Raw genomic sequence first — 56,137 nt, 5'->3', positions numbered from 1 at the left:
GCAGCCGATCGCGTCGGCGTAGCGTGGCGGGCAGGCTTCTTCCACGACGTAACCAGCATCGGCCAGCGCTGCTGCGGCACGCCGCACCGTGGCCGCCACTTTTGGATCGGTGCCGCCGCCGGGTGGCTCGGGCAGCACGGCCACGCGAACCGGCCGCGCCAAGGCTCGTCCCTCGAACGGGGCATCAATCGACCAGGGATCGCGCGGATGCGCGCCCATGAGGACACGCAGGCCGAGACGCACATCCGCCACGCGGCGGGCCATCGGCCCCTGCACATTCATCAGTTGCACCGCCAGCAAACGGTCTTCGGCCGGCACATAGCCCGCTTCGGGCACGCGGCCGGCGGATGGACGGATCGAGGCGATGCCGCAGGCGTTCGCGGGATTTCGGAGCGAGCCGCCGATGTCGTTGCCAAGGCCGATCGGGCTCATGCCGCTGGCCAGCGCAGCCGCCTCGCCGCCGCTCGAGCCGCCCGCGGTGCGCCCCGGATGCCAGGGATTTCGCGTCAGGCCGTGAAGCGAACTATCAGTATGCACGCGCAGCGCCATGTCAGGCAGGTTGGTGCGGGCGATCGGTATCGCGCCGGCGGCGCGCATGCGTTCGACGACCGGCGCATCAACAGGCACCACCGCGTTGGCCAGCGCGGGCACGCCCCAGGTGGTGGGCAGGCCGGCCATGTCGATGTTTTCTTTCACCGTAAAAGGCACGCCGTGCAGCGGGCCAATTGTTTCGCCGGAGGCCAGCCGCTGGTCGGCCTCAACGGCCGCCGCGCGGGCCTCGTCGGCCAGCACGCGCACCACGGCATTCAGCGCCGGGTTCACCGCATCGATACGCGCCAGATGGGCGTCTACCACCTCCGACGAACTCAATTGCCGCCGCGCAATGCGCAGCGCCAGTTCAGTGGCCGGGAGTTGCCAGATCTCGCTCATCGCTCACTCCAACATGACATGCGCGATGAAATCGCGCGCAACGCTCCCGCCCGTCGGTCGAATGTAATGTCGCGCCTGTCCGATGTCGACGGCATGACCAGCGATCAGCCGCTCGCCAAGTTGAAGCTCAGCTATCTCCGTCGCCCCTGCGAACGCAGGGGCCCATAACCACAGGCCGTTGTCGTGGGAATGACAAGGCGACTGGCACCGCCTTAAATCGCTCGGCCGCGGCGTATGGGTTCCTGCTTTCGCAGGAACGACAGAAAAACTACCCGCTCGCCGCGCCTGCCTTGGCAAACCGGCGGCGGATGCGCATCGACAGGCCGTCGCAGACCTCGCGATAGGCTTGCAGCTTCTGCTCGCGGTTGCCTTCCATGCCGGTCGGATCTGGTGTCGGCCAGTACTCGACATCGGCGGCCATGGTGCGCGTCAGCTCCAGCGCCTTGTGATGGGCTTCCGGCGACAGCGTGATGATGAGATCGAAATTGAGCCCTTCCCAGTCCTCGAGCTCGTCGAACGTCGTCGGCTTGTGGCCGGAAATGTCCTGGCCGAGCTCGGCCATCACAGCGACCGCGAACGGATCGAGCTCGCCCTTCCTGACGCCGGCGGATTTTACGTAGAGCGCCTGCGGGAACATCTGCCGTAACAGGCTCTCCGCCATCGGCGAACGCACGCTGTTCAGGCCGCATGCAAACAGCACGGCCTGCGGATTGCGCGCGCGGGGCGCATCCATGTGTCACGTAATCCTTGCCGCAAAGGGCGTCATGCCGTCCCTTTTACGCATGACCCTATCCGAAAACCGCTTCGCACTTTTCGGGGTCATCCGTCCTGCCCCTTCCAGTGCAGGACGCAGATCAGCGTGAACAGGCGGCGGGAGGTTTCGAAATCGATTCTTACCTTGCCCTTCAGCCGTTCCTGCAGCGTGCGCGAGCCTTCGTCATGGATACCGCGGCGGCCCATGTCGATCGCCTCGATCTTGTCGGGCGTGGCGGTGCGGATCGCCTGGTAGTAGCTGTCGCAGATCATGAAATAATCCTTCACGATCCGCCGGAACGGCGTCAGCGACAACAGATGCGCCACCACGGGAGTAGCATCCTCGCGGCGGATGTCGAACATCAGCCGGTTGCCGGTAATCGCAAGGTGCAGCGTGAACGGCCCCTGCACCGCCCCTTCGGGCGCAAACACGTTCTGCTCGATCAGATCATAGATCGCAATCGCGCGCTCATGCTCGATATCGGGCCCGGAACGCCCGATCGATTCCTCGTCGAGCGTCACCGCGACGATGCGGTTGTGCTGGTCATCGTCTGGTGGCGGCTTGTTCATGGCAAATTGAGGCGCAATCCGACGGAGCGTGAATGGGCGTCCAAACCCTCGGCCTTGCCCAAGGTCATCGCGGCAGGCCCCAGCGCGCGCAACTGGTCCGGCCCGCATTTGAGAATCGAAGTGCGCTTCATGAAGTCTAGCACGCCGAGCCCCGACGAAAACCGCGCCGAACGCGCCGTCGGCAGCACGTGATTGGAGCCGCCGACGTAATCGCCGATCGCTTCCGGCGTATGGGGCCCAAGAAAGATCGCGCCGGCGTTGCGGACTTTTGCCGACAAGCCTTCCGCATCCGCGGTCATGATTTCCAGATGTTCGGCGGCGATGGCGTTGGCGAGTTCGACCGCCTGGTCGAGGTGGCTGACCATGATGATGGCGCCGAAATCGTTCCACGAGGCCCGCGCGATCTCGGCGCGGGGCAGTGTTTTGAGCTGGGACTCCACCGCGCTTTCGACCTCGGCGGCAAGCCGGGCGCTGTCCGTGATCAGGATCGACTGCGCGCTCGCATCATGCTCGGCCTGCGCCAACAGATCGGCGGCGATCCAGCCGGCATTGCCGGTGTCGTCGGCGATGACGAGCACTTCCGAGGGACCTGCGATCATGTCGATGCCGACCTTGCCGAACACCTGCCGCTTGGCGGCGGCGACATAGGCATTGCCCGGGCCGACGATTTTCGCCACCGGCGCGATCGTCGCCGTGCCGTAGGCGAGTGCCGCCACCGCCTGCGCGCCGCCGACGCGGTAGATTTCGGACACGCCGCCAAGCTGTGCGGCCGCCAGCACCAGCGGATTGAGCTTGGCGTCCGGCGACGGCACCACCATGACGACCCGCGGCACGCCGGCGACCCGGGCCGGAACGGCATTCATCAGCACCGACGACGGATAGGCGGCGGTGCCGCCGGGCACATAGAGGCCGACCGCATCGACCGCGCTCCAGCGCCAGCCGAGCTCGACGCCCAGCGCATCGGTGAAGCGCTCGTCCTTCGGCAATTGCCGCTGGTGAAATGCCTCTATCCGGTCACGGGCGAATTTCAGGGCATCGACGGTCGCGGTGTCGCAAGCCCCGACCGCGGAATCGATCTCGGCCGCGGTCACGCGCAGGCCGGAGGCCGCGATGTCGAGCCGGTCGAATTTCCTGGTCGCCTCGAGCAGGGCGGCGTCACCGCGCGCGGCCACGTCATCGACAATGGCGCGGGTGGCGCGCTCGACATCGGCCGAAACCTCGCGTTTGGCGGCGAGGAATTGCTTGAAGCGTGGCTCGAAATCGGCGCTGCTGGTATCCAGGCGAACGGGCATGGCGGCTTTCTGAGAGACAGCGAAGGCCCCTGCTCAATGGCGCGGCGGCCAAGGGCCGTCAACCCTTGCTCGCCTGGAAACAGGACCCGTAGGGTGGGCTGAGCGCAGCGAGCCCACCAAAATGCCTCTCCACCGGCGGACGAAGATGGTGGGCACGCTGCGCTTTGCCCACCCTACGGCACCGGATTCACCCCTCCGGCGCGATGGCGAGGTCGCTGGTGCCGAGATCGTCGGTGCCGAGGTCGGTCAGCTCGCATTCCAGGCATTCGACGTCCAGCCGCAGCGCCTCGCCATGGCTGAACAAGAGAAGCGCGCTGCCGCCGGGGGCCTCGCCGGGATGGAATTCGATCCCGACCAGTTCCAGCACCGCCTTGGGCTGCGCCAGATCGATGTTGCGCGACTTGCAGGCCAGAACGCGGTCGAAGCGCAGCGCCGCGATCGAACGGCGCGGCTCGGTTCCGCCCGACAGTGTCTGCTCCCAGTCCAGCCGGTCGATGCCGACCACCAGCCGCTTTTCGTCCTGCCGCCAGACGATGTCGGACGCCTGGACACGGGCGTCCTGCACATGGGCCGATATGACCGCGAGATCGTCGGCGTCGAGCGCAATCAATTTGAGCTGTTCGGGCGCCGGCATAAAATCCTCGATAATGCTCTAATCGCTGATGCGCTGGATCGACGCGCCGCAGGCCGAGAGCTTTTCCTCGAGCCGTTCGAAACCGCGGTCCAGATGATAGATCCGGTTGACCATGGTTTCGCCCTCGGCGGCAAGCCCTGCGATCACCAGCGACACCGAGGCGCGCAGGTCCGTCGCCATCACGGGTGCGCCGCGCAGTTTTGCGGTGCCGTCGATGGTCGCGGTCTCGCCATCGAGGGATATACGCGCGCCGAACCGCGCCAGTTCCTGGACATGCATGAACCGGTTCTCGAAAATCGTCTCGGTGATCTGCGAGGAACCGCTGGCGCAGGCCATCAGCGCCATCAATTGCGCCTGCAGGTCGGTCGGAAAGCCCGGGAACGGCGCGGTCGACACCGTCACCGGCCGGATCCCGGCGCCGTTCCTGGCAACCCGGATACCGTCATTGTTGACGGTGATGAGGGCGCCCGCCTCTGTCAGCACGTCGAGCGCCGACTGCAGCAGCTCCGGTCGGGCACCGGAAAGCTGCACGTCGCCGCCGGTCATGGCGACCGCCATCGCATAGGTTCCGGCCTCGATTCGATCCGGCAATACGGTATGCCGCGCGCCATGCAGCTTCTCGACGCCCTCGACCACGATCCGCGGCGTGCCCGCGCCGCTGATGCGCGCGCCCATCTTGTTCAGGCAATCGGCGACGTCGGCGATTTCGGGCTCGCAGGCGGCGTTGGTGATGATGGTCGTGCCCTTCGCAAGCGTTGCCGCCATCAGCGCTACATGGGTGCCGCTCACCGTCACCTTGGGGAAATCGATGCTCGCGCCGCGCAGGCCGCCGGGCGCTTTGGCCACCACATAGCCGCCGTCGATGGTGAGGTCGGCGCCGAGCTTTTCCAGCGCCATGATCAGGAGATCGACCGGTCGCGTGCCGATGGCGCAGCCGCCCGGCAGCGAGACTTTTGCCCCGTGCATCCGCGCCAGCAGCGGCGCGATCACCCAGAAGCTGGCGCGCATCCGCGACACCAGATCGTAAGGCGCCGTGGTGTCGATGATATTGGCGGCCGAAATGTGCAGGGTCTGGCCCTGATAGGCACGGTCGCCGGGCCGCTTGCCCGCGGACATGATGTCGACGCCATGGTTGCCGAGGATGCGCTGCAACTGCGCGACATCGGCGAGCCGCGGCACGTTGTCGAGGATCAGCGTTTCCTCCGTGAGCAGGGCAGCGATCATCAGGGGCAGGGCGGCGTTCTTCGCGCCCGAGATGGCGATGGTGCCGTTGAGCTTGCTGCCGCCAACGATACGAATGCGGTCCATGCCATCCCCCTTGCGGTGCGCAAATTTTAGAGGCTGCGTGCCTACAGCAGAAGCGGTGACATTTGCGGCGATTTGATGGGGTGCGCTCAAAGCCAACCACCGTCATTCCGGGGCGACACGAAGCGGCGAACCATGATGTGCAATTGCACATCGGAGAATCCATTTCACCACTGGCGCTGCGGCCCGATGGGTTCCCTGACGTGCAATTGCACGTCAAAGCTCGCGACTGCGTCGCGCCCCGGAATCACGGGAGAGAAATGACGGACGCCTAAATCGCGTTGATGTCTTCGCTCTCCAGCACCCGCTTCGGGTAGCCATCCCGCGCCACCTTGATCATGGCGCGGCCGAGCTGTTCGCTGGTGGTCATGTAGCTTGGCGCGGTGCGGGCGAGATACGACAACAGCGGCGCGGTGACGACATAGATCGCATTTACCCAGCCCGTCTTCGACCGGACGCCATGCAGCGGCTGGATGCCGGCGGGCCGGAACATGTAGGCCGCCTTGAATGGCAGCTTGAGCAGATCGTTCTCGGTCTTGCCCTTGACCCGCGCCCACCTCACCCCGCCCTGCTCGGTGGAGTCAGTGCCGCGCCCGGTGACATAGGTAAACACCATGCCGGGGTTGAGCCGCACCAGCGTATTCGCGGCGGCCATGGTGACGTCGTAGGTCAGATGCCGGTAACGCTCCGCGTCCATGCCGATCGAGGAGACGCCGAGGCAGAAGAAGCAGGCGTCGTATCCCGCAAGCTCCGATTCGATGGCGGAGAAATCCGTGAAATTGTCATGCAGGACTTCATGCAGCTTGGCGTGCTGCACGCCGGCCGGGCTGCGCCCGACCGCGAGCACGCGCTCGATGCCGGCATCGACGAGGCATTCGCGCAGGACGCCCTGCCCGACCATGCCGGTGGCGCCGAACAGGATGACTTTCATGTCAGGGTGAGCTCCGCTCATCCCTTGATGAAGGCCAGCAGGTCGGCGTTGATGGTGGCGGCTTCCGTGGTGGGCATGCCGTGCGGAAAGCCCTTGTAGGTCTTCAGCGTGCCGTTCTTGAGCAGCTTTGCCGACAGCGGCGCGGAGTCTTCATACGGCACGATCTGGTCGTCGTCGCCATGCATCACCAGCACGGGCACCGTGATCTTCTTGAGATCTTCGGTGAAGTCGGTCTGCGAGAAGGCGACGATGCCGTCGTAATGCGCCTTGGCGCCGCCCATCATGCCCTGTCGCCACCAATTCTCGATCACGGCTTCCGAGGGTTTCGCGCCCGGCCGGTTGTAGCCATAGAACGGACCCGACGGCAGCGCGCGGTAGAATTCCGAGCGGTTGGCGGCAAGCTGCGCCTGCAGGTCGTCGAACACCGATTTGGGCAACCCGCCCGGATTGGCCGGCGTCTGCACCATCAGCGGCGGCACGGCGGAGAGGATCGCCGCCTTCGCGACCCGGCTCTCGCCGTGGCGGGCGATATAATGCACCACCTCGCCGCCGCCGGTGGAATGGCCGACATGAACGGCACTCTTCAGATCGAGATGCGCCGTCAGCGCGGCGAGGTCGTCGGCGTAATGATCCATGTCGTGGCCGTCGGCCACCTGGCTGGAGCGGCCGTGGCCGCGGCGGTCATGCGCGATGACCCGAAAACCGTTGTTCAGGAAGAACAGCATCTGCGTGTCCCAGTCGTCTGAAGACAGCGGCCAGCCGTGGCTGAACACGATGGGCTGGCCCTTGCCCCAGTCCTTGTAGAAGATCTCGACGCCGTCTTTGGTCGTGATGGTGGGCATGGGATTCTCCTCTTGTTTGGTTGCGGTCAACGGCACGCAGTCCGGCGAACCTGCGTTCGCCGGACTGCAGGCGATCGGTGAGGTCCGGTCACGCGGGGCGGAAGCGCCGCCACGCGCCGATGATCATGACGACGAAAAATACCAGCACGATGCCCTGGGCCACCGCAAATACCGGCCCCGCGGGCGGGTTGCCCGGCGCCAGCGCCGTCAGCGCCGGTATCTTGAGGAAGCTCTGAACCACCAGCACGAACACATTGAGATAAAGCGAGGCCAGGGCGGTAACCACATAGATCCAACGCCACGCGCCGGCGAGCTTCATGCCGTACAGCGCGATGCAGGCAATCGCGAGCAGGATGAAGGAAAGGATGCCGAACAGGTGCGACGGCAGCAGCTTATCGAACAACAGAGGCGGAATCACAAAGCCTGTGGCGCTGGTCAAAATGGTGAACAGCAGGAAGATCGCAGTCAATCCCGACATCCGGTTGGAGCCGAGCATTCCGAACATCACGATCAGGCCCGCGACAATGGCAATCAGGCTGATGACCACATGGACCATCACGAACGTCGCCACACTCATACCCAGTATCATGATGCGCCCCCGCCGCTGGAAACTCTCTAAAGAGTACGATGCGTCGTGAAAAATTTCCACACGCATCGCGTGCAGCTTCGACAACACAGGCATGTGCGCGAATGAAGACACATCAACGAAAGTAGTATGATGCGCGAAATATTTGCACTGATGTCACAAACGACAGCAGACGCAACGTTGAATAATTGAATCTAATAATAGCGCGGGATCGGACCGTTGTGCGGCGTCTTGCGGTGCGACAGGTCGAACAGCACTTCGTCGACATAGCACCAGCCCCAGCCTTCCGGCGGATCGTAGCCTTCGATCACGGGATGGCCGGTGGCATGGAAGTGCGCTGACGCGTGCTTGTTCGGCGAATCGTCGCAGCAGCCGACATGGCCGCAGGTGCGGCATATCCGCAGATGCAGCCACTGGCTGCCGCTTTTCAGGCATTCCTCGCAGCCGAGCGCGCTCGGCGTCACCGTTTGAATGCCGGCGATGTGGCTGCAGCCTTTTTTGTCACCGCTTCATACCTCGCGCGTCTCTATGTATTGGCGCCCGCCAATACGCGCATCATAGCGACGGCTTCATAGCATCGGCCAGATAGCCGTGCAGCGCGGCCACCACCTGCGCGCCCTCGCCGATCGCGCCACCCACGCGCTTGACCGAGCCGGCGCGCACGTCGCCGACCGCGAATACGCCGGGCACCGAGGTTTCCAGCGTCGGCACCGGACGGCCGAGATTCTGCTCGGACTGCGCGCCCGTCACCACAAAGCCCGCGCGGTCGAGCGTCACGCCGCAGCCGTTCAGCCAATGGGTCGCCGGATCGGCGCCGACGAACAGAAACAGGTTCCGGACATCGAAATGGTGCTGTTCGGGCGCCAGCCGACTCCTCCAGCGCACGCGTTCGAGCGAGCCATCCTCGCTGCCCTCGACCGCAACCACCTCGGCGTTGAAGACCAGTTCGATATTGGGCGCCGCTTCGATGCGCTCAATGAGATAGCGCGACATGCTGGCCCCCAGCCCGCCGCCGCGGATGATCATGTAGACCTTGCGCGCATGGCCGGACAGAAACACTGCGGCCTGGCCTGCGGAATTGCCGCCGCCGACCAATACGACGTCCTGGCCCACGCACAGCTTGGCCTCGATCGGCGAGGCCCAGTACCAGACGCCGCGGCCTTCGAATTTCTCGAGATTCTCGATCTCGGGCCGCCGGTAGCGCGCCCCGCTCGCCACCACGATGGATTTGGCGCGCAACGACTGCCCGCATTCGGTCGCCAGCGCAAACACGCGGTCGCGCTGCGAACAATCCAGCGACCTGACACAAACCGGAATCAGCATGTCCGCGCCGAATTTTTGCGCCTGGGTGTAGGCGCGGCCGGTGAGCGCCTGCCCGGAAATGCCGGTCGGAAATCCCAGATAGTTTTCAATCCGCGCGCTGGCGCCGGCCTGGCCGCCGAAGGCCCGCGCATCGAACACCGCGACCGACAATCCTTCGGACGCGGCATAGACCGCGGTGGCCAGACCGGCGGGACCGCTGCCGACAACGGCTACGTCGTAGAGCTTCTCATGCGCCTGGTTGGTGATCATCCCCACCGCCAGCGCCAGCGACGTCTCCGACGGATTGCGCAGCACGGTGCCGTCGGGGCACACCACCAGCGGCAGATCGGCGCGCGAGGGCGAGTAGCGCGCGACGAGGTCGGCGGCGTCCTTGTCGGTTGCGGGATCGAGCACGTGGTGCGGCTGGCCGTTGCGCACCAGGAAATTCTGCAGCCGCGCCGTGTCGCCGAGCGAGCTCGGTCCGATCAGCACCGGACCGCCGACACCGCCCTGGATCAGGCTGACCCGGCGCAGGATCAGCGCGCGCATGATGCGCTCGCCGAGTTCGGCTTCCGCGACCAGAAGCGCGCGCAATTGATCCGGCGGAATCAGCAGCGTTTCGACGTCGCCCTCGGCATGGCCGTCGACCAGCGCGACGCGGCCGGAGAGTTGGCCGATCTCGGCCAGAAACTGCCCCACGCCCTGGTCGACGACCGGGGTAACATGGCCGAGGCCATCGCGCTGCGTGATCGCGACCGTGCCTGATAGCACCACGAACATGCCGGGGCCGACCTTGCCGGTTTCGAACAGGGTTTCGCCGTGCTGGTAGGTTCGAAGCTCCCCGAACCGGCGCATCCGCTCGATTTCGTGATGCGCGAGCGACGGAAATGTCTGTTCGTGACGGGGAAACGCAAGGGAAGCCGCGCCGATCGCCGGACCGGCCGTGATGTCTGCACTCATTGTCGCCGCCTAAAAAAGAAACAGAACCGTGCAGAGAGCGGGCCATGCAAGCCGGCGAGCGATCGGGATTTCCCGCTGCGCTGCCGGCTAAGGCTTTTCTCCGCCGGCGTCATTTAGGGAGGCATCGGCGTTTTCGGAAGATGCACCGGGATCGCTGCGCCCACGGGCCTGCGACTTCCGCCGCTTGAGATTTTCGCGCAACGCCAGCTTCAGCCGGTCCCGTCGCGAATCCTTCACAACCGCGTCGCGCTTACCCGCGTCCTTGCCTTGATCGCCCTTCATCGTCAGTCCGCCGAAATATGCCTTGATTGAGCCGGGCATCACGCCGCCCGCAACGCTGCCACCGAACATAGTGGGTTTTGCCGCCCCTTGCCGCAATGACCCGCACTGACGCCGCGAGGCCATGCGAGGTCATGATTCGGCACCCTGGACGTGGGCCACGGATGGTTGGGAACCGGATCGGCCCTGGGGATTTTCCGGGGGCTGACCGCTTTGAAGGAGCTCGTCGGCAACAAGCGCCGGTTTTTGACGATTTTGAACCCTTTCCGGCCCGCCCGCGTGCTTGCGCCAGAGGGGCCCTTGTGGCAAGAACCGCCCGCCTAGTGGGCGGCCATTTGGGCCGATTCCCCCAATACCGGGCATGCTGCCGTAGCTCAGTGGTAGAGCACTCCATTGGTAATGGAGAGGTCGACAGTTCAATCCTGTCTGGCAGCACCAGTTCTTCCCGATCAGCATCAGCAAGTTTCTGAACGACTTGAGCTTTTCGCGCCGCGCCTGATACACACGGGTGTTGCACGATGGTTCTACGAATGGCCTGTCCTACTAAGCGTCTCGGCTCCGACAACTGGTACTTCCGAAAGCGTATCCCAGCCGATGTTCAAGCGATCTTGGCCAAGCTGCCAAAGGATCAGCGGCCACCGCACTGGTACAATGACCACGTCATGTAAGGTTGAAGACGATCATACACCGTGGAGTGTGTCGGCCGACGCAAAATGCGGGTGCGACCCCACGGCTTCATGCGGGACGATCCGATCGGTTGCACCGCGTATGATGCCGTAGCATTCACAGGTTGCTTCCTCGAGCCGCGCCCTGTCGATTTCGACCAAGCCCCGCCGAGCGGATCTGATGGCACCTAAGGCGCGGAGTTTGGCAATCACCAGCGTCACGGTTGTTCGTCGGACCCCGAGCAACTGCGAAAGCGTCTCCTGCGTTAATGGTAGGATGTGGTTGTCCTCGGTTCGATCGTGCAGGTGAAGCAGCCACCGGGCCATGCGGGCCTCGACCGAGTGCAGTCCGTTGCAGGCTGAGACGTGCTGGAACTGCATGAGTATCGACCTCGTGTGCGCCTCGACCACATGTCTGATGGCGCCACTCTTCATGTAGGCTGCATGAAACCGCGACACGGAGATTTGCGATGCGGTGCCGCCCACCCGCACGACCGCGGTCACGGACGACATGAAAGAGGGTCCCAGCACCGATAATGCGCCGATAGCTCCCTCGCGCCCGATTACCGCAGTTGCGATTGTTTCTCCGTTCGGAAGGCCGAGCATGAAGGAGATGGCACCGCTATGGGGAAAGTAAACATGGTCGCGTCGATCTCCCGCTCGTATCACCACGGCGTCCTGTTCAAGCGACACCTTCTGGAGATGAGGGGCGAGCAACGCGAGGTCGGCCAACGGCAACGCGGCGAGAAGACGATTACCGGCGCTCGCCGGACGTCCCATCACGAGAGACTTCCTCCCTCAGAAGAGCACGCAGCCCTCCTGGAATGTCTTTGGCAGGAATGTCTTCTGCGCTGCGCCGACACTAACTCCACTTTCATCGTGCCGGCTTTGAACGGCTTTCATGGATACGATACTTGCTGAGTACCTTAACGCGCCGCCCCAGTAAAGGTAAGGCGAACCCTTGACGCGGCGCCGCGAAGCGAAAAAACTCAACGATTTCAGCGGAAGGGTTGCCCTCTCGACAGCTCGACCCTGTCTGGCAGCGCCGTCCCCTTCCAATGACGCCTCAGTTGGGAAACCTGCCCAAGATCGCAATCATCTCCGCGTAGATTGTCGGCAGGCGCCGATCACCCCGCCAGTGCCACTTTCCGGAACGCCTTGACCAGCGCGCCCTCCAGCTTGCCCTCCATGCCGCAGAGGATCTGGTAGGCGTCCTGCCGGGCCATTGGCGGCCGGTATGGCCTGGATTCGACAAGTGCTGCGAAGATATCCGAGATCGTCAGCAATCTGACCAGATCGGAAATCTGCGAGGCCGCCAGTCCATCCGGATAGCCGGAGCCGTCAAGATATTCGTGATGATGCCTCACGCCATCCAGAATTTCCGGACTGATGCCCGATACGCCCTTCAACAGGTCATATCCGATCACGGGATGGCGCCGGATGATCTCCTCCTCCTCGGGGTCGAGGCGTCCTGGCTTGTCCAGGATCGATAGCGGAATGCGCGCCTTCCCGATGTCGTGGAGGGTCGCCGCCATTCCGAGCCGCGAGACGTCCCCGCCGGAGAATCCGACATCCAGCCCGAAGGCGACCGCAACACCGGTTACAAGCAGGCAATGCTGAAACGTGCCCTCGTGATAGCGACGCACCTCGTCGAGCCACGTCGAAAGTCCATCCTGCCCGACGCGGGTGATGATCTTCGACGTCGCACGCTTCGCATCGACAAGGTTCAGTGGCTTGCCACGGCGCACGTTCGAAAACATCGAGGCGAAGGCTGCCACGCCTTCGTCCATCTCCGGTGTCGGATCTGCAGCGTTATCTTCCTCGGCGGTTTCCGCCGCTTCGATCTGCGCGACCTTGAGAATGGCTTCCTTGGGGCGTGAAATGATCGCGGTTGCGCCGAGCGCATAGGCCTGCGCAACCATCGAACGGGAGAGATTGTGAACGACGAACAGCTTCTCGGGAATGCCGCCAAGGTCTTGCAAAATGAACTTGAGCTGATCGACACGGGTCATCTGCCGCAGGTCGATGTCGACCATCAGCACGCCATGCGACCTGATCCCGGTGCCGTCGCCGCCCAGCACCCAGGGGACCACGGCGTGTTGCGGTTCGAGCATCGCGCGGATCGCCGGTAACTTCGTCGGTTCGTCTGTGACAAAATAGACGAGCATTCGTAGAACTTCCGTACCCGGTAACTCTTGAGGTAGCTGCCCTTTAAAATTGAAGCACTGAAAAGAAAATGAACTGTCTTGCCTATAATTCAAACGCCCGCGCCCCGCACTCGGCGCCATCGAAATCTCAAGCATTTTAATCAACATCAGCTTGGCTACCTTGCCGTTAAGCATCCACCTCGTATAACTACGTACCTCAAACAGGTGAGCACGTCGGTCGGGTTCCGAAGGATCGTCAGATCGATGGCAACGTCAGTGAATGATCTCTTGTCGTCCCGAAGCGAACCGGGAACCGAGAGATTGGCGCTGTGCGCTTTGATCTCGATCGGCTGCATGTTCGCCCCTGTGCCGTCGTTCGCGCAAGCCGATCTCGCCGGTGCGACCGCCAAGCTCACGCTGCAGGTCGCGACCGCCATGCTCGGCGAAAAATGCCGCCGCATCGAGGCGCCGGAACCCGCGTCGCTTGCTTCGGTATCACTGCACCGAACCTTCCACGATGATTTCGACGCCCATCCGCTGCTGGATGAAAGATGGGCGTCGCATTACGCCGGCGGCGCCGCCTGGCCGGAAGCGCGCTATTGGGGCGGCGACGGCTCCGACTTCAGGCGCAAGACCAGTTATAATGGCGAGCAGCAGATCTATGTCGATCCGCGCTATGGCGGGCGGGAAACAACGCCGCTCGGCCTCGATCCGTTCAAGGTCAGCGACGGCGTTCTCTCGATCACAGCCAGCCGCACCCCGCCGTCGCTGAAGACCGTTCTCTTCAACAATGAATATATCTCGGGCATCCTGACGACCCAGAGCCGGTTTGCCCAGAAGTACGGCTACTTCGAAATGCGCGCCAAGGTACCGGTCGGCATCGGCGTGTGGCCGGCGTTCTGGATGCTCGCCGATGACGGCGGCTGGCCGCCGGAGGTCGATATCATGGAGGGCCGCGGGCAGCGGCCGGGCGACATCGTGATGACGACGCATTGGCGGATACCGGAGACGCAGCGCGTGGAACGCTGCGGGTTCGACTTCCGGGTGCCGGACGCCCCGACCGTCTTTCACGATTATGGCGTGCTGTGGCAGCCGGATCGCATCACCTATTTCATCGACCGCCAGCCGGTCTCCGAGATCAAGGTCCCCGTCGGCTTCGGCGTGCCCATGTACATGATCGTCAACCTCGCCATGGGCTCGAAGACTTTCGAGGGCGTGGGATTCGTCGATGGTGAATCTCCCAATATTGTCGCATTCGAGATCGACAGGATATCCGCCTACCAGATCGACGAACGCTGACCGGAGATGACGATGTTCGGAAAATTCTCGCGCCGGAATTTTGCAAAGCTTGCAGGCTTGTCCGCGCTCGGCATCGCGGCTGCGCCGGCCCACGCCGCCGCGCAAGCAGCAGCCGAGCGGCCCGCGCCTGCGAGCTTTCCGAAAGATTTCGTGTGGGGCACCGCCACGTCGTCCTATCAGATCGAAGGTGCCGTCAACGAAGACGGCCGCGGCCGCTCGATCTGGGATACGTTTGCCCACACGCCCGGCAAGATCGAGGACGGCACCACGGGAGACCGCGCCAACGAACACTACATCAGGTACAAGGAAGACATCGGCCTGATCCGCGAGCTCGGCGCCAAGGCCTACCGGTTTTCGATCGCGTGGCCGCGGGTGTTTCCGGAAGGAACGGGTAAGCCGAACCCCAACGGCCTCGACTTCTACGACCGTCTCATCGACGAGTTGCTGAAGCACGGCATCGAGCCATACGCGACGCTCTATCACTGGGATCTGCCGCAGGCGCTCGAGGACAGGGTGGGCGGTTGGCGATCCAGCGAAACGTCGAAAGCATTCGGGGATTATGCCGGCCACGTGGCGGCGCGTATCACTGATCGGGTCAGATCGATCTTCACGATCAACGAAGCCGGAAGGTTCGTGAATTTCGGCTATGGATGGGGCATCGATGCCCCCGGCCTCAAACTGCCGGACGCCGACGTCAACCAGGTCCGCCACCATGTGGCGCTGGCGCACGGCCTCGCCGTGCAGGCGGTCCGCGCGCATGGGCGCGCGGGCACCAGAGTGGGTCCGGCCGAAAACATCGCGGCCTGCGTGCCGGCATTCGACACATCAGACAATGTGCGCGCGGCCGAGATAGCGACGCGCGAACTCAACTCCGGCTTCCTCGGCGTCATACTGGAAGGCAAATACACGGACGGATTTCTTCAATACGCCGGCAAGGACGCGCCGAAATTTACCGCCGACGAACTGAAGATCATTTCCTCGCCCAATGATTTCGTCGGCCTCAACATCTACGCGCCGCAATTCTACATCGCCGCGTCCGACAAGGCGCCGGGCTGGCGCGTGTTGCCTTTTCCGGCCTCATTCCCGCACATGAATTCCGACTGGCTCAGGGTCGGCCCGGAGACGATCTACTGGGCGCCGCGTCTGGCGGCAAAGGTCTGGAACATCGAGACGATCTACATCAGCGAGAACGGCACGTCGTCGGAAGACAAACTCCGTGACGATGGCCAGGTCTACGACCTCGATCGCATCATGTACCTGCGCAATTATCTCAGGCAATTGCAGCGCGCGACGTCAGAGGGGGTGCCGGTCCGCGGCTATTTCCTCTGGAGCCTGATGGACAATTTCGAATGGATCTACGGCTATAAGCAGCGCTTCGGGCTTTACCACGTCGACTTCGAGACGCAGCGCCGGACGCCGAAACTGAGCGTCGCCTTCTATCGCGACGTGGTGGCGCGGAATGCGATCGGCGTCTGAACGCCGCTAGGGCCCCGTTCCGATGGAATCGGAACGGGGCCCTAGATTCTTAATTTGGCGCGTTTTCTTGACGCGAACCGGTCTCCACTTCGCTGGAAAACGCTCTAGTACCGTGCGGCTTGCCGCAGCGGCGCCGCGATCTCGCCGATGGAGCGCTGCTTGCCCTCGGTTGCCACAGTCGTGACCGGTTGCTGCGCCAGCTTGCGCGATGATTCGTGACCCATGAATACACCTGCCGCGGCGAACAGCAGCACGACATAAAGTGCGAACATGCCGCCGACCCATTTCCAGTAGATCTGGCGGGCCTCGGGGGTCAGGCTCTCGAGTAATTGGCGCATGGTTGCCTCCTCATCAGGAAACCTTATGCATTGCGTATAGCCCCGACCTTGGAAGCCGTATGTGACGTACTTCACAGATGTCGATTTGAGACGGAGAACCCGTGACCGGAGCGGAATTGAAGAAACTTCGCGAGCATCTTGGTGAGGCCATCGGCCAGCCGCTGTCGGTGGCCGACATGGCCAAACTCTGCGGACTGCCGGCTGCCGATGGCGCCGACACCATCCGCAAATGGGAGGTCACCGGCCCGACCGGGCCTGTGGCGGAGCTGCTGCGCATCCTGGCGATGGCCAGCGACCACTATCCGATCCTCGAAATGTTCAACGTGTTCGATCGCCACGACGTCCCGGTGAAAGACCGCCCCGCCCGCCGGCAGGCCTTCCGCGAACAAATGCGCAGCGACGTGCGGCGCCGCATTGGTTAAGCAAAGCTTGCCGGGAGGCTCCGAGGAGGGCCGAAAATTAAGCCTTTCCTAACCTTTGATTAGGCCTTCATTAAGTAAAAAAAACGTTTGTTTGCCAATGGGTTGGGTTCGTATCCGCTGTCACCTCCAAGTGACAGCATTTTAGTCAAATGCCGTCTATGTGCGTGGTCATGGAAGGCGCCCCGCACGAGGGTGTCGCCGAACGGTTTTCGGAGACCAGCACAATGAAGAAGATTTTTGCAGCCCTCGTGGCCTTCGCAGCCCTTACCGCCACAGCCCCCGCCCTTGGCGCCGATCTCGGCGGGCGCTCCTACTACAAACAGGCGCCCGCCTATGCGCCGGTCCCTCTCTGGACCGGTTTCTATATCGGCGGCCATCTCGGCGGCGCCTTCAGCGGCAGCAACAGCTTCAACGGCGCGGTGCTGAGCGATTCCAGCGCCCGCCTGCTCGGCGGCGTTCAGGCCGGCCTCGATTGGCAATTCGCGCCGAACTGGGTGCTCGGCACCGAGGGCCAGTATTCCTGGCTCGGCAAGAACAACCTCACCGCCACCTTCCCCGGCGGCTACGTCTACACCAACGATCAGCGCGGCCTCGGCTCGATCACGGCCCGCATCGGCTACACCTGGGGTGCGGGCCTGGTCTATGTCAAAGGCGGTTACGCCTATTCCGACAACAGCGAGAGGGTGACCCTGGCCGGCGTTCCGACCGCCTTCCTGCTCGATGGCAACCACAGCAACGGCTACACCGTCGGCACCGGCGTCGAATACATGTTCGCCCCGAACTGGGCGGTCAAAGGCGAGTACATGTATTATGACTTCGGCAGCAGCCGCTTCGTGACCCCTGCCGCGCTGGCGCCGTTTGGAAACTTCCACACTGACGACCACACGCTGAAGCTCGGCGTCAACTATCGCTTCAACTTCGCGAGCCCGGTGGTGGCACGCTACTGAGCGATTTCAACCGCGAATTGCAGAAGGCCGGCTCTCACGCCGGCCTTTTTGTTTTTGCGCTTTGCCCGCGTTTTCCGGTTCGCGGAAAAATCCGTCAAAAGCGAGCATTTCCTCGCCAAAAATGCGGCGAAAAAGCCTTCCAGTTCCAAACTTGTTAACCGGGTACCGTGATACTGCCGCGCGAGGAAACATCTCAAGGTAGCGTAGACGGGACAGCGGGCAAATGGCGGCACGATCCAATTCACGGCTCAAGGGTTTTCGCTTCGGCGTCAGGGGCAGTCTGTTTGCCGCCTTCGCCGTCATCGCCGGCATGGCGATCATCATCTCCGCCGGCGCCGGCCTGATGCTCGGGCGGCTCGGCGGGACCATGGTCGACCTGAGCGGACGGGATATCCCCCGTCTTGCCGCCAGCTTGCAGCTATCCGCGCAGAGCGCGAGCCTCGCCAGCCAGGGGCCGGCGCTGCTGGCTGCGCGCAGCGAAGAGGCGCTGAACGATCGAACCAGGAAAATGAAGGAAACCCAGGCGGTCGCGCTGCAGAAGCTCGGCGAGATCGTCGAACTCGGTGCCGACAAGGCGGTCGTCGCGGCGCTCACCGAGAACATGAAGAACATCGATGAGGTGATCAAGAGCCTCGGCTCGGCCGCGCGCGAGCGGCTCGAACTGGGCGCCCAGCACGAAAAGCTCTACGACGCGGTGCGCAAGGCGCAGCGGCGCTTCGTGGCCGCCGCTGGACCAGCGGCAATCGACGCGCAGACCGAGCTCTACAGCATCTACGCTGCCCCCAACTTCTCGCAAGCCGAGGCCATCCGGGCCCACAAAACGGCCGACCAGCTCGCCGACATCGCCGCCAGCGGCAATCTCATGGCGTTCGACATGATCGCCGCGCTGTCGACCAACAACGGCGAAGTACTCGAAGCGACCGGCAGGGACTTTCGCACCGCGCAGGCGCGCGTGAAGTCGAATCTCGAAGCGCTGCCCAAGACCACGGCGATGCGGTCCGTTCAAAACACAACCCTGAGCCTGCTGGCGCTTGCCGACGGCAAGACCGGCATCTTCAAGGTCCGCCAGCAGGAACTGGACGCGGACGATTACGGCCAGACCATTCTGGAGGAAACCCGCAAGCTCAATGTCGGCCTCGGCATCAGCGTGCAGCAACTGGTCGACGCCGTGCAGAAGGAAACCGACGCCGCGGCCTGGCAGGCGCGTCAGGAGATTTCGTTCGGGACCATGGTCATGCTCGCCCTCGGCGTATCGACACTGGTCGGTTCGATCCTGTTCGTCTGGCTCTATGTCGGCCGCAACATCCTGCGGCGGATCAGCAACCTGCAGCGCTCGATGCAAGTGTTGTCCAGCGGCGACCTCGAATCGGAGGTCTATCAAAGCCACGCGCAGGACGAGATCGGCGCCATGGCGGATTCGCTGCAGGTGTTCCGCGAGAGCATGATCCAGAGCCGCGCGCTCTCCGCCGAGCAGGACAAGGACCGCGTCGCCAAGAGCGAACGCGCCTCCCGCATGGAAGCGCGCATCGTCGAGTTCGAAGGCACCGTTCGCACCGCGCTCGACAGCCTGTCGTCCGCGGCGGGCTCGATGCAGTCGACCGCGCAAAGCATGTCGGCGACCGCCGATCAATCGAGCGCACTGGTGACCGCGGTGGCAACCGCCGCCGAGCAGACGTCGGCCAACGTGCAGACCGTGTCGTCGGGCACCGAGGAATTGTCCTCCTCGATCGAGGAGATCGGCCGCCAGGTCATCACCTCGGCGGAGATCGCCCGCAAGGCGGTCGACGACGCCGGCGAGACCGATGCCACCATGCAGGGGCTTGCGGACAATGCCGCGCGGATCAGCGTGGTGGTCGATCTGATCCAGACCATCGCCTCGCAGACCAACCTGCTGGCGCTGAACGCCACCATCGAGGCGGCACGCGCCGGCGACGCCGGCCGCGGCTTCGCCGTGGTCGCCTCCGAGGTGAAGAGCCTCGCCAACCAGACCGCGAAGGCCACCGACGAGATCCGCCAGCAGATCGTCAGCATGCAGACGGTGACTACGACGGCGGTCTCGGCGATCAGGAACATCAGCAACACGATCAGCGAGATCAACGAGGTGACCACCGCGATCGCGGCCGCGGTCGAGGAGCAGGGTGCGGCGACGCGCGAGATCGCCCGCAACATCCAGCACGCCGCCGGCGGCACCAGCGAGGTTTCCACCAACATCGTCGGTGTATCCAGCGCCTCGTCGCAGGCCGGAACCGCCGCCGGCGAGGTACTGACCGCCTCCGGCGCGCTGCGACGGGAAGCCGACGTGCTGCGCGAAGAGATCGACGCGTTCCTGTCGAATATCCGGGCGGCTTAAAATCGTAGAATTCCGTAGCCCGGATGGAGCGAAGCGCAATCCGGGAAACTCCATCAACCGGCGGGACCGTTCCCGGATTGCGCTGCGCTCCATCCGGGCTACCCAATGCCGCACGGGCCGGCAACCCATGCCGTGAGCCGATCCCCTACCCGCTTTTTTCGGCTAGCGCGCCGCCGCCTCTACCGCTAAGCCGGTAGCATGCATTCGAAAACCGACATGGTGCAGTCCTCGGCCGAGGCACTGCGATACCCCTTCGAAAACCACCCCGGCCACGATCAGGTCGTCGAGGTGGTGCCCGGCGTGCTTTGGGTTCGCCTCAAGCTGCCGTTCCGGCTCAATCACGTGAACATCTATCTGCTGGCCGACGGCGACGGTTGGGCGATGATCGATTCCGGCTTCGGCAATGAAGAATCCATTGCGGCCTGGACCACCCTGTTCGAGGGGCCGCTGCGGCATGTGAAGATCACGCGGCTGATCGTCACCCATTCGCACCCCGATCACGTCGGCCTTGCCGGCTGGATCACGGAGCGTTTCGACTGCCCGCTGCAGATGACGCAGGTCGAATACCTGCAATCGGTCTATCACCAGAACCGCGGCACCGAGGAGCGGCGCAATGCGCAGCGGCTGTTCTTCCGCCGCCACGGCATGGACGAGGGCTTGACCGACAAGTTGCTCGGCCGTGGCCAGGACTATTTGAAGCGCGTCTCGGTGCTGCCGCCGTCCTATCGGCGCATCTCGCATGGCGACGAGGTCGTGATCGGCACGCGGCGTTTCAAGGTGATCACCGGCGGCGGCCATGCGCTCGACCAGGTGATGCTGTATTGCGCCGCCGACAAGCTGTTCCTCTCCGCCGATCAGGTGCTGAGCAAGATTTCGCCCAATGTCAGCGTCTGGGCCGTCGAGCCCGACCAGAACTCGCTCGGGGAATACCTGGCCTCGCTCGCCAGCCTCACCACCACGCTGCCCTACGACGTGATGGTGCTGCCCGGCCACGGCGTGCCGTTCTACGGGCTGAAGACCCGCATCAAGCAGCTCGCCGACCATCACGAGGACCGCTGCCGCCTGATCGCCGAAGCCTGCCGCGAGGTCCCGCAAACCTCGAAAGAGCTGGTGCCGGTCGTGTTCCACAAGCACGTGCTGGACGAGCACCAGATGGGCTTTGCCGCCGGCGAACTGGTCGCGCACGTCAATTACATGCTGGTCGAGGGCCGCCTGACCTGCGAAGTCAGCGACGGCATATTGCGGTTCCGCACCACCTGAACGGCGCTACGGCCGATTTCATTTCCGGAACGGAAGTAGCTGGACCGCGAATCCCGCCTAGCGCCTTGATCCCGATCAACATTTGCTCTGCCTGGGCAGCATCCCGGATGCCGTGCCTAAATATGGGATTTCGCGTAGACACCAAAGCTGGAAAGGCTCTAAAAAGGCGCGAAGCCAATCCGGCCGGTTCCGGTTCCAGGTCTTGTGATGGATTACAGCAAATTTTTCAGTGCCGCCCTCAACCGCCTGCATGACGAGCGGCGCTACCGCGTTTTCGCCGACCTTGAACGGATCGCGGGCCGCTTCCCGCACGCGGTCTGGCACTCGCCGAAGGGCCCGCGCAACGTCGTGATCTGGTGCTCCAACGACTATCTCGGCATGGGCCAGCACCCGAAGGTGGTCGGCGCCATGGTCGAGACCGCCACAAGGGTTGGCACCGGCGCCGGCGGCACCCGCAACATCGCGGGCACCCATCATCCGCTGGTCCAGCTCGAACAGGAACTGGCCGACCTGCACGGCAAGCAGGCTTCGCTGCTCTTCACCTCCGGCTACGTCTCGAACCAGACCGGCATCTCGACGATCGCAAAACTCATTCCGAACTGCCTCATTCTATCTGACGCGCTGAACCACAATTCGATGATCGAAGGCGTGCGCCAGGCCGGCTGCGAGCGGCAGATTTTCCGCCACAACGACATGGCGCATCTGGAAGAGCTGCTGATCGCGGCGGGGCCGGACCGGCCGAAGCTGATCGCCTGCGAGAGCCTGTATTCGATGGACGGCGACATAGCCCCGCTTTCGAAGATCTGCGATCTCGCCGAGAAGTACGGCGCCATGACCTATGTCGATGAAGTCCATGCGGTCGGCATGTACGGCCCGCGCGGCGGCGGCATCGCCGAGCGCGACGGCGTCATGCACCGCATCGACGTGCTCGAAGGCACGCTCGCCAAGGCCTTCGGCTGCCTCGGCGGCTATATCGCCGGCAAGGCCGAGATCATCGATGCGGTCCGCTCCTATGCGCCGGGCTTCATCTTTACGACCGCGCTGCCGCCGGCGATCTGCTCGGCCGCTACCGCTGCGATCCGCCACCTCAAGACCTCGAACTGGGAGCGTGAGCGCCACCAGGACCGAGCCGCCCGCGTGAAGGCGATCCTCAATGCCGCCGGCCTGCCGGTGATGTCGAACGACACCCACATCGTGCCGCTGTTCGTCGGCGATCCCGAGAAGTGCAAGCAGGCCTCCGACATGCTGCTGGAGGAGCACGGCATCTACATCCAGCCGATCAACTATCCGACGGTCGCCAAGGGAACCGAGCGGCTGCGGATCACGCCTTCGCCCTACCACGACGACGGCCTGATCGATCGGCTCGCCGAAGCGCTGCTGCAGGTCTGGGGCCGTCTCGGCCTGCCGCTGAAGCAGCAATCGCTGGCGGCCGAGTAACCCTACCCCTCCTAATCCCTTCGAATTGGGCCGGTAGCGCGGTGCGCTGCCGGCCCAAAGCGTTTATAGTCACCTCTTCCGGCCATGTGTTCGGGCTTTGGCGCTTGCCGGGAGAGGGAGACCCGCAGCGATGCTGCACGACTGGGGTGTGATCGCCGCCGCGTTCGCCTATATCGGCCTGCTGTTCGGCGTCGCCAGCTATGGCGACCGGCTGTCGCCGAGCCAGCGCGGCCGCGCCGGCATGCTGATCTATCCGCTGTCGCTGGCGATCTACTGCACCTCCTGGACCTTCTTCGGCTCGGTCGGCTTCGCCACCCGCACCAGCACCGACTTCCTCGCGATCTATGTCGGCCCGATCCTGATGATCGGGCTATGCACGCCGCTGCTCCGGCGCGTGATCCAGCTCGCCAAGTCGCAGAACATCACCTCGATCGCCGACTTCATCGCGGCGCGCTACGGCAAGAGCCAGGCTGTCGCCGCCACGGTGGCTGTCATCGCGATCTTCGGATCGGTGCCTTACATCGCGCTGCAGCTCAAGGCGGTGGCGTCCTCGCTGGAAACGATCCTGAGCGAGGACAAGCTGTTCTCCTCGATTCCCATTATCGGCGACATCGCGCTGGTCGTGACACTGGCGATGGCGGCATTCGCGGTGCTGTTCGGCACCCGCCAGACCGACGCCACCGAGCACCAGCACGGCCTGATGCTGGCGATCGCCACCGAATCCATCGTCAAGCTGGTGGCCTTCCTCGCCGCCGGCGCCTTCGTCACCTTCTGGATGTTCACGCCCGTCGAGCTGATCGAACGCGCGATGAAGACCCCGGAGGCGGTGCGCGCGATCAACTATTCGCCGTCGATCGGCAATTTCCTCACCATGACGCTGCTGTCGTTCTGCGCGATCATGCTGCTGCCGCGGCAGTTTCACGTCAGCGTGGTCGAGAACTCCAGCCCCGAGGAGGTCAGCCGCGCCCGCTGGCTGTTTCCGCTCTATCTGGTCGCCATCAACCTGTTCGTGATTCCGATCGCGCTCGCCGGCCTCGTCACCTTTCCGTTCGGCGCCGTGGACAGCGACATGTACGTATTGGCGCTGCCGATCGAGGCGGATTCCCCGCTGCTCAGCATTGCCGTCTTCGTCGGCGGCCTGTCGGCCGCGACCGCGATGGTGATCGTGGAATGCGTCGCGCTCTCCATCATGGTTTCCAACGACATCGTCTTGCCGCTGGTGCTGCAGCGCAGCCCCGCGACGCGCGACGGAAGCAAGGATTTCGGCGACTTCCTGCTCAGTATCCGGCGCTTTGCGATCTTCGCCATCATGGTGATGGCGTATTTCTACTATCGCGCGCTCGGCAATGCTCAACTCGCGGCTATCGGCCTGCTGTCGTTCGCAGCGCTTGCCCAGCTGGCCCCGGCCTTCTTCGGCGGCCTGTTCTGGCGCGAGGGAACCGCCCGCGGCGCCATGACCGGCATGCTGGTCGGCTTTGCGGTGTGGGCCTATACGCTGTTCCTGCCGAGTTTCCTGGAGGGTAATCCCACCGGTCTCCTCCTGCTGCAGCACGGACCGTTCGGCATCGAGGCGCTGCGTCCGCGGGCATTGTTCGGCGCCGACCTGCCGCCGCTGATGCACGGCGTGCTCTGGTCGCTCTCGCTCAACATCCTGACCTACATCGTGATGTCGATCGCGCAACGGCCTTCATCGATCGAACGGCTGCAGGCGGATCTGTTCGTGCCCAACACGCTGGCGCCGATCGCGCCGACGTTCCGGCGCTGGCGGACGACCGTTACCGTGCAGGACATCCAGAGCACGGTGGCGCAATATCTCGGCCCCGAGCGCGCGGCCCAGGCCTTCGAGACCTTTGCCGCCGGCAATCTCGATCCGGCCGCGCCCGCCGACTTCGAACTGCTGCAGCACGCCGAACGCCTGATCGCCTCCTCGATCGGGGCGGCCTCCTCTCGCCTCGTGATGTCGCTGTTGCTGCGCAAGCGAACCGTTTCCGCCAAGGCCGCGCTGAAGCTGCTCGACGATTCCCACGCCGCGCTGCATTTCAACCGCGAGATCCTGCAGACCGCGCTGAACCATGTGCGCCAGGGCATCGCAGTGTTCGATGCGGATTTGCAGCTGATCTGCTCGAACGCCCAGTTCGGCGAAATTCTCGCGCTGCCGCCGCAGGTCGTGCAACTCGGGATTCCCCTGCAGGAAATCCTGGAATTCATGGGCGCCGTCAGCCCGGCCGACTTCGGTGATCCCGATGGGTTGCTGCAGCGACGGCTGGATGCCTACACCACCGAGGGCAAGCCCTATCTGGAGCGCCTGCCGGACCGCCATATGGTGATCGAAGTCCGCTCCAACCGGATGCCGGGCGGCGGCTTCGTCATCACCTTCTCCGACGTCACGCCCAGCTTCGAGGCCGCCGAAGCGCTGGAACGCGCCAATGCGACGCTGGAAAAGCGCGTCCGCGACCGCACCGAGGAACTGACCCGCCTGAATTCCGAACTGGCGCAGGCCAAGAGCACCGCCGAGGACGCCAACATCTCGAAGACCCGCTTCCTTGCGGCCGCCAGCCACGACATCCTGCAGCCGCTCAACGCGGCGCGGCTCTATGTGACGAGTCTCGTCGAGCGGCAGAGCAGCGGCGGCGAGGATTCGCGCCTGGTGGAGAACATCGACGACTCGCTGGAGGCGATCGAGGAAATCCTCGGCGCGCTGCTGGACATCTCGCGGCTGGATGCAGGCGCGATGACGACCTCGATCTCAAGCTTCAAGATGGCCGACCTGATGCGCTCGCTCGAGATTGAGTTCGCGCCGATCGCCCGCGCCAAGGGGCTGGAGCTGACCTTCGTGCCCTGCTCGCTGCCGGTGCAATCCGACCGCTCGCTGCTGCGCCGGCTGCTGCAGAATTTCATCTCGAACGCCATCAAATATACCCCGCGCGGGCGCGTGCTGGTCGGTTGCCGCCGCCACGGACAATCGCTGCAGATCGCGGTCTACGACACCGGCGTCGGCATTCCCGTGACCAAGCGCAGCGAGATCTTCAAGGAATTCCATCGCCTCGAGCAGGGCGCGCGGATCGCCCGCGGCCTCGGCCTCGGCCTGTCGATCGTCGAGCGGCTGGCGCGCGTGCTCAACCACGGCATCGCGATCGATGCCAATGTCAGCGGCGGCTCGGTGTTTTCGGTGACCGTGCCGGTCGCCAAGGCGATCGACCACACCGCCGCGGTCACCAGCGCGACGCCGCTCTCCAAAACGCCGATAAGCGGCGCGCTGGTCGTCTGCATCGAGAACGACCCGGCGATCCTCGACGGTATGAAGACGCTGCTGACGGCGTGGGATGCCGAGGTGATCGCCGTGACCGATCCCGACGCCGCGATCGCCGCGATCGAATCCTCCGGCAGCAGCGTGACCGGCCTGCTGGTCGATTACCATCTCGACCGCGGCAACGGCGTCGCCGCGATCCGTGAGATCCGCCGCCGCTTCGGCGAAAACATTCCCGCGATTCTGATTACCGCGGATCGCAGCCCGAATGTGCGGGCGGCCGCGCGCGAGGAGAACATCGCGATCCTCAACAAGCCGGTCAAGCCGGCGTCGCTGCGCGCTTTGCTCGGCCAGTGGCGGGCGCAACAGCTGGTGGCGGCGGAGTAGACTCCGACGCGCTCGTCGGACGTCACCAGCCCATCGTCTCCGCGACCAGCCCTACCAGTTCCGGATCGTCAAAGGTCTCGGCCGTGCAGACCGCGCCCGCAGCAACCAGATCGCCATGGCCAAGGCTCGTCCGTATTCCAATCGTCGCGATACCGGCAGCGGAAGCGGCTTGAACGCCGGAGCGGGAATCCTCGAATGCGAGAGACAGGTCGGGCGCGGCGCTCACTGCGCGCAAACCCTCCAGATACGGCAGCGGGTGCGGCTTTCCGTGCGGAAGCTCGTCGCCGATGATGACAGCCTTGAACCGCTGCATGATGCCCAGTCCGAAAAGCATCATTTCGGCGTTCAGGCGAGGCGCGTTGGTTACCGCCACCATGGGGACGTTCGCGCGATCCGCCAGGGCAAGCAATTTCATCAGACCCGCTAGCGGTTTGATTTGCCCCGATGCGAGCTTGCGGAACGCTTCTTCCTTCTCCGCCATGATGGCGGCCTGTCGCTCCGGCGATTGGCCGGGCAGGAACCGCCCGCTGATCGAAGCATTGGAAAACCCCATCAGCTCTTTCGAGGCGCGGTCGCGATCGAACACGTGGCCATGGGGCGCGAACACTTGATTGAACGCTTCCAGATGGAGCGCATCGGTGTCGGCCAATGTGCCGTCAATGTCGAACAGCAGCGCTTTCCCGAATCCCGGCATGCGTGCTGCTACGTCGTCGGCGTGCCCTGGCGCCACTGGCCGCCGGAGATCTTCGCCGCCGCGATCACGGCCTGCGTGCGGCTCTCGACGCCGAGCTTCTGCAGGATCGCCGAAACATGCGCCTTGATGGTCGCTTCCGACACGCCGAGCTCATAGGCGATCTGCTTGTTGAGCAGGCCCTCCGACAGCATCATCAGCACGCGCACCTGCTGCGGGGTCAGCGTGACCAGCCGGTCGCGTAAGCGCGCCATGTCGGGATCGTCGGCCGAGGTGAGATCGGTGTCCGGCGGAACCCAGACGTCGCCCTCCATCACCTTCAAGATGGCGTCGCGCAGGGTTTCGACGCCGAAGCGCTTGGGAATGAAGCCGGAGGCGCCGAAATCCAGCGAGCGTCGGATCGTGCCAGCATCGTCGCTCGCGGACACAATCACCACCGGGATCGCCGGATATTGCGCGCGCAGGTAGATCAGGCCGGAGAAGCCCGAGATCCCCGGCATGGTGAGATCGAGCAGGATCAAATCGACGTCGGAATCCCGTTCCAGCAGCGCGGTGAGATCGTCGAACGACCCGGCCTCGCTGACGATGGCCGACGCCACCACACTGCCCACCGCCTGCCGCAAAGCATCGCGGAATAGCGGGTGGTCATCGGCAATGACGAGATGGGTATTGGCAGCGGCGGTCATTTAGTTCTTGCGCGAGGTTGCAACGGCACGGACCGGAACAGGCCCGCTGCGTGGATTCAATTGTCCTCCGCCGGGCGGCCGCATGCAAGGCGCAAATATCGCCCTGCGCAGAAGCGGTTAACCGCTCCCTTGTGCATCGCACAATGACTTGACCGACGGTCACGCTGGTCGGCGGGGCGCGGGTATTGGCCGTCAATCTCCGCGCTGTTCTTGATTGGCGATTGGCACGACAAGCCATCAGCCCTTGAACAGGACGTCGCGAAGCAATTCGTCGACGGATGCTACCGCTTCAAGCGCCGCCCGCAACCGATCCCTGTCGTGAGTTGACAGCCGATTCACCGAGACGGCATTGGAGGGCGGTATGCCGTGAGTGACATCTTCAACCTGCTGCGACACGATCAGATCGAGAAATACGCCATGCGCTTCGCCAAGCGCGTCCAGATCCGTTTCGCTGACATGGAGCAACGCCTTTACGCCGGCTAATCGAGCCGGCGTCGATCGATCCATCACGTGATAGCGGATCGCCATGGCGCGCGCTGCGGAAACGACCCCGAACAGTCCTGCCCTCTTTAGATCGATGCGGCCCTCTTCGGTCCGGATGCCGCCAAGAAATCTCAGGCTCCGGGGAACGCTGATCCCCTCGACCAGAAGCTTGGCGAACGCAACCTGCCCCTCGGCTGCGGCGAAGGCAGCCCGCCGCACGGCGACCGCAAGACTGCCGTCGCCGTGGACGGCGCGCAGGTCGAAGAAAATATCCACGGACAGCAGGTCCTTGGGATCGGATCGCGCGATCCAGTGGTCGATCCGGCTCTGCCAGGTCGCGACCGAGCCGCGCCAGGGCGGATTCTTTGCCATGACGCCGCCCTTGCAGTAGGGCACGCCGGCCTCGTGCAGGATATCCGCGACCAGCGTCCCCAAGGCCGCGAACCAACGATCCTCGCGACCCTCCGGCTCACCCTGTTCGAAAATGACGGCATTGTCCTGGTCCATCGCCAGCAGGCTTTCGCCGCGACCGGCCGATCCAAGAACGATCGTTGCGTAGCGGCATGGCGGGCCGCCCTCGCCGCGTTCCCGCATGATTCGCTCGGCGATCGCGGCGGCCTGCCCGGTGAGCCCACCGAGTTCGCGGGAAATCACTTCCGCTATATCCCGGCCGGAGAGTCCCTCGGCGAGCAGCGCTTCCGCGACCCCCGGCAGCTTGGCCCAGGCAACCGCCAGGCCGTGTGCGTCCACCGCATCATCGATCTCCTCGCCAAGCGAAATAGCCTCCCCGGCGCGCAGGCGGAGCAGGTCACGCGCGGACAATGCGCCGACCACGTGGCCTGCCTCATCGACGACGCCGAGGTGGCGGGTCTTGAGACGGTTCATGCGGCCGATTGCTCGATAGACGAACGCGTCATCGAGGACCGCAGCCAGCGGCCGGCTCGTGATTTGTTCGACCGGCAAATCGAGCGCGGCGGCGCCGAACCGGTCGATCGCAGATAGCAGGTCGCGTTCCGTGACAATGCCCGCTTCCGCCGCCTTGACGACGCCGGCAACTGCATGCGGCGCCACGAAGACAGCCGATATTCTTTCGCTCGCAAGCCGCGCGAGCACGTCGCGGACTGAAATGTCGGCCTCCACAAAGACCGGAGGCGTCCGCATGATGTCGCGATTGCGATGCCGATAGGCGTAGCTGTCGAAGCGCTTCAGGATGCGTTCAGCATCGGCGCGCTCCGGAGCCGCGACGGCCTCGATCCAGCCGCTCCGCGCCTGATCGTCGAGTACGGAGGTGAGGGCGAGGCAGGCCCGTTCGGCCTCGGCGATGGTGCGGATGCCGTGGTCACGCAGCTTCGGCACCAGCGCCAGAAACATCCGCGCCGCCGTCGTGGCATCGCCGAGCGCGGAATGCCTGCCCGCGACGTCGACACCGAGCCATGCGGCGAGTTCTTCCACCGAATAGCCGACTAGTTCCGGTGCGGCAATCTGCGCCAGCAGCCGCGTGTCGAGCGTGCGTGGTCGTGTCCACGGCAAACCGGCGAGGTCGCATTCCCGCCTCAGCACCGCAAGATCGAATCCGACCGAATGCCCGATCACGACCGCCTGACCGAGAAACGCGGTGAACCGCGGCCAGACATCGGCGAACAATGGCGAGCCGGCCACCATGGCATCGTCGATGCCGTGAATGCGGGTCGTCTCGGCGGGAATCGCTTGACCGGCCGGGCGCAGCAACTGACGGAACTTGTCGCCGGCCACCAGCTTTCCGGCCGACAATCGCACGCCGGCCAGCTCAATCACCCGCGCCTTGCGTGGATCGAGCCCGGTGGTCTCGGTATCGATGACAACGGCGTCGATCGACAAAAGCGGGACGACGCCACCTGTCCTGTCCATCGCCTCTCCCTGCCGGCAGCCGCACGCGGGGTGATGATCGAAGAACTATGCCACGGCAGCCGTCGTCATTGCCCGTTCCAGCGCCGCCCTGTCCATGCGCGAGATCAATTCGTCGTGGATGTTGCACAGGCTGACCCGGAGATAATTCCGCGTGGTCTGGAAATCCCGTCCGCGCAGTTTCTCGTGGATCGGCATCATTGCAAAATAGGCTTCCGCCAGCGGCTCGGGAATGTCCATCACGCGTTTGGGGGCGTGCCCTCCGACGAGATCAAGCCGATGCGCCAGGTTGCTGCGCGCAGCCAGCCATGCCTCTTCTCCAATCGACGGCGGAACGGGATAGCGGTCGAGAACCGAAAGAACGACTGATATCAGCTGGTCGAGCATTTGGCGGCGCGGCATCTCGGATTGGAAAGCCAGCACCCCCTCGACCATTTCACCGACCATCGAGAGGCCCAGCGGAAAGGCCTGCCAGCGAGCGTGCTCGACGGATAGCGCGAATCCCTCTTCGGCAAACAGAACCTTGGCGTAGTGACCTGCCCGCGCACGCGAGTATTCGTAGATGCCCTTTTGCACGATAAAGGCCGATTGCGCGTCGATGAAGTCGGCAAGCTCTTCCCGGTCGCGAATCGGCGGACGTGGGCGAAACAACTTTTCGAACAGCTTCATCGCACTCTTTCCTGCCAAATGGACCAGGCCGGTTCGCCAGTCTATCCGGCATTTGCCAAGCTCGCACGCTCAAGTGCTGCATTGCCGCTCTTAGCAGCTGCAGCATACTTCTTATTCCCCCAAAGTATTATCGAGTTGGAACCGCCGCTGGTGTTAGCCTTCGTTGACTCCAAACCGGCTCAAGACCGGTTGAAGCCGCGGCATGGGGGGCGCCGCACTGAAGGGATTGCATTCCCCTCGATCATTCAATCCCGGCGCATTGCCGACCGGGGTCTTGAGGGAGGATTTGCAGCTCATGGCTAACTCCACTGATCTGAAAGCGAAAGAAGAAGCACATTGGGCGAAGACATCGCGCCTGATGTTCACGCATCTCGGCATCTGGTTCTTCTTCGGCTTCGTCATCCACATGTTCGTGAAGCCGCTCAACAATATCATCATTCCGATTCTCGGTTTTCCGCTCGGCTTCTACATGGCCGCGCAAGGCTCGCTCATCGTGTTCGTGGTCATGCTGTTCATGTTCGCAAAACAGCAGGACAAGATTGATCGCGAATACGGCTTTGCCGAGGAAGATTGAGGGGGAAGAGATCATGGCCACACAAGCTTCTGCCAGCACCTCAGACTTCATCAAGAATCTGGGCAAGATGTACGGTACTTATACCGGCGGCTTCATCGGATTCATCCTCCTGCTCGCGGTTCTCGAGCAGGTTGGCGTTCCAAACAAGATCCTCGGCTACCTGTTCGTTTTCTTCACGCTCGCCGTCTACGCCATCATCGGCGTGATGACGCGAACAGCGGAGGTCTCGGAGTATTACGTCGCCGGACGGCGTGTCCCGGCTTTCTACAACGGCATGGCAACCGGCGCCGACTGGATGTCGGCGGCGTCCTTTGTCGGCATGGCCGGCACCTTGTTCCTGCTTGGCTATGACGGGCTGGCATGGGTGCTCGGGTGGACCGGCGGATTTGTGCTGGTGTCGATCCTGATCGGGCCATACCTGCGCAAGTTCGGCGCCTATACCGTGCCCGACTTCCTGTCGTTCCGGTACGGCGGCAATTTCGCCCGTGCGCTCGGCGTGATCGTGCTGGTTGCCTGCTCCTTCACCTATGTGACGGCGCAAATCTACGGCACCGGCCTGATTGCCTCGCGATTCCTCGGGATGCAGTTCGAACTTGCCGTTTTTGCCGGACTTGTCGGCATCCTGCTCTGCGCGATGCTGGGGGGCATGCGGGCGGTGACCTGGACGCAGATCGCACAATACATCGTGCTAATCATCGCCTATCTGACTCCGATCGTTATCCTGTCCACCACGAAGTACGGAATTCCGATCCCCCAACTCACTTACGGACAGGCGATTGTGGATATTACCGCGCGCGAGCAACAAATGCTGGCGGCGGGTCTGACGACAGTCGCAGCGCTGAAGCCGCACATTCAGCCCTTCATCAACTATAGCCCGCTCAACTTCTTTGGAATCATCATGTGCATGATGGTCGGCACGGCTTCGTTGCCGCACATCCTGATGCGTTATTTCACCACCCCGTCGGTGCGTGAAGCGCGCCAGTCCGTGGCGTGGTCGTTGCTGTTCATCTTCCTGCTTTACTTCTCGGCGCCGGCCTACGCAGCGTTCTCCAAGCTGGAAGTTTACACCAACATCATCGGACGGGATCTGACGGCCATTCGTCCCTGGCTGTTCAACTGGGGTGAACTCGGGCTGATCCAGATCTGCGGCAAGAACGCAGGCAGCATCGACGCCATCGTTGCGGCGTGCAAAGCGATTGCCGGACATCCCGGTGTCGTCAGACTGCAGGACTTCATCATCAACACCGACGTGATCGTGCTCTCCACGCCTGAGATCGCGGGACTTCCGTATGTGATCTCGGGTCTGGTCGCTGCCGGCGGTCTCGCCGCCGCGCTGTCCACCGCTGACGGGCTGCTGCTCGCCATCGCAAACGCGCTGTCGCACGACGTTTACTACAAGATGATCGACCCCAACGCGCCGACCATGCGTCGGCTCACGGTGGCTCGCGCTCTCCTTGTGGTCGTCGCCGTGATCGCGGCTGCGACAGCGGCAACCAAACCCGGCGACATCCTGGCCATGGTCGGCTGGGCGTTCTCGCTGGCGATGGCCGGCAACTTCCCGGCCCTCGTAATGGGCGTCTGGTGGAAACGCACGACGGCGACGGGCGCGGTCTGCGGCATTATTGCCGGCTTCGGGTTGTGCCTGTTCTATCTCGTGACAACGCGGTACTTCCCGGGCGCAGGCGTGAAGTACTTCGGCATGACCTCGCTGACCAGCCCGCTGACGGGGGCGCCGCTGGTCGACATCGCGAAAGCCATGGCATTGCCCAATGCCATGGAAAGCTTCCCCACCCTCGCCCACCCGATGGCCAACAAGGTCGGCTGGTTCGACCTCAACAACATCAACTGCGGGTTGTTGGGAGCGCCACTCGGTTTCGCCGTCATCTACATCGTCAGCAAGCTCGGCAAGGAGCCGTCGGCGGAAATGCAGGCCTACGTCGACGAAATCCGGAAGCCGCGCGGCAGGACGGTGCTCGAGGAGAGGACGACCTGACGCTTCTCAAAACTGGATATCGACAGACGGGGCCTTTCAGGGCCCCGTCTTTGTTTGTCGCATCATATCTGCCTTGCCCGGACACCCTGCCCTTGCCATTGTGAGAGAACGGCGGATTGCGATAATCGGCCTCGTCTCATCAGATAGTGTCAGGCAGCGAGGAGACTTCCTTGGATTTCGCAAGCTCGCTCTCCGCATATTGGTACTTCCATCTGCCCAACTTTGTTCTTGCAGTATTGATGTACACGTTGCTCGGCCGCGTCCTGCTCGGCCTGATGGTGGACGCCGACTCGCCAAATTACATCTGGCGATTTTTCTGCCGGATCACCGACCCCGTCGTCGCCGCCGTCGCCATCGTGACACCCAAGGTTACCCCGCCGGTCGTGCTTTGGCTGTTCGGCTTCGTCTGGCTGTTCTGGCTGCGCGTCGCGCTTCACTACACGTTGTTGCTGCTAAATCTCGCCCCCCGGTTTGGCGGAGCGGCATCATGAACCGCAACTTCTATTTCATCGGAATTGCATTCTTCGGGATGATCAACGGCATCTTCAACCAGCTCTCGCTGATCTTCACGCTGCTGTACGTCCAGTTGCTCGCCGGCCCGCTGCTGTTTGGCAGCCTGTCCCTGACGTTGATGTTCGCATCGCTGATGGTCTCGACCGCGACCGTCATTCTCGGCGGAATTCCGGCGGCGATCTACGAGCGCGCCACCGGCGCCCCTGAGTCGAACAACGTATCGCTCTGGATCTGGCTTGCGGGAACCGCGCTTCTTGCGCTGCCAGCCGCCGGCAATTTTCTTAAAATCGGCCTTTAGCGCATGGGCTCCGGAGGTTGAGGCCGGGGGGCCTAGCGGCTACGCTGGGCCGCAATTGGCTGCGGACGACGGAGTGGCGGATCATGGACGAGATGAGCCGTATTGCCTATGAAACGGTGCTGCGCGCCTGCGGATTCGCGTCGCTCGCCATATTCTGCGTCATGATCGGCCTGTCGTTTCTCCCGCGATCTGCTTTCCAGGCCGGCGGCTTTCTCAGTTTGACGATGACGCTCGTGCTCATTTTCAAGGCACGCGAAGCAAGGACAAAAGACCACCGCCGGACCGAGATGTGGCTCTATCTGCCCAAGGAGAGCCGGCCGCCTCAGGCTTTAGCCCAACAGATGATTTCAAACCTGATGCGGGAGACCTATTTGTCGTTCGCGCGCTGGACTGCCATCATCTCGATTGTGATGTGGACCGTCGCACTTATTTTCTCGGCCATTGGACTTTAGTCAGGGGCCGCGTCGACACCGGCAGATTCACCAGTTGCTGTAGCGTGATCGACGCAAAGCGGTGCTGTGCCCCGCCGAAAGTACTATTGGGCCAATGCCCCCGAACATGTAGTGAGGCCCATAATTACGCGTCGATCTGACGCAACGCACATTTGCGCGATCATAAAAAAGGGGAGCGAATCGGAAATGTCTACGATAACTGCCACATCCGGCAAGGCCGCCGGAATGACAAAGGACGAACGTTTCGTCATTCTCGCTTCGTCGCTTGGTACCGTCTTCGAATGGTATGATTTCTACCTGTTCGGTTCGCTTGCCAGTGTGATCGGCGCGCAGTTCTTCGGCGTCATTGATCCCGCAACAAATCAGCCGATGTTCAACCAGGCCACGCGCGACATCTTCGCGCTGCTGGCGTTCGCCGCGGGCTTTATCGTTCGTCCGTTCGGCGCCATCGTGTTTGGTCGCGTCGGCGACATCGTCGGCCGCAAATACACCTTCCTGGTCACCATTCTGATCATGGGCCTGTCGACCTTCATCGTCGGCATATTGCCCAACGCGGCGACCATCGGCATTGCGGCGCCGATCATTCTGATCGCATTGCGCCTGCTGCAGGGCCTCGCGCTCGGCGGCGAGTACGGCGGTGCGGCGACTTACGTCGCGGAGCACGCCCCGATGGGCAAGCGCGGCTACTACACCTCGTTCATCCAGACCACGGCCACGCTCGGCCTGTTCCTGTCGCTGCTGGTGATCCTGTTCACCCGTTCCGCACTCGGCGAAACCGAATTCGCGAAATGGGGCTGGCGCATTCCGTTCCTGGTCTCGGTGCTGCTGCTCGGCATCTCGGTCTGGATCCGGCTGCGGCTGAATGAATCGCCGGTGTTCCAGAAAATGAAGGATGAAGGCAAGACCTCAAAGGCACCGTTGACCGAAGCCTTCGCCAACTGGAGCAACGCCAAGATCGTCATCCTGGCGCTGATCGGCGGCGTGATGGGTCAGGGCGTGGTCTGGTACACGGGCCAGTTCTACGCGCTGTTCTTCATGCAATCGATCCTCAAGGTCGACGGCTACACCGCGAACCTCTTGATCGCCTGGTCGCTATTGTTCGGCACCGGCTTCTTCGTCGTGTTCGGCGCGCTCTCCGACAAGATCGGCCGTAAGCCGATCATTCTGGCGGGCTGCCTGATCGCGGCGCTGACCTTCTTCCCGATCTTCAGGATGATCACGACCAACGCCAACCCGGCGCTGGAGAAGGCCATCGAGTCGGTCAAGGTGGAAGTGGTCGCAGACAAGGCAGGCTGCGGCGACCTGTTCAACCCGGTCGGCACCCGCGTCTTCACCGCACCTTGCGACACCGCTCGCGCCTACCTCGCGCAGCAGTCGGTCAAGTATTCGACCAGCTACGGCGCGGCAGGCTCCGGCGTGAAGGTTGTCGTCAACGGCAAGGACGTTCCTTACACCGACGCCAAGGCCTCCAACCCGCAAGTGCTGACGGCGGTGCAGGGCGCAGGCTATCCGAAAGCAGGCGACGCCCAGATCGTGAAGATGTCGCACCCATTCGACATCTTCAAGCCGCAGGCCGCGGCGGTGATCGGCCTTCTGTTCATCCTGGTGGTCTACGTCACCATGGTGTACGGGCCGATCGCGGCGATGCTGGTCGAACTGTTCCCGACCAAGATCCGCTACACCTCGATGTCGCTGCCCTACCACATCGGCAACGGCTGGTTCGGGGGATTGCTGCCCGCGACCTCGTTCGCGATCGTGGCCTCGACCGGCGATATTTACGCCGGCCTGTGGTACCCGATCATCTTCGCGTCGATTACCGCGGTCGTCGGGTTCTTCTTCCTGCCCGAGACCAAGGACGTCGACATCACCAAGTAAGCTCCGGCGGGGCGCCCAAAGCGCCCGCCCCTCGAGCTCTTACGACAAACCGGCCGCGGAGCAATCCGCGGCCGGTTTTATTTGTCTGCGCCTCAATCCGTCGCGCCGATGAACTGCAACACGATCTCGCGCCGGTGCGGCCGCGCGCGGTGCTCGACCAGATAGATCGCCTGCCACGTGCCCAGCGCGAGCGCGCCCTGCAGCACCGGGATGTGCAGCGAGGTCGCGGTCAGCATGGTCTTGATATGCGCCGGCATGTCGTCCGGCCCCTCGGTATCGTGGCGCCAGCCGGCGTTTTCGGGCGCGAGCCGGTTCAGCGCCGTCGTCAAGTCGAGGAGCACGGTCGGATCGGCATTTTCCTGGATCGTCAGCGACGCCGAGGTGTGACGGATGAACAGCGTCACCGCGCCTTCGCGCGCACGCACTTCTCGCACGAACTTCGCGACCTCGGCGGTGAGATCGGTAAAGCCCGTGCCTGAGGTCTGCACGGTCAGCAGCGAGGATACGATGGTGTTGGCGGCGATGACCGAAGGCGCGGTGCGGGAGAGGGATTTTGGCGATGTCACGATTAATCTCTCCGTCGTCCCTGCGAACGCAGGGACCCATACCGCGTTGTGCCCTCGATTGAAACGAGGTGGTCGACGTTCTTCGCCAAGCTAGAGCCGGTGGTTATGGGCCCCTGCGTTCGCAGGGGCGACAGGACACCCCCGTCAAATCTTGCCGTTGACGTCCCGCTGCACCCGGTTGGCCATTTCGATCAAGCGCCGCCAGGCCCGCTCCAGGAACGACATCATGCGATCCATGTCGCGGTCGCTCGGCAGCGGGATTTCGATCTTGCGCTCGCCCTCCGCCACCTTCGGCTCGCCCTTCTTCAGCGAATCCGATTTCGGCAGCGGCTCTTCGATCTTGCCGGGCACGGTGGGCTCGCGCTCGGCGAGTTGGGCCTTGAGCTTTTCATTGTCGGCTTGCAGCCGGACAATGTCGGTTTGCAGACGGCCGATTTCGGTGTCCATCGCCGCGCGCTCGTCGGGTACGGCATAGCAGGCCCAGCCCGCGCCCGAATTGCTGCAGGTCGAAACCGCACCGGTTCTTGTATCGAGCCGGAGTACGCCATCCCCCGTCGGCGACAGCGCATAGCGGCCGTTCTCGGTATCGGGCCCCGCGCCGGCGAGCGCGGGCCCGGCGCCTGCGAGACAAAATGCCAGCACGATAAGCCTTAAGAATTTCGAGGACGATTTCGCTGTGCTCATGGGCTTGCTCCCGCCTCAGGAGTTACCGGTTTCCTCGACCGCCGGGGCGCTTTCAAGGCGTCCCTAGATTCTTGAGCTATAGGGCGTTCGGCCGGATTTCAACGCATCTTCCAGCAATTCGAGGCGGTCCTGTCCCCAGAACACTTCGCCCTCCAGCACATAGACCGGCGAGCCGAACACGTCGGCCGCCAGCGCGTCCTGCCGGTTCTGCTCATACGCCGCCGTGACTTCCTCCGAGCCGGAGCGCTCCACGAGTTGCTTGCCGGGCAGCCCCGATTCGTCGGCGAGTTTCGCGATCGTTGCGGGATCGGCGAGATTGAGCTGGTCTTCCCAGACGGCGGCAAAGGCCCGGCGCAAGTAGCGGTCGGGATCGTGGCCGGCCTCGAGCGCCGCGATCACGACGCCATCGGCGAGACGTGCATTGAACGGCCAGTTCGCCGGCTGCAGATGAAATTTCAGTCCGCGCTTATCGCGCCAGCGCTGCAGTTCGACCATCCGGTAGCGCTGCCGTACCGGGTGGCGCTTCATCAGGGGAAGGCCGCCAGTCTCCGAGAACAAATCGACCAGCACCACCGGCCTGTGATTTACCTTGAGATCATAAGTACTTACCAAACGCCGAAAGGACTGATGCCCGATATAGGCCCAGGGCGATTGCAGCGAGAAATAGTAATCGACCTGACGCGGCATGCGGCCTCCTGCATGAGGATTTTCGCTTCACGCGGAGCATCCCAACAGACCGACCAAACGGGCGCAAGATCGATCCATGCGGGAATAGCTGCTGCACTGCGATGACGGGTCCACAGTGTCGCAGGCGATGCTTGAATAAATTCAATCAAATCAACGAACTAACTGGTTACGGCCTAATCTTGACTTGAATAGACGCGGTAAGTATGGTCCGCGCGGCTTTCAAGGGTGACGGGCGCAATTTCCATCAGCCGTTGGCATCGTTTATTGTCTCGGGCATGGCCCAGGACAAGAACGACAACGCAGGTGGGAATCGCGATCAGCCGTCTTCCGACGAAGCTGCGCTTTCCGCAAGGCTCGGAAGTCTGGATCACCGGTTGTCCGAAATTCGTGACAGCCGCAAAATCAGGACTGATCAACCCGGAACTGAAAGCGGAGACAGAGCTGCCAGAGCTTCTGCCATGGCGCTTGGTTTCCGGCTTTCCTCGGAGTTGGTCGCGGGCGTTGTCGTCGGAGCGGCGATTGGCTGGGGGTTCGACCGTTTATTGTCGACATCGCCGTTCGGTTTCATCGTGTTTCTTCTGCTCGGCTTCGTCGCCGGCGTGGTCAACGTGGTGAGAACTGCAGGCGCAGGTCCAGGCAGACGCTGAGCGTCGACGGGAAGTCACGACATTTGAAATTCGATTGCCGGCCAGGCCGGTGGATAAAGAGCCGCGCGGATGAAAATCGACCCGATCCACCAGTTCAATATCGAACCCCTCTTCACGATCGGCCATATCGGCGACCACACGATCGCCTTCACCAACTCGTCGCTCTACATGTTCCTCTCGGTAGCGGTGATCTCGCTATTGATGATCGGCGGCATGGCTAGAGGGCAGCTGGTTCCCGGGCGGCTGCAGTCGATCGCGGAAATCTCTTACGAGTTCGTCGCCTCGACGATCCGCAGCACCGCCGGCTCGGAAGGCATGAAGTTCTTCCCGCTGATCTTCTCGCTGTTCATGTTCATCTGCATCTCGAACCTGATCGGCATCGTCCCTTACACGTTCACGGTTTCGAGCCACATCATCGTCACCGCGGCGCTGGCCTTCCTGGTTTTCTTCACGGTCCTGATCTACGGGATCTACAAGAACGGCCTGAAGTTCTTCAAGATCTTCGTGCCCACCGGCGTGCCGATCTACATCCTGCCGCTGGTCATGTTTATCGAAATCCTGTCGTTCTTCCTCCGGCCGGTCTCGCACAGCGTGCGTCTGTTCGCCAACATGCTGGCTGGCCACATCGCGCTGAAGGTGTTCGCAGGCTTCGTTGCGATGCTCGGCGTGTCGCTCGGCGCGCTCGGCTGGGTCGGCGGCATGCTGCCGCTGGCGCTCACGGTGGCGCTGACCGCGCTCGAACTGCTGGTCGCGTTTCTGCAGGCCTACGTGTTTGCGATCCTGACCTGCATCTACCTCAACGACGCCATTCATCCGGGACACTAAGCGTCCGGGGAATTTCCACCCTCACTCTGTCTTATCTCTCAAGGAGCTCTAGAAAATGGAACCGGCAGCAGCAAAACTTATCGGCGCGGGCATCGCATGCATCGGCATGGGCGGCGCGGGCGTCGGCGTGGGCATCATCTTCGGCAACTACCTCGCCGCAGCGGTGCGCAATCCTTCGGCAGCCCAGGGCCAGTTCGGCAACCTGATCTTCGGCTTCGCCGTGACCGAAGCGCTCGGCATCTTCTCGCTGCTGATCGCGCTGCTGCTGCTGTTCGTTCCGCTCTGAGCTGCACCCTATCGCGCCGCCCGATCCGGGCGGCGCGCTGACAGCAAGAGGAGAACCCCGTGGCTGAAAAAAGTCATGGTACCGGCGCCCACACCGGGGCCGACGGCGGACACGGCGGAGGATTTCCTCCGTTCGAGTCGAGCACGTTTGCTTCGCAGCTGGTGTCGCTCGTCATCGCGTTCGTCGCGCTCTATGTGATCGTATCCCGCATCGCGCTGCCGCGCGTCGAAAGCGTGATCGACGCACGTCAGAACGCGATCGAGGGCGATCTGGCCGCGGCGCAGAAGCTGAAGGACGAGTCCGACGCTGCGCTGAAGGCGTATGAGACGGAACTCGCTTCGGCGCGCTCCCGCGCGCAGGCCATCGGCAACGAGACCCGCGAGAAGCTGAATGCGGCCGCGGAAGCCGAGCGCAAGACGCTGGAAGACCAGCTCACCGCAAAGCTTGCCGCCGCCGAGAAGCAGATCGCGGCGACGCGGGCAACCGCGATGAAAAATGTCCGCGGCATCGCCGCGGATGCGGCCGGCGCGATCGTGCAACGCCTCACCGGCGTGCTGCCCGACGGCAAAACCGTCGGCAGCGCCGTCGATGCTACGTTGAAGGGATAGAGGGATGTTCACCCAACCGGAAACCTGGGTCGCGATCGCCTTCGTCATCCTGATGGTGCTGTTTGCCTATCTCGGCATCCACAAGACGGTGCTGACGGCGCTCGATCATCGCGCCCAGCGCATCAAGGCCGAACTTGACGACGCCCGCCGTCTCAAGGAGGAGGCCGCCAAGCTGCTCGGCGAATACAAGACCCGCCGTGCCAGCGCCGAGCGCGAGGCCGAGGAAATCATCGCCAACGCCAGGGCCGAAGCCGAGCGCATCGCGACCGAGGCCAAGGCCAAGATGGAAGACTTCGTCGCCCGCCGCACCAAGACCGCCGAGAGCAAGATCGCGCTGGCCGAAGCCCAGGCGCTGGCCGACGTCCGTGCCGCCGCCGCCAACGCCGCGGTCGAAGCCGCCTCGACCATCCTGTCGAAGTCGGTCAAGGGCTCGGTCGCCGACGACCTGCTCGCCAAGGGCATTGCCGAGGTTCGCGCCAAGCTGAACTGACCGGCTTTCCACCAATCAATCAAAGCCGGCGCGAGACGATCGCGCCGGCTTTTTTTATTGCTTCTTCTTTTTCGGCGCCGGGCGTTCGGGCTTCAGGGACTGCGGGTCGAAGCCGATATAGAAAATGTAGCTGTCGCCGGCGGCGCCGACAGGCGCGGGATAGGCGAGATCTTCGGCCACCAGCGTGAACGGCTCGCTGCCGCCTTCCGTCATGGTGACGGTGGTCTGGTAGGCCTTGGTGGCGATGGTCTTCTCGGACACGCCGCCCTGCACCACCGCGACGCGAATCGGAACCTGGACCGACGCCGGGGCGCCGGCGGGGCCGGCAATGACGCGGCCCTGAATGCCGATCCGCGCGGTGATCACGCCGCCATTGACGCTGCATTCGCGGGCCATTCTGGAGATCGTCGCCTGAAAGCGCAGGTCGTTGCCGACCGGCTGCTTGCCGGGCGCCGCTACCGCGTAAGTGGACGCGCCGGCCCTGACGGTTACCGGCGGACAGGTCAGATCGCCCGTGTCCTGGGGCACCGCCGGCGCATTGGTGGCCGGCTCCTCGTCCGACTTGCCGCCGAACAGGCTCTTGAACCGGTCGGTGATCGATTGCGCCGATGCCGGCGCCGCCATCAGGCAGGCCAGCCCGCCCGCAACCGCTGCCGCGGCCATTACCTTGGCCAAACGATTGTTACCCATGCGACGTCCCTGAAATCCCATCGTTCCGCATTGTTCCCGGCGGCGTTATAGCAGCCCAATGGCGGCGAACCCAAGGCACCCAAAAGGCTTAGAAATCAACGGTTCAGCCGCGGAAATCCTCATGCAGCAGGCCGAACAGCAAATGGTCCTGCCAGACGCCGTTGATGCAGAGATAGCGCCGCGCCAGCCCCTCGCGGGTGAAGCCGCATTTCTCGAGCACCCGGATCGAGGGCGAATTGGAGGGAATGCAGGCGGCCTCGATGCGGTGCAGGTTGAGCTCGCCGAACAGCGTCGGCAGCAGTACCCGGAGCGCCGCGGTCATGTAGCCGCGATGGGCATGGGGCTCGCCGACCCAGTAGCCGATGGTGCCGGCCTGCACGATGCCGCGGCGGACATTGGCGAGCGTGATGCCGCCGATCATGGCGCCGTCAGACTCGCGGAAGACGATGAACGGATAGGAGCGGTCGGCGGCGATATCTTCGGCGTAGCGGCGCAGCCTTCGGCGAAAGCCGGCGCGGGTCAGATCGTCCGACGGCCAGATCGGTTCCCACGGCGTGAGGTAGGCCCGGCTTTGTTCGCGCAATTGCGCCCATTGCAGGAAATCCGCCATTTGTGGTGCGCGCAGCAGCAGGCCGTGGCCGCGCGGCACGAGCGCGGCCGGTCCGCTGGTTGGCAAACGAAACAGGGCCATGCCCTTAATTCTCCCGCCCGAATTACCTCTCCCTCGCCCCGTTCTGGCGGGGAGAGGTTGAAACGCTAATGCAGCAGCGTCTTCGCCTTCGACTTCGTCAATCCTTCCGCAAAAGACACCGCCGTGTCCAGACCCCTGCCGCTGCCAAGCGCCACGACGGCCGGCCGGCTGCGGCTCAGCAGCGCGTGCGCGGCGTTGCGGGTCGATTCGACGCTGACCGCGTCGATCCGCGCCACCAGCTCTTCCACCGTCTGCGGCCTGCCATAGGCCAGCACGTGCCGCGCCAGCTGTTCGGCGCGGGAGGAGCAGCTTTCCAGCGCCATCAGAAGCCCTGCCTTCATCTGCGCCTTGGCGCGGGCGATCTCGGCTTCGGTCAGGGTTTCAACGGCGTCGTTGATGACGTCGACGATCACTTCCATCATCTCCGGCGCGTCGCCAGGATCGGTGCCGGTATAGAGGCCGAAAAAGCCGGTGTCGGAATAGGGCGCGTGGAAAGTGTAGATCGAGTAGCACAGGCCGCGTTTCTCGCGCACTTCCTGGAACAGCCGCGACGACATTCCGCCGCCGAGCGTGTTGGTGAACACCTGCAGCGAAAACAGCGACAAATCGGTCTGCGGCACGCCTTCGAGCGCCAGCGTCAAATGCGCCTGTTCGAGATCGCGATGCACCACGCGCGAGCCGCCCTTGCCGAATTTCGCCGGCACCGGCTTTGGCGCGGCCGTGGCGTCGAAGCTGGCAAATCTTTGCGCCACGTCCTCGACCACGCGCTTGTGATCGACCGCGCCCGCGGCCGCCACCACCATGTCGGGGCCGCGATAGTGCGTCGAGAGATAGCCGCGCAGCATGTCGCGATCGAAATTCTTCAGCGTCTTGGCGGTGCCCAGCAGCGAGCGGCCCATCGGCTGGTCCGGAAAGCAGAGTTCGTTGAGGTGCTCGAACACGACGTCATCAGGGGTATCCTGCGCCGCGCCGATTTCCTGCACGATGACGCTCTTCTCGCGCTCCAGTTCGTCCGGCACGAAGGACGGATTGGCGAGAATGTCGGACAGCACGTCGAGCGCCAGCGGCACGTCGGCCTTCATCACCCGCGCATAATAGGCCGTGGTTTCGGTCGAGGTGCCCGCGTTGAGATCGCCGCCGACCGCCTCGATTTCCTCGACGATCTCGCGCGAGGAGCGCCGCGTCGTGCCCTTGAAGGCCATGTGTTCCAGAAGATGCGAGATGCCATGCTCGTTCGGCTTCTCGTCACGGCCGCCGACGCCGGCCCAAACGCCGAGGGCTGCGGTTTCCAGATGCGGCATGGTGTCGGTGACAACCGTCAGGCCGGATGGCAGCTTGGTTACGTCAACGCTCATCCGGCAACTCCCTGCTTCGCGGCACGGCTCACCGAGCGCACGAATCGCTCCACTTCGGCTGAATCGTTTTTCATCACCGTGATGTGTTCGGATTTGGTCATGAGGCCGTCGAGCCAGGCCGGCAGTTGCGGCCGCACGCCGCAGGCGGCTTCCACCGCATCGGGGAACTTGGCCGGATGCGCGGTCGACAGCACGATGTTGGGTATCCCTGAATCCGAGGTGTCGCGGTCGGCCACCGCCAGCGCCACCGCGGTATGGGGATCGACGAGGTCGCCGGCCTCGCGCCAGGCGGCGCGGATCGCCGCCGACGTCTCGGTCTCGTCGGCACGGCCGGCATCGAACTCCTCGCGGATCGCAGCCAGCATGGCATCCGGCAGCACGAAACGTCCGGACTGCTTTAGCGAGCCCATCAGCCGGCGAACGCTGTCGGCGTCGCGACGGCTCGCCTCGAACAGCAGCCGCTCGAAATTCGAGGAGATCTGGATGTCCATCGAGGGCGAAGCGGAGGCGTGAACCTCGCGCACTTCATAGATGCCGGTCTTGAGCGTGCGCGGCAGGATATCGTTGACGTTGGAGGCGATGCGCAGCCAGCGGACCGGCAGGCCCATTTTCTTGGCGACATAGCCCGCAAAGATGTCGCCGAAATTCCCCGTCGGCACGGTGAAATCCACCGTGCGGGCGGGCGCGCCGAGCGCCACGGCGGAGGTGAAATAATACACGACCTGGGCTACGATCCGCGCCCAGTTGATCGAGTTGACGCCGGACAGCGAGACCGCGTCGCGAAAACCGTGATGGTTGAACATCGCCTTCACGAGCGCCTGGCAATCGTCGAACGTGCCTTCGATCGCCAGCGCATGCACATTGGCAGCACCCGTCGTCGTCATCATCCGCCGCTGCACATCGGAGATGCGCCCGTTCGGAAACAGCACGACAAGATCGACATTGTCGAGACCCGAAAACGCATCGACCGCGGCGCCGCCGGTATCGCCTGAGGTAGCGACCACGATGGTGGTGCGCTGGCTGCGCTTGGCCAGTACGTGATCCATCAGCCGCGAGATCAACTGCATCGCGACGTCCTTGAACGCCAGCGTCGGGCCGTGGAACAGCTCCAGCACGAATTGATTGGGCCCGATCTGATCGAGCGGCACCACCGCAGGGTGGCGGAACGTCGCGTAAGCCTCGTTCGCCATGCGGCCGAGATCGGCGTCGGAAATTTCGCCCGCGGTAAACGGCTTGATCACATCGACCGCGACTTCCCAATACGGCCGGCCGAAAAATCCAGCGATGGTTTCAGGAGAGAGCTGCGGCCAGACCTCGGGCACATAGAGGCCACCGTCGCGGGCAAGCCCGGTCAGCATCACATCACAGAAACCCAGGACGGGGGCCTCCCCCCGCGTCGAAATATAGCGCGTCAAACCACCCTCCAAAGGCGCAGGCCCTATGCCAAGCCTTTGTTATTGATCATGTATTAGATTTCGCCAAGCGCGAAGCAAGCGGCACCATAATGGGTTTTTGGGCGAAGGGGAAATGGCATGGGGGTGAAAAGATAGGGGTAACGGGTGGCTTTCGGTGGGGTCGGAGCCGGGCTCTCTCCGCCGTCATTGCGAGCTGAGCGAAGCAATCCATTCTTTCTTTGTGCCGGGGCATGGATTGCTTCGCTGCGCTCGCAATGACGGCTGAACGAGTTTACGCCTTCTCGCGGCGCTGGTCGCCCGAGGTTTGCATCTTCGTTTGCCCTCCTGAAAATCAGAGGGCGCAGGGAAGACCGGGTGCACGCTGCACCCGCGGTCTCGTGTGCAATTTGCGCGTAAGAAGACGCACACGAGCATACAGGTTCAGCGGAAACACTCCGGCCTTCCCTGCGCAATGGCTTTACGGCTTATAGCGAGCTCTCCCCGGTGAACGGCTCTTTTGCCACCGTCGCTGCGCAGGAAATCAACCTTGCACAACTTGACGCCAGCACCGCGGCGTCCGGACCACACGACTTCGCCGTACGCTTCAGGCGCGTACGTCTATCGCGCCCTTCACGTCCATCGCATCTCACCGCACGTTCGTGACGATGGCCAACGCCCCTCATCCGCCGTGAGACGGGCGGAGTTATGCCGATGATTTGCTCTGCAAGTTAAGCGGAATATTTTTGCGAAAGGGGCTGGACAGGTTTTTGGTGATTTGCCCGTCGTGCCAATTGGTCGCAGCCGTGCATCGAGATTGCGCTTGTCGGCAAGACAAATCAGTTCGCGTAGGGTGGGCAAAGCGAAGCGTGCCCACCATTTGGAAGCGCGATCGGTGATGGATGGTGGGCACGGCGCAAGAGCGCCTTTGCCCGCCCTACGAGCTGATCAGCGCACGCAAACATGCGGAGCCCGCATGCATCCAACTATCCATATCGAAACGCCTCGACCGGATCGAGCCGCGCCGCGCGCCACGATGGATAGAGCGTCGCGAGGAATGACAGCGTCAACGCCATGATCACAACGGCGGCGGTCTCGCCAAAATCGATCTCCGCCGGCAGCTTCGACAGGAAGTAGAGTTTTGGTGGAAACAATTCGGTATTGGTGAGCCAGGACAGGAATTGCCGGATCGATTCGATGTTCAGGCAAACCAGCATGCCGACGAGAAGCCCGGTCAGCGTGCCGAACACGCCGATCGCCGCACCTGCGATCAGGAACACCCGCATGATCGATCCTCGCGAGGCGCCCACGGTGCGCAGAATGGCGATATCGCTGCCCTTGTCCTTCACGAGCATGATCAGGCCCGAAACGATGTTCAGCGCGGCGACCAGCACGATCAAGGTCAGGATCAGAAACATGACATTGCGCTCGACCTGAAGTGCGGCGAAAAAGGCCGAGGTCCGCCGTCGCCAGTCGACAAGAAACACCGGCCGCCCGGCGCCGTCTGCCACCGGCCTTCGGAATTCGTCGACCCGGTCGGGACTGGCTTCGATGAAAACTTCGATCGCGCTCACGTCGTCGGCGCGTTTGAAATAGGCCTGCGCCTCGGCGAGCGGCAGAAAAACCATCACGGAATCATATTCAGACATGTCGAGGCTGAACACCGCCGCGACCTTGTAAGGCTTGATACGAGGCGCCGCACCCTTTGACGTCACCGGTCCACCAGGCGCGACCAGCGTGATGTTGTCGCCGGCACGCAGCGACAATTGATCGGCAAGCCTGCGGCCGATAGCGACCCCTTGTCCCTGCGCAAACGCATCCAGCGATCCCTGCTGGATGTTGCTGGCGATCGACGCGAGCTTGTCGAGATCATGGGCGCGAATGCCGCGAACGAGTACACCTGAGGCATTGTGCGCCGATGATGCCAGCGCCGGGGCGTCCACCACGGGAACGGCAAGCCGTATGCCTGGAATCTGGCTGATGCGCTCGGCGACATCCTTCCAATCCGTCAGCGGCGACTCGAGTGGTTGCACCACAAGGTGGCCGTTCAGGCCGACGATCTTGTCAATCAATTCCTTGCGAAAGCCGTTCATGACGGCCATCACGATAATCAACGTCGCAACGCCGAGCATGATGCCGAGGAACGAGAAACCGGCGATGACGGAGATGAAGCCTTCCTTGCGACGCGCCCGCAGGTAGCGCCCGGATACCAGCCATTCGAATGCTGAGAAAGGCAATGGGCGCGGGGGATTTTCCATGGCCCACCTTAGCGCGTTTTTGCAGCGATTCGAGCGCTCGCTTCGATGAACGATCTTCATCCACCGCCATATTCCCGCCACGCCGGACCGGGCGCCGCAAACACGCGGGCGTAGGAGATCAAGGATGATAATGATCGGCCGCGCCGCGGCAGGCATGAAGCACGACGTCGATCGCGGCGTCTATTTGCGGTCTGGGAACTATCGCTCAGAACTATCGCGCCGGCCGACCTTCCGTGGTCGGCGCGCGTGACCCCGCGGATATTTCGGCGCTGGCGATCAAGGAACCTAGAGTGGCGCAAGGCCGCCTCAGTTGGCGGCCTTTTTCATTTCGCGAGCAGGAGATAAGCGGCCCCAGCAGCGGGGGGCTAGGGGCTGAGCTGGGGCCGCCCATTCTAACCGCCGGCAACGCGGAAACAAGCGGCCAACGGTCAGCCAATTTACCGCAACTCGGTTGATCGTTCCGAACTAGTTTGGAGTACCTCTGTTGGCAGCGTCCTTCGCATCAGACTAAACCATGCGATGTCGCCTTTGACACACGCTCGTACTGAGCGACGTCCGCTCTCAGGCGTAGCTCGACCCTCGAGACAACCGCGACCCATCAAGCCCGGTATTGTTCGTCGCTGACCTTCTCCATCCAGTCGACGGCCTTGCCGTCAAGCCGCTCCTGGATGGCGATGTGCGTCATGGCCGTCGTCGGCGTCGCGCCATGCCAGTGCTTTTCGCCCGGCGGAAACCAGATGACGTCGCCCGGGTGAATCTCCTCGACACGCCCGCCCCAGACCTGCACCCAGCCGAAGCCGGAGGTGACGATCAGGGTCTGGCCCAAGGGATGGGTGTGCCACGCCGTCCGCGCGCCGGGCTCGAAGGTGACGCTGGCGCCGGCGACGCGCGCGGGATCGGGAGCCTGCATCAGCGGATCGACGCGCACATTTCCCGTGAAGTATTCCGCGGGCCCTTTGCCGGAGGGCCGTGAACCGCTTCGCTTGATTTCCATCGTTCCATTCCTTGCCTTGGCCGGGACAGCCGGCGTGGTGCCTGCCGCCAGCACCGCGAGGCCGGTGGTGGCGAGCAGGCGTCTTCGCGTGATCATGATGCTTTCTCTAGAGGCGCTTGCGTCGAGCTTCGGGATACGCCGCCGCGCGCGTTTTCAGCGCTCAACCCACGTCCGGCATTTGCTCCAGGAGCTTGTCGAGCGTGATCGGATAATCGCGGACGCGCACGCCGGTCGCGTTGTAGACCGCGTTGGCAACGGCTGCCGCCACGCCGCAGATGCCGAGCTCGGCAACGCCCTTGGCCTTCATCGGCGACGACATCGGATCGGTCTCGTCGAGGAAAAACATTTCCTGATGGGGAATGTCGGCGTGGACCGGCACCTCATAGCCGGCGAGGTCATGGTTGACGAAGAAGCCGCCGCGCTTGTCGACCACCAGTTCCTCCATCAGCGCAGCACCAACGCCCATGGTCATCGCGCCGATCACCTGGCTGCGGGCCGTCTTCGGATTCAGGATACGGCCGGCGGCACACACCGCGAGCATCCGCCGCACGCGGATCTCGGCGGTCGCGGCGTCGACGCCGACTTCGACGAAGTGGGCGCCGAAGGTCGATTGCTGGTATTTCTTGGCGAGATCGCCGTATTCGATTTCGTCTTCGGCCGTGATGCCGCCATCGGCCGCGGCCTGCGCCAGCGGCACGCTGCGATTGCCCGCGCGCACCTCGCCATCGGCGAATTCCGCCTCGGCGGAGTTGAAGCCGAGTTTCTGTGCGACCGCCTCGCGCAGCTTGACACAGGCGGCATAGACGCCGGCGGTGGAGTTGTTGCCGCCCCATTGCCCGCCGGAGCCGGCCGACACCGGGAAGACCGAGGCGCCGAGGCGTACCTTCACCTTCTCGAGCGGCACGCCCATCATCTCGGCTGCGGTCTGCGCGATGATGGTGTAGCTGCCGGTGCCGATGTCGGTCATGTCGGTCTCGACGGTGACGACACCTTTGTTGTCGAGCCGGACACGCGCTGCTGATTTCGTCAGCAGATTGTTACGGAACGCCGCGGCGGCGCCGATGCCGACTAGCCAGCGTCCATCGCGGACCCTGCCCGGCTGCGGGTTACGCTTGCTCCAGCCGAAGCGCTCGGCGCCGGTACGCAGGCACTCGACGAGCTGACGCTGCGAGAACGGCCGCTCCGGCTTTTCCGGATCGACCTGGGTATCGTTGACGATCCGAAACTCGATCGGATCCATGCCGAGCTTCTCGGCCATTTCGTCGACGGCGATTTCCAGCGCCATCATGCCCGTCGCCTCACCCGGCGCGCGCATGGCATTGCCTTCGGCCAAATCGAGCGTCGCGAGTCGTGTGGCAGTCATGCGGTGCGCGCCGGCGTAGAGCAGCCGTGTCTGGCTGACCGCGCCGTCCGCCTTGCCGCCCGGCAGATCGCCCGACCAGCTTTCATGACCGATCGCCGTGATCTTGCCGTCCCGCGTCGCGCCGATGCGGATGCGCTGGATCGTTGCCGGCCGATGCGTGGTGTTGTTGAACATCAGGGGACGCTGCAGCGCGACCTTCACCGGCCGTTTCGCGGCGCGGGCGCCGAGCGCGGCCATCAGCGCATCGGCGCGCGGGAACAGCTTGCCGCCGAAACCGCCGCCGATGAACGGCGAGTCCAGGCGAACGTTCTCTGCCGGCATGCCCAGGATCTTGGCCATCTCGGCCTTGTTCCAGGCGATCATCTGGTTGGAGGTCCATAGCGTGAGCTTGTCGCCCTCCCATGCGGCGATCGTCGCGTGCGGCTCCATCATCGCGTGCGCTTCATCGGGCGTTGAGTAGCGCGCATCGAGCCGGACCGGCGCAGCCGCAAACGCCGTGGCGAAGTCGCCGACCGCGGTATCGCCGGGACCATTGGTGATCGGATTTGGTTTTGCCTTGTCCAGCAACGAAGCGAGATCGAACGCGCCCTGCTCCCTGACGTAATCGACGCGGATGAGCTGCGCCGCGGCGCGTGCCTGCTCAAAGCTTTCCGCCACGACGACGGCGATGGCCTGGTGATAATGCTGGATCTCGGGACCGCCGAGCAGTTTTGCGGTGTTGAGCCTGCCCTTGTCGAGTTTGCCGGCATTGTCGGCCGTGACGATCGCGAGCACGCCGGGCGCAGCCTTGGCCTTGCCGAGGTCGATGCCGGCGATCCGTCCTTTCGCGATCGCCGAGCCGACCACGTAGCCATAGGCCGGATTCGAAACGACGTCGTGCCGCTCGTAGGCATAGGGCGCCGTGCCGGTGGTCTTGAGCGGACCATCGATGCGGCTGAAGGCTTGGCCGACAACCTTCATCTGGTCGATCGGATTGGTCGTGGCGGGGGTATCGAATTTCATGGCTCAACCCTTCGCTTCGGTCAGCACCGCGCCGATCGTGCGCTCGGCCAGCGACAGCTTGAATGTGTTCTCGCGCGTCGGCTTCGCATCGGCGAGCAATTGCGCGGCGACGGCCCTAGCGCCGCGCGGCATCTGGGCCTCCGCCGCCTCGATGCGCCACGGCTTGTGCGCGACGCCGCCAAGCGCAATGCGCCCGGTGCCGTCGCGCTGCACGATCGCGGCGACCGAGACCAGCGCGAAGGCGTAGGAGGCGCGGTCGCGCACCTTGCGATAGACCTGCCTGCCACCGACGGGTTTTGGCAGCGTCACCGCGGTGATCAACTCCCCTGATGTCAGCGTCGTTTCGATATGCGGCGTGTCGCCGGGCAGGCGGTGGAATTCGGCGATCGGGATCGTTCGCGTCGCGCCGTCCGGCCGCACAGTTTCGACCGTCGCATCGAGCGCGCGCATGGCCACTGCCATGTCGCTCGGATGGGTGGCGATGCAGGCCTCGCTGGCGCCCACCACGGCATGCTGGCGGCTGAACCCGCCGATCGCCGCGCAGCCGCTGCCGGGCCGGCGCTTGTTGCAGGGCTGGTTGGTGTCATAGAAATAAGGACAGCGCGTCCGCTGCAGCAGATTGCCCGCGGTCGTCGCCCTGTTGCGCAACTGGCCCGAGGCGCCCGCCAGCAGCGCGCGCGACAGCACGGCATAGTCGCGTCGCACGCTTCTATCAGCAGCGAGATCGGTATTGCGCACCAGCGCGCCGATCCGCAATCCGCGGTCGGACGTCGGTTCGATCTTGTCGAGCGCGAGGCCGTTGACGTCGATCAGATGCGCCGGCGTCTCGATCTCGAGCTTCATCAGGTCGAGCAGATTGGTGCCGCCGGCAATGAATTTGGCGTCCGGCTTGCGCATGGCGGAGGCAGCAGCCTCTGCCGGCGTGCTGGCGCGCTCGTAGCTGAATGATTTCATACCTGTCTCCCGGCAACTTCTGTGATCGCCTCGGCGATGTTGGAATAGGCGCCGCAGCGGCAGATGTTGCCGCTCATGCGCTCGCGAAGCTCGGCATTGGTCAGTTGCGCCGGTGCGTTCAGATCGGCGCTGACGTGACTCGGAATGCCGGACTTGATCTCGTCCAGCACGGCAACCGCCGAACAGATCTGCCCCGGCGTGCAATAGCCGCATTGATAGCCGTCATGTTTTACGAATGCGGCCTGCATCGGGTGCAGGTTTTCAGGCGTACCCAGCCCCTCGATTGTCTTGATCTCGTCGCCCTCATGCATGACCGCGAGCGTCAGGCACGAATTGATCCGCCGCCCGCCAACGATGACCGTGCAGGCGCCGCATTGGCCGTGATCGCAGCCCTTCTTGGTCCCGGTGAGATGCAAATGTTCGCGCAGCGCATCGAGCAGCGTGGTTCGCGTGTCGAGCGCGATTTCGCGCGGCCTGCCATTCACACTGAAGGAAACTTTCGACATCGAAACAGCCTCGGCGGCGGCCCGCGCAGGAGCCGCAGGCGTTTGCGCCTTGGCCATCGGGGACGCCGCGCTAAAAGCCACCGATGCGGCGGTTCCCAGCAACAGTTTCCGCCGCGATAGATCGAAGTCGCTCGGACCTTGCATGTCGTGTTCCCATTCTGCTGTCGTTTTCTGCTCGTTCGGACGATGTGCGGCGCGACCGGCGTCCGCCTCAAGCATCCGTAACGGAGCCGCGTTTCGGCTGTTCCTCGCCGGCGTTCACGTTTGAAAGAGCTGTCGTGGAGGACCGCTCTCGCCGGCCTTTAACAAGCTAACGGCTGCACAGGGTTTCGATTAGATGGTACAATCAGCTTATACTTATGAAATGGATTCATGAATGGCGCGGCAGAACATCAATGATCTCCTGGCCTTCCTGGTGGTCGCGCGGGAGCGGAAGCTTCACCCGGGCAGCGGCGCAGCTCGACGTTTCGCAATCCGCGCTCTCTCATACGATCCGCGGGCTGGAGGAGCGGCTCGGCCTGCGGTTATTGACCCGCACCACCCGCAGCGTCGCGCCGACGGAGGCGGGCGAACGCCTGCTGCGGACGGTGGCGCCGAAGCTGGAGGAGATCGACGCCGAGCTTTCCGCGCTGACCGAGCTTCGCGACAAGCCGGCCGGCACCATCCGCATCACCGCAGCAGAGCATTCGGCCGCAACGATCCTCTGGCCTGCTTTGGCAACACTGCTGCCGCGATATCCCGACATCAAGGTGGAGGTGAACATCGACTACGGCTTCACCGACATCGTCGCCGAACGTTTCGACGCCGGCGTTCGTCTCGGCGAGCAGGTGGCAAAGGACATGATCGCGGCGCGCATCGGGCCTGATTTCCGCATGGCAGTGGTCGGCACGCCCGGGTATTTCGCTATTCACCCAAAGCCCGCCAAGCCGCAGGATCTCGTGGCCCATAGCTGCATCAATATCCGATTGCCGACCTATGGCGGAATCTACGCCTGGGAGTTCGAAAAGCGCGGACGCGGGTTGAAAGTCCGGGTCGACGGCCAGTTGGTATTCAACAACATGGCGCTACGGATGAACGCGGTACTGGCAGGGCTCGGCCTCGCCTATCTGCCGGAGGACCAGGTGCAGGTCCACCTCGCCGACGGCCGCCTGATCCGGGTGCTGGCGGACTGGTGCCCGCCGTTTTCAGGCTATCACCTCTATTACCCGAGCCGCCGCCAGCTCACTCCGGCCTTTGCCGTGCTGGTCGCGGCGCTGCGTTACCGGGGCTGATGCAGCCAAACGAAAAGGGCCGCAAGCTGAGCTCGCGGCCCTCTCTCCTGGAAGGGTCTGTCGTTAGTTACTGGTGCAGACCTTCATGGTTTTCATGCCGGTTTCGGCTTCGGTCCTGGTCTTGAACGTGCCGTTGTCCACGATCGTCGTCGTTGTCGTGGTCGGCTTGGTATCGACAATCGTGCATTTCTTGGTAGTGGCGTCGCGCACGACATAGAATTCGGCGGCGACCGCGGTTTCGGCCGCTGCCGACGCGGCAAAGACCAGCGTTCCGATCATCAGAAACTTCCTCAAGGCGTCCTCCTCCAGCTTCCTAATGATGCAACCGGCAACTTCTGAGGAAATCGATTGTTCCATTTTTTCCCGACGATAAGCCGTCGGCGGAGCACCGCCTATCCGGTCCGGGACCCGTCTAGCTGCTTGAGATATTTGAGACCCTCGACCGCCAGAAACTCCGTCTCGTCGTCGCCCGCCTCCCAGCGCATGCGAATGAAACGCTTGAGTTTGTCCCGCAGCGCGTCATTCTCAGCGATGCCGCTGTTGATCAGGAGGTAGACGCCCCACGCCCGTGCGCAGGCGATCTCCACGATATCCGAGTCAGCCATTCACCGCTCCTGCCATCGACCAGCGTGGCGCACTTTGCCAAGTTTTCCCGCCAATGACCACAACGGCGCCCGCAAATGGCATCGCCCGCGCGAGCCGGGCGGAATGCGCCACGGCCCGCGATCGCACGGCGAATCCAGTCCGGGAACGAACGGGAAAGGCGGCTCGAATACCCCTTTGTTATTTACTTCATGCGCGCCGGAACAAAACGTTCCACAGGGAACTTGTGCCTGACGTCGCAATCACGCGAACGGGAGGACACACTGGATGAGACGTATCGTTCTGATTGGTGCCGCACTGCTTGCTTCCCTTGCCATGACTATATCCGCTTCCGCCAGGCTGGGCATGGCCCCGATGGCTTCGCCGGATGGTGGAGTGATCGAGGTCAAGCATGGACGCGGCCACGGTCACGGACACAGGCACCGCGGACGGGGTCACCATTACGGATGGTACAGGGGTCGCGGTCACCACAAATGGCGCCACCATCGCCGCTGGTAAGGCCTATCGCTCCATTCGCCTTCGTCATTCCCATTGCCCGGACGAAACGCGAATGGCAGCGATGCGAACGGTCGCGCCCTCGAGGCGCGGCCGGTTCGGTGATTAAAATTCGGTGATTCAAAGCGTGATTGATTCAGCCGGCGCTCAACCGAGCCCCATCTCCACCGCGATCCGGATCAGGTCCGAATGATTCTTGGCGCCGAGCTTCTGCTTGAGCAGCGAGGTGGTGTTGGCCACCGTCTTGTAGGAAATCTCCAGCGCGTCGGCCACCTCGACGATCTTGTCGCCGCGGCCCAATAGCCGCAGGATTTCCAGCTCGCGCGCGGTCATTTGCGACGCCGGATTGGCCTTGATCGAAGCGCCCGAAAAGGTCACCGCCTCCGCCAGTTGCGGTGAAATGAAATTGTCGCCCGCGGCCACCTTGCGGACGGCCTTCACCAGCATCCTTGGATCGTCGCCCTTCGAGACATAGCCCTGCGCGCCCATCTCGATGGCGCGAACCACGAACGCCGGGTCATCGTTCATGCTGAACATGATGATCCTGGCGTCCGGATCGTCCTTGCGGATGCGCCGCATCAGTTCGAAACCCGACACATCCGGGAGCTTGATATCGATCACCGTGACGTCGGGCCGCTTCGCCACATAGGCGCGATGGCCGGACTTGGCGTCGGTGGCCTCGTCGATCTTCACGGAATTGTCCGACGCAAACAGCGACCGGCAACCCGACAGGACCACCGGATGGTCGTCGACGATCAGGACCTTCGTTGCCGATCTGCTAGAATTCTGCATCATCCATCCCCTTGGGGATTAAATAGGCGGTTGGCGATATTTGAAAAGAGAAATCTTGGGTTGCGGGAGATATAATAGTCGAAATGTGGGAAAGACTTTCACTACGAACGCGGTTGTTGCTGCCGCTCGGCCTGATGTTCGTGGCCGCGCTGCTGGCTGGAGGCATTTCGCTCCAGATCTTTGCCACGACGCAACTTATGGAAGAAACTGAGCCGGCAGCTCGCTCGGCCAAGGCGGTTGCGGCTGCGCTCAACGGCGCGCTTCGAACCGCCACCAATCCGCAAGCGACGCTGGATGCGTTCGTGCAATCGCTGGGAGCCTCCGAAGCAATCCGGTTTCGGCGCGTCGGGACTGACCCCGATGGTCATCCTCCTGAGTTGCAGACCCCCTTGGGAACGGTGCCTGACTGGTTCGTCCGCCTCCTCGTCATACCGGAATCCAGAGTCACCTTCCCCGTGATGATCGAGGGAAGGCAGGTCGGCGACATTGTCGTTGCACCCGA

Annotated in this window: 54 protein-coding genes, 1 tRNA gene and 1 pseudogene (2 of these 56 only partly in view); 22 read left to right on the top strand and 34 right to left on the bottom strand. The window is 63.4% G+C overall.

Annotated elements, in window-relative coordinates; translation table 11 throughout:
- The 12 genes from IVB05_RS03475 to IVB05_RS03420 all read right to left on the bottom strand — a co-directional run.
- Positions 1–930, bottom strand: the 5' portion of a protein-coding gene (locus IVB05_RS03475) for an amidase (protein ID WP_247783031.1). It extends 483 nt beyond the left edge of the window; only the first 930 of its 1,413 coding nucleotides appear in the window; the start codon lies at positions 928–930; the stop codon falls past the left edge of the window.
- A 268-nt stretch (positions 931–1,198) separates the two neighbouring features.
- Positions 1,199–1,663, bottom strand: coding sequence for an arsenate reductase ArsC (locus tag IVB05_RS03470; protein ID WP_247783030.1), 465 nt, complete (start codon positions 1,661–1,663; stop codon positions 1,199–1,201).
- Positions 1,664–1,749: 86 nt separating this feature from the next.
- Complete coding sequence (locus IVB05_RS03465) at positions 1,750–2,253, bottom strand: UPF0262 family protein (protein ID WP_247783029.1); 504 nt, start codon at positions 2,251–2,253, stop codon at positions 1,750–1,752.
- Entirely contained in the window at positions 2,250–3,545 is a 1,296-nt protein-coding gene (gene hisD / locus IVB05_RS03460; RefSeq protein ID WP_247783028.1) for a histidinol dehydrogenase, read from the bottom strand. The genes IVB05_RS03465 and hisD overlap by 4 nt, the downstream gene beginning before the upstream one ends.
- Positions 3,546–3,732: 187 nt before the next feature.
- The gene (locus IVB05_RS03455; RefSeq protein WP_247783027.1) at positions 3,733–4,179 is read right to left on the bottom strand and encodes a DUF2948 family protein; all 447 of its coding nucleotides are present in this window, start codon (positions 4,177–4,179) and stop codon (positions 3,733–3,735) included.
- Positions 4,180–4,197: 18 nt separating this feature from the next.
- On the bottom strand, positions 4,198–5,487 hold the full coding sequence (murA, locus tag IVB05_RS03450; RefSeq protein WP_247783026.1) for a UDP-N-acetylglucosamine 1-carboxyvinyltransferase: 1,290 nt from the start codon (positions 5,485–5,487) through the stop codon (positions 4,198–4,200).
- Positions 5,488–5,755: 268 nt separating this feature from the next.
- A complete protein-coding gene (locus tag IVB05_RS03445) occupies positions 5,756–6,415 on the bottom strand; it encodes an epimerase (RefSeq protein WP_247783025.1) in 660 nt (219 codons plus the stop codon).
- Between the two features lie 17 nt (positions 6,416–6,432).
- Entirely contained in the window at positions 6,433–7,257 is an 825-nt protein-coding gene (locus IVB05_RS03440; protein ID WP_247783024.1) for an alpha/beta hydrolase, read from the bottom strand.
- Between the two features lie 88 nt (positions 7,258–7,345).
- A complete protein-coding gene (locus IVB05_RS03435; RefSeq protein WP_247786579.1) occupies positions 7,346–7,846 on the bottom strand; it encodes a hypothetical protein in 501 nt (166 codons plus the stop codon).
- Positions 7,847–8,037: 191 nt separating this feature from the next.
- Positions 8,038–8,316 carry a UBP-type zinc finger domain-containing protein gene (locus tag IVB05_RS03430; RefSeq protein WP_247786578.1) on the bottom strand — a complete coding sequence of 93 codons (279 nt, stop codon included), beginning with the start codon at positions 8,314–8,316 and terminating at the stop codon, positions 8,038–8,040.
- Between the two features lie 82 nt (positions 8,317–8,398).
- Entirely contained in the window at positions 8,399–10,105 is a 1,707-nt protein-coding gene (locus tag IVB05_RS03425; RefSeq protein ID WP_247783023.1) for an FAD-dependent oxidoreductase, read from the bottom strand.
- Positions 10,106–10,192: 87 nt separating this feature from the next.
- Positions 10,193–10,456, bottom strand: a complete 264-nt coding sequence (locus tag IVB05_RS03420) for a hypothetical protein (protein WP_346771827.1) — start codon at positions 10,454–10,456, stop codon at positions 10,193–10,195.
- A gap of 291 nt (positions 10,457–10,747) precedes the next feature.
- On the opposite strand from IVB05_RS03420, the gene IVB05_RS03415 reads away from it, so the two are divergent.
- Positions 10,748–10,822 (top strand) — tRNA-Thr (locus IVB05_RS03415).
- Positions 10,823–11,064: 242 nt separating this feature from the next.
- Here IVB05_RS03415 and IVB05_RS03410 read toward each other — a convergent pair.
- On the bottom strand, positions 11,065–11,829 hold the full coding sequence (locus tag IVB05_RS03410; protein WP_247786576.1) for a Crp/Fnr family transcriptional regulator: 765 nt from the start codon (positions 11,827–11,829) through the stop codon (positions 11,065–11,067).
- Positions 11,830–12,176: 347 nt separating this feature from the next.
- Complete coding sequence (locus IVB05_RS03405) at positions 12,177–13,217, bottom strand: HD domain-containing phosphohydrolase (protein WP_247783022.1); 1,041 nt, start codon at positions 13,215–13,217, stop codon at positions 12,177–12,179.
- Between the two features lie 333 nt (positions 13,218–13,550).
- On the opposite strand from IVB05_RS03405, the gene IVB05_RS03400 reads away from it, so the two are divergent.
- Together IVB05_RS03400 and IVB05_RS03395 are read left to right on the top strand one after the other, a co-directional pair.
- On the top strand, positions 13,551–14,495 hold the full coding sequence (locus IVB05_RS03400) for a glycoside hydrolase family 16 protein (RefSeq protein WP_247786575.1): 945 nt from the start codon (positions 13,551–13,553) through the stop codon (positions 14,493–14,495).
- Positions 14,496–14,507: 12 nt separating this feature from the next.
- The gene (locus IVB05_RS03395) at positions 14,508–15,971 is read left to right on the top strand and encodes a GH1 family beta-glucosidase (RefSeq protein ID WP_247783021.1); all 1,464 of its coding nucleotides are present in this window, start codon (positions 14,508–14,510) and stop codon (positions 15,969–15,971) included.
- A gap of 104 nt (positions 15,972–16,075) precedes the next feature.
- Here the strand turns inward: IVB05_RS03395 and IVB05_RS03390 are convergent, their stop codons facing one another.
- Positions 16,076–16,309 carry a hypothetical protein gene (locus IVB05_RS03390; protein WP_247783020.1) on the bottom strand — a complete coding sequence of 78 codons (234 nt, stop codon included), beginning with the start codon at positions 16,307–16,309 and terminating at the stop codon, positions 16,076–16,078.
- 101 nt (positions 16,310–16,410) lie between these two features.
- Between IVB05_RS03390 and IVB05_RS03385 the strand changes: the two genes are divergently transcribed.
- From IVB05_RS03385 to IVB05_RS03360, 6 genes are all read left to right on the top strand, one after another.
- Positions 16,411–16,731, top strand: coding sequence for a hypothetical protein (locus tag IVB05_RS03385; RefSeq protein WP_028348061.1), 321 nt, complete (start codon positions 16,411–16,413; stop codon positions 16,729–16,731).
- Between the two features lie 224 nt (positions 16,732–16,955).
- On the top strand, positions 16,956–17,678 hold the full coding sequence (locus IVB05_RS03380; protein WP_247783019.1) for an outer membrane beta-barrel protein: 723 nt from the start codon (positions 16,956–16,958) through the stop codon (positions 17,676–17,678).
- Between the two features lie 223 nt (positions 17,679–17,901).
- Positions 17,902–20,028, top strand: a complete 2,127-nt coding sequence (locus IVB05_RS03375) for a HAMP domain-containing methyl-accepting chemotaxis protein (protein WP_247783018.1) — start codon at positions 17,902–17,904, stop codon at positions 20,026–20,028.
- A gap of 198 nt (positions 20,029–20,226) precedes the next feature.
- Positions 20,227–21,288 carry an MBL fold metallo-hydrolase gene (locus IVB05_RS03370; protein WP_247783017.1) on the top strand — a complete coding sequence of 354 codons (1,062 nt, stop codon included), beginning with the start codon at positions 20,227–20,229 and terminating at the stop codon, positions 21,286–21,288.
- A gap of 207 nt (positions 21,289–21,495) precedes the next feature.
- Positions 21,496–22,725, top strand: coding sequence for a 5-aminolevulinate synthase (gene hemA, locus IVB05_RS03365; RefSeq protein ID WP_247783016.1), 1,230 nt, complete (start codon positions 21,496–21,498; stop codon positions 22,723–22,725).
- Positions 22,726–22,855: 130 nt separating this feature from the next.
- Positions 22,856–26,359, top strand: coding sequence for a PAS domain-containing hybrid sensor histidine kinase/response regulator (locus IVB05_RS03360; protein WP_247783015.1), 3,504 nt, complete (start codon positions 22,856–22,858; stop codon positions 26,357–26,359).
- A 22-nt stretch (positions 26,360–26,381) separates the two neighbouring features.
- Here the strand turns inward: IVB05_RS03360 and IVB05_RS03355 are convergent, their stop codons facing one another.
- From IVB05_RS03355 to IVB05_RS03340, 4 genes are all read right to left on the bottom strand, one after another.
- Positions 26,382–27,053 carry an HAD-IA family hydrolase gene (locus tag IVB05_RS03355; RefSeq protein WP_247783014.1) on the bottom strand — a complete coding sequence of 224 codons (672 nt, stop codon included), beginning with the start codon at positions 27,051–27,053 and terminating at the stop codon, positions 26,382–26,384.
- An 8-nt stretch (positions 27,054–27,061) separates the two neighbouring features.
- Positions 27,062–27,736 carry a response regulator transcription factor gene (locus tag IVB05_RS03350; protein WP_247783013.1) on the bottom strand — a complete coding sequence of 225 codons (675 nt, stop codon included), beginning with the start codon at positions 27,734–27,736 and terminating at the stop codon, positions 27,062–27,064.
- A 237-nt stretch (positions 27,737–27,973) separates the two neighbouring features.
- Positions 27,974–30,106, bottom strand: a complete 2,133-nt coding sequence (locus IVB05_RS03345) for a DUF294 nucleotidyltransferase-like domain-containing protein (protein WP_247783012.1) — start codon at positions 30,104–30,106, stop codon at positions 27,974–27,976.
- Positions 30,107–30,151: 45 nt separating this feature from the next.
- The gene (locus IVB05_RS03340; protein ID WP_247783011.1) at positions 30,152–30,772 is read right to left on the bottom strand and encodes a hypothetical protein; all 621 of its coding nucleotides are present in this window, start codon (positions 30,770–30,772) and stop codon (positions 30,152–30,154) included.
- A 295-nt stretch (positions 30,773–31,067) separates the two neighbouring features.
- Between IVB05_RS03340 and IVB05_RS03335 the strand changes: the two genes are divergently transcribed.
- From IVB05_RS03335 to IVB05_RS03310, 6 genes are all read left to right on the top strand, one after another.
- Complete coding sequence (locus IVB05_RS03335; RefSeq protein WP_247783010.1) at positions 31,068–31,346, top strand: DUF4212 domain-containing protein; 279 nt, start codon at positions 31,068–31,070, stop codon at positions 31,344–31,346.
- Positions 31,347–31,359: 13 nt separating this feature from the next.
- Positions 31,360–33,339, top strand: a complete 1,980-nt coding sequence (locus tag IVB05_RS03330) for a sodium:solute symporter family protein (protein WP_247783009.1) — start codon at positions 31,360–31,362, stop codon at positions 33,337–33,339.
- Positions 33,340–33,509: 170 nt separating this feature from the next.
- On the top strand, positions 33,510–33,830 hold the full coding sequence (locus IVB05_RS03325; protein WP_247783008.1) for a hypothetical protein: 321 nt from the start codon (positions 33,510–33,512) through the stop codon (positions 33,828–33,830).
- On the top strand, positions 33,827–34,150 hold the full coding sequence (locus IVB05_RS03320; protein ID WP_247783007.1) for a hypothetical protein: 324 nt from the start codon (positions 33,827–33,829) through the stop codon (positions 34,148–34,150). Before IVB05_RS03325 ends, IVB05_RS03320 begins: the two co-directional genes overlap by 4 nt.
- Positions 34,151–34,233: 83 nt before the next feature.
- A complete protein-coding gene (locus tag IVB05_RS03315; protein ID WP_247783006.1) occupies positions 34,234–34,602 on the top strand; it encodes a hypothetical protein in 369 nt (122 codons plus the stop codon).
- A 186-nt stretch (positions 34,603–34,788) separates the two neighbouring features.
- Positions 34,789–36,477, top strand: coding sequence for an MFS transporter (locus IVB05_RS03310; RefSeq protein WP_247783005.1), 1,689 nt, complete (start codon positions 34,789–34,791; stop codon positions 36,475–36,477).
- A gap of 92 nt (positions 36,478–36,569) precedes the next feature.
- Here IVB05_RS03310 and IVB05_RS03305 read toward each other — a convergent pair whose 3' ends face one another.
- The 3 genes from IVB05_RS03305 to IVB05_RS03295 all read right to left on the bottom strand — a co-directional run bounded on the left by IVB05_RS03305 (position 36,570) and on the right by IVB05_RS03295 (position 38,414).
- Positions 36,570–37,043, bottom strand: a complete 474-nt coding sequence (locus IVB05_RS03305; RefSeq protein WP_247783004.1) for a secondary thiamine-phosphate synthase enzyme YjbQ — start codon at positions 37,041–37,043, stop codon at positions 36,570–36,572.
- A 144-nt stretch (positions 37,044–37,187) separates the two neighbouring features.
- A complete protein-coding gene (locus IVB05_RS03300) occupies positions 37,188–37,727 on the bottom strand; it encodes a hypothetical protein (RefSeq protein ID WP_247783003.1) in 540 nt (179 codons plus the stop codon).
- Positions 37,728–37,790: 63 nt separating this feature from the next.
- Positions 37,791–38,414: a 2-hydroxychromene-2-carboxylate isomerase gene (locus IVB05_RS03295; RefSeq protein WP_247783002.1), complete on the bottom strand. Its 624-nt coding sequence runs from the start codon at positions 38,412–38,414 to the stop codon at positions 37,791–37,793.
- A gap of 275 nt (positions 38,415–38,689) precedes the next feature.
- On the opposite strand from IVB05_RS03295, the gene IVB05_RS03290 reads away from it, so the two are divergent.
- From IVB05_RS03290 to IVB05_RS03270, 5 genes are all read left to right on the top strand, one after another.
- Positions 38,690–39,061, top strand: coding sequence for an AtpZ/AtpI family protein (locus IVB05_RS03290; protein ID WP_247786574.1), 372 nt, complete (start codon positions 38,690–38,692; stop codon positions 39,059–39,061).
- Positions 39,062–39,130: 69 nt separating this feature from the next.
- Positions 39,131–39,886, top strand: a complete 756-nt coding sequence (locus tag IVB05_RS03285; protein WP_247783001.1) for a F0F1 ATP synthase subunit A — start codon at positions 39,131–39,133, stop codon at positions 39,884–39,886.
- Positions 39,887–39,941: 55 nt separating this feature from the next.
- Positions 39,942–40,172: a F0F1 ATP synthase subunit C gene (locus tag IVB05_RS03280; RefSeq protein WP_016847054.1), complete on the top strand. Its 231-nt coding sequence runs from the start codon at positions 39,942–39,944 to the stop codon at positions 40,170–40,172.
- 59 nt (positions 40,173–40,231) lie between these two features.
- A complete protein-coding gene (locus IVB05_RS03275; protein WP_247783000.1) occupies positions 40,232–40,780 on the top strand; it encodes a F0F1 ATP synthase subunit B' in 549 nt (182 codons plus the stop codon).
- Positions 40,781–40,784: 4 nt separating this feature from the next.
- Positions 40,785–41,270: an ATP F0F1 synthase subunit B gene (locus IVB05_RS03270; protein WP_247782999.1), complete on the top strand. Its 486-nt coding sequence runs from the start codon at positions 40,785–40,787 to the stop codon at positions 41,268–41,270.
- 54 nt (positions 41,271–41,324) lie between these two features.
- Here the strand turns inward: IVB05_RS03270 and IVB05_RS03265 are convergent, their stop codons facing one another.
- From IVB05_RS03265 to paoA, 9 genes are all read right to left on the bottom strand, one after another.
- A complete protein-coding gene (locus IVB05_RS03265; protein WP_247782998.1) occupies positions 41,325–41,960 on the bottom strand; it encodes a hypothetical protein in 636 nt (211 codons plus the stop codon).
- A gap of 103 nt (positions 41,961–42,063) precedes the next feature.
- The gene (locus tag IVB05_RS03260) at positions 42,064–42,651 is read right to left on the bottom strand and encodes a GNAT family protein (RefSeq protein WP_247782997.1); all 588 of its coding nucleotides are present in this window, start codon (positions 42,649–42,651) and stop codon (positions 42,064–42,066) included.
- 65 nt (positions 42,652–42,716) lie between these two features.
- Positions 42,717–44,006: a pitrilysin family protein gene (locus IVB05_RS03255; protein ID WP_247782996.1), complete on the bottom strand. Its 1,290-nt coding sequence runs from the start codon at positions 44,004–44,006 to the stop codon at positions 42,717–42,719.
- Positions 44,003–45,421, bottom strand: a complete 1,419-nt coding sequence (gene thrC, locus IVB05_RS03250) for a threonine synthase (protein WP_247782995.1) — start codon at positions 45,419–45,421, stop codon at positions 44,003–44,005. The genes IVB05_RS03255 and thrC overlap by 4 nt, the downstream gene beginning before the upstream one ends.
- Positions 45,422–46,383: 962 nt before the next feature.
- Positions 46,384–47,655 (bottom strand): lipoprotein-releasing ABC transporter permease subunit, encoded by a 1,272-nt coding sequence (locus tag IVB05_RS03245; RefSeq protein ID WP_247782994.1) that lies wholly within the window; start codon positions 47,653–47,655, stop codon positions 46,384–46,386.
- Positions 47,656–48,253: 598 nt separating this feature from the next.
- Complete coding sequence (locus IVB05_RS03240; RefSeq protein WP_247786573.1) at positions 48,254–48,649, bottom strand: cupin domain-containing protein; 396 nt, start codon at positions 48,647–48,649, stop codon at positions 48,254–48,256.
- A gap of 160 nt (positions 48,650–48,809) precedes the next feature.
- Positions 48,810–51,014 carry an aldehyde oxidoreductase molybdenum-binding subunit PaoC gene (gene paoC, locus IVB05_RS03235; RefSeq protein ID WP_247782993.1) on the bottom strand — a complete coding sequence of 735 codons (2,205 nt, stop codon included), beginning with the start codon at positions 51,012–51,014 and terminating at the stop codon, positions 48,810–48,812.
- A gap of 3 nt (positions 51,015–51,017) precedes the next feature.
- A complete protein-coding gene (locus IVB05_RS03230; protein ID WP_247782992.1) occupies positions 51,018–51,968 on the bottom strand; it encodes a xanthine dehydrogenase family protein subunit M in 951 nt (316 codons plus the stop codon).
- Complete coding sequence (gene paoA / locus IVB05_RS03225) at positions 51,965–52,618, bottom strand: aldehyde dehydrogenase iron-sulfur subunit PaoA (RefSeq protein ID WP_247782991.1); 654 nt, start codon at positions 52,616–52,618, stop codon at positions 51,965–51,967. Before paoA ends, IVB05_RS03230 begins: the two co-directional genes overlap by 4 nt.
- A 232-nt stretch (positions 52,619–52,850) precedes the next feature.
- Between paoA and IVB05_RS03220 the strand changes: the two are divergent.
- A pseudogene (locus tag IVB05_RS03220) lies at positions 52,851–53,745 on the top strand (LysR family transcriptional regulator).
- A 63-nt stretch (positions 53,746–53,808) separates the two neighbouring features.
- Here the strand turns inward: IVB05_RS03220 and IVB05_RS03215 are convergent.
- From IVB05_RS03215 to IVB05_RS03205, 3 genes are all read right to left on the bottom strand, one after another.
- Positions 53,809–54,024, bottom strand: coding sequence for a hypothetical protein (locus IVB05_RS03215; RefSeq protein WP_247786572.1), 216 nt, complete (start codon positions 54,022–54,024; stop codon positions 53,809–53,811).
- A 113-nt stretch (positions 54,025–54,137) separates the two neighbouring features.
- A complete protein-coding gene (locus IVB05_RS03210; RefSeq protein WP_247782990.1) occupies positions 54,138–54,350 on the bottom strand; it encodes a hypothetical protein in 213 nt (70 codons plus the stop codon).
- A 640-nt stretch (positions 54,351–54,990) separates the two neighbouring features.
- Positions 54,991–55,635, bottom strand: coding sequence for a response regulator transcription factor (locus IVB05_RS03205; protein WP_247782989.1), 645 nt, complete (start codon positions 55,633–55,635; stop codon positions 54,991–54,993).
- Between the two features lie 83 nt (positions 55,636–55,718).
- Between IVB05_RS03205 and IVB05_RS03200 the strand changes: the two genes are divergently transcribed.
- Positions 55,719–56,137 carry the 5' portion of a histidine kinase gene (locus IVB05_RS03200; protein ID WP_247782988.1) on the top strand. 934 nt of this gene lie beyond the right edge of the window, so only the first 419 of its 1,353 coding nucleotides appear in the window; the start codon lies at positions 55,719–55,721; its stop codon lies beyond the right edge, outside the window.

Source organism: Bradyrhizobium sp. 170 (assembly GCF_023101085.1).
Lineage (GTDB): Bacteria > Pseudomonadota > Alphaproteobacteria > Rhizobiales > Xanthobacteraceae > Bradyrhizobium.
The sequence above is the reverse complement of the archived record's forward strand: the minus strand, read 5'-3'. Positions and strand labels throughout refer to the sequence as shown.

What these genes read in the sequence shown, in the direction of transcription:
- hisD (WP_247783028.1), bottom strand. Translation starts at nt 3,545, where the DNA reads ATGCCCGTTCGCCTGGATACCAGCAGCGCCGATTTCGAGCCACGCTTC.
- IVB05_RS03265 (WP_247782998.1), bottom strand. Translation starts at nt 41,960, where the DNA reads ATGGGTAACAATCGTTTGGCCAAGGTAATGGCCGCGGCAGCGGTTGCG.
- IVB05_RS03355 (WP_247783014.1), bottom strand. Translation starts at nt 27,053, where the DNA reads ATGCCGGGATTCGGGAAAGCGCTGCTGTTCGACATTGACGGCACATTG.
- IVB05_RS03285 (WP_247783001.1), top strand. Translation starts at nt 39,131, where the DNA reads ATGAAAATCGACCCGATCCACCAGTTCAATATCGAACCCCTCTTCACG.
- IVB05_RS03440 (WP_247783024.1), bottom strand. Translation starts at nt 7,257, where the DNA reads ATGCCCACCATCACGACCAAAGACGGCGTCGAGATCTTCTACAAGGAC.
- IVB05_RS03375 (WP_247783018.1), top strand. Translation starts at nt 17,902, where the DNA reads ATGGCGGCACGATCCAATTCACGGCTCAAGGGTTTTCGCTTCGGCGTC.
- IVB05_RS03395 (WP_247783021.1), top strand. Translation starts at nt 14,508, where the DNA reads ATGTTCGGAAAATTCTCGCGCCGGAATTTTGCAAAGCTTGCAGGCTTG.
- IVB05_RS03330 (WP_247783009.1), top strand. Translation starts at nt 31,360, where the DNA reads ATGGCCACACAAGCTTCTGCCAGCACCTCAGACTTCATCAAGAATCTG.
- IVB05_RS03455 (WP_247783027.1), bottom strand. Translation starts at nt 4,179, where the DNA reads ATGCCGGCGCCCGAACAGCTCAAATTGATTGCGCTCGACGCCGACGAT.
- IVB05_RS03390 (WP_247783020.1), bottom strand. Translation starts at nt 16,309, where the DNA reads ATGCGCCAATTACTCGAGAGCCTGACCCCCGAGGCCCGCCAGATCTAC.
- IVB05_RS03300 (WP_247783003.1), bottom strand. Translation starts at nt 37,727, where the DNA reads ATGAGCACAGCGAAATCGTCCTCGAAATTCTTAAGGCTTATCGTGCTG.
- IVB05_RS03215 (WP_247786572.1), bottom strand. Translation starts at nt 54,024, where the DNA reads ATGATCGGAACGCTGGTCTTTGCCGCGTCGGCAGCGGCCGAAACCGCG.
- IVB05_RS03260 (WP_247782997.1), bottom strand. Translation starts at nt 42,651, where the DNA reads ATGGCCCTGTTTCGTTTGCCAACCAGCGGACCGGCCGCGCTCGTGCCG.
- IVB05_RS03310 (WP_247783005.1), top strand. Translation starts at nt 34,789, where the DNA reads ATGTCTACGATAACTGCCACATCCGGCAAGGCCGCCGGAATGACAAAG.
- paoA (WP_247782991.1), bottom strand. Translation starts at nt 52,618, where the DNA reads ATGCAAGGTCCGAGCGACTTCGATCTATCGCGGCGGAAACTGTTGCTG.
- IVB05_RS03290 (WP_247786574.1), top strand. Translation starts at nt 38,690, where the DNA reads ATGGCCCAGGACAAGAACGACAACGCAGGTGGGAATCGCGATCAGCCG.
- IVB05_RS03255 (WP_247782996.1), bottom strand. Translation starts at nt 44,006, where the DNA reads ATGAGCGTTGACGTAACCAAGCTGCCATCCGGCCTGACGGTTGTCACC.
- IVB05_RS03295 (WP_247783002.1), bottom strand. Translation starts at nt 38,414, where the DNA reads ATGCCGCGTCAGGTCGATTACTATTTCTCGCTGCAATCGCCCTGGGCC.
- IVB05_RS03230 (WP_247782992.1), bottom strand. Translation starts at nt 51,968, where the DNA reads ATGAAATCATTCAGCTACGAGCGCGCCAGCACGCCGGCAGAGGCTGCT.
- IVB05_RS03245 (WP_247782994.1), bottom strand. Translation starts at nt 47,655, where the DNA reads ATGGAAAATCCCCCGCGCCCATTGCCTTTCTCAGCATTCGAATGGCTG.
- IVB05_RS03240 (WP_247786573.1), bottom strand. Translation starts at nt 48,649, where the DNA reads ATGGAAATCAAGCGAAGCGGTTCACGGCCCTCCGGCAAAGGGCCCGCG.
- IVB05_RS03470 (WP_247783030.1), bottom strand. Translation starts at nt 1,663, where the DNA reads ATGGATGCGCCCCGCGCGCGCAATCCGCAGGCCGTGCTGTTTGCATGC.
- IVB05_RS03370 (WP_247783017.1), top strand. Translation starts at nt 20,227, where the DNA reads ATGCATTCGAAAACCGACATGGTGCAGTCCTCGGCCGAGGCACTGCGA.
- IVB05_RS03315 (WP_247783006.1), top strand. Translation starts at nt 34,234, where the DNA reads ATGGACGAGATGAGCCGTATTGCCTATGAAACGGTGCTGCGCGCCTGC.
- IVB05_RS03280 (WP_016847054.1), top strand. Translation starts at nt 39,942, where the DNA reads ATGGAACCGGCAGCAGCAAAACTTATCGGCGCGGGCATCGCATGCATC.
- hemA (WP_247783016.1), top strand. Translation starts at nt 21,496, where the DNA reads ATGGATTACAGCAAATTTTTCAGTGCCGCCCTCAACCGCCTGCATGAC.
- IVB05_RS03360 (WP_247783015.1), top strand. Translation starts at nt 22,856, where the DNA reads ATGCTGCACGACTGGGGTGTGATCGCCGCCGCGTTCGCCTATATCGGC.
- paoC (WP_247782993.1), bottom strand. Translation starts at nt 51,014, where the DNA reads ATGAAATTCGATACCCCCGCCACGACCAATCCGATCGACCAGATGAAG.
- IVB05_RS03410 (WP_247786576.1), bottom strand. Translation starts at nt 11,829, where the DNA reads ATGGGACGTCCGGCGAGCGCCGGTAATCGTCTTCTCGCCGCGTTGCCG.
- IVB05_RS03350 (WP_247783013.1), bottom strand. Translation starts at nt 27,736, where the DNA reads ATGACCGCCGCTGCCAATACCCATCTCGTCATTGCCGATGACCACCCG.
- IVB05_RS03435 (WP_247786579.1), bottom strand. Translation starts at nt 7,846, where the DNA reads ATGATACTGGGTATGAGTGTGGCGACGTTCGTGATGGTCCATGTGGTC.
- IVB05_RS03270 (WP_247782999.1), top strand. Translation starts at nt 40,785, where the DNA reads ATGTTCACCCAACCGGAAACCTGGGTCGCGATCGCCTTCGTCATCCTG.
- murA (WP_247783026.1), bottom strand. Translation starts at nt 5,487, where the DNA reads ATGGACCGCATTCGTATCGTTGGCGGCAGCAAGCTCAACGGCACCATC.
- IVB05_RS03345 (WP_247783012.1), bottom strand. Translation starts at nt 30,106, where the DNA reads ATGGACAGGACAGGTGGCGTCGTCCCGCTTTTGTCGATCGACGCCGTT.
- IVB05_RS03205 (WP_247782989.1), bottom strand. Translation starts at nt 55,635, where the DNA reads ATGCAGAATTCTAGCAGATCGGCAACGAAGGTCCTGATCGTCGACGAC.
- IVB05_RS03405 (WP_247783022.1), bottom strand. Translation starts at nt 13,217, where the DNA reads ATGCTCGTCTATTTTGTCACAGACGAACCGACGAAGTTACCGGCGATC.
- IVB05_RS03210 (WP_247782990.1), bottom strand. Translation starts at nt 54,350, where the DNA reads ATGGCTGACTCGGATATCGTGGAGATCGCCTGCGCACGGGCGTGGGGC.
- IVB05_RS03380 (WP_247783019.1), top strand. Translation starts at nt 16,956, where the DNA reads ATGAAGAAGATTTTTGCAGCCCTCGTGGCCTTCGCAGCCCTTACCGCC.
- IVB05_RS03425 (WP_247783023.1), bottom strand. Translation starts at nt 10,105, where the DNA reads ATGAGTGCAGACATCACGGCCGGTCCGGCGATCGGCGCGGCTTCCCTT.
- IVB05_RS03320 (WP_247783007.1), top strand. Translation starts at nt 33,827, where the DNA reads ATGAACCGCAACTTCTATTTCATCGGAATTGCATTCTTCGGGATGATC.
- IVB05_RS03420 (WP_346771827.1), bottom strand. Translation starts at nt 10,456, where the DNA reads ATGTTCGGTGGCAGCGTTGCGGGCGGCGTGATGCCCGGCTCAATCAAG.
- IVB05_RS03340 (WP_247783011.1), bottom strand. Translation starts at nt 30,772, where the DNA reads ATGAAGCTGTTCGAAAAGTTGTTTCGCCCACGTCCGCCGATTCGCGAC.
- IVB05_RS03445 (WP_247783025.1), bottom strand. Translation starts at nt 6,415, where the DNA reads ATGAAAGTCATCCTGTTCGGCGCCACCGGCATGGTCGGGCAGGGCGTC.
- IVB05_RS03400 (WP_247786575.1), top strand. Translation starts at nt 13,551, where the DNA reads ATGTTCGCCCCTGTGCCGTCGTTCGCGCAAGCCGATCTCGCCGGTGCG.
- IVB05_RS03465 (WP_247783029.1), bottom strand. Translation starts at nt 2,253, where the DNA reads ATGAACAAGCCGCCACCAGACGATGACCAGCACAACCGCATCGTCGCG.
- IVB05_RS03335 (WP_247783010.1), top strand. Translation starts at nt 31,068, where the DNA reads ATGGCTAACTCCACTGATCTGAAAGCGAAAGAAGAAGCACATTGGGCG.